The 57671-nt window shown below is 72.0% G+C and carries 45 protein-coding genes and 1 rRNA gene (1 of these 46 running past the window's edge); 13 read left to right on the top strand and 33 right to left on the bottom strand.

All coding sequences use genetic code 11. The features are described from left to right. The 4 genes from BLW47_RS12695 to BLW47_RS12680 form a co-directional block, all read right to left on the bottom strand. Window positions 1-805, bottom strand: partial view of a multicopper oxidase domain-containing protein gene (locus BLW47_RS12695; RefSeq protein WP_217634836.1) — the 5' portion only. 320 nt of this gene lie to the left of the window's left edge; only the first 805 of its 1125 coding nucleotides appear in the window; it begins with the start codon at window positions 803-805; its stop codon lies beyond the left edge, outside the window. Between the two features lie 14 nt (window positions 806-819). After that, complete coding sequence (locus BLW47_RS12690; RefSeq protein WP_091555949.1) at window positions 820-1815, bottom strand: sugar phosphate isomerase/epimerase family protein; 996 nt, start codon at window positions 1813-1815, stop codon at window positions 820-822. A 60-nt stretch (window positions 1816-1875) separates the two neighbouring features. Continuing rightward, a complete protein-coding gene (locus BLW47_RS12685; RefSeq protein WP_175543609.1) occupies window positions 1876-4974 on the bottom strand; it encodes an OmpL47-type beta-barrel domain-containing protein in 3099 nt (1032 codons plus the stop codon). 73 nt (window positions 4975-5047) lie between these two features. Further along, window positions 5048-8137: a ThuA domain-containing protein gene (locus BLW47_RS12680; protein WP_175543608.1), complete on the bottom strand. Its 3090-nt coding sequence runs from the start codon at window positions 8135-8137 to the stop codon at window positions 5048-5050. Between the two features lie 483 nt (window positions 8138-8620). Here BLW47_RS12680 and BLW47_RS12675 point away from each other — a divergent pair, with 483 nt between their 5' ends. Continuing rightward, window positions 8621-10327 carry a serine hydrolase domain-containing protein gene (locus BLW47_RS12675; RefSeq protein WP_091555947.1) on the top strand — a complete coding sequence of 569 codons (1707 nt, stop codon included), beginning with the start codon at window positions 8621-8623 and terminating at the stop codon, window positions 10325-10327. 108 nt (window positions 10328-10435) lie between these two features. Here BLW47_RS12675 and BLW47_RS12670 read toward each other — a convergent pair whose 3' ends face one another. Then, window positions 10436-11116, bottom strand: a complete 681-nt coding sequence (locus tag BLW47_RS12670; RefSeq protein WP_091555945.1) for a Tat pathway signal sequence domain protein — start codon at window positions 11114-11116, stop codon at window positions 10436-10438. Window positions 11117-11231: 115 nt separating this feature from the next. After that, window positions 11232-12182 carry a hypothetical protein gene (locus BLW47_RS12665; RefSeq protein WP_091555943.1) on the bottom strand — a complete coding sequence of 317 codons (951 nt, stop codon included), beginning with the start codon at window positions 12180-12182 and terminating at the stop codon, window positions 11232-11234. 356 nt (window positions 12183-12538) lie between these two features. Between BLW47_RS12665 and BLW47_RS12660 the strand changes: the two genes are divergently transcribed. The 4 genes from BLW47_RS12660 (at window position 12539) to BLW47_RS12645 (ending at window position 15222) form a co-directional block, all read left to right on the top strand. Beyond that, window positions 12539-13282, top strand: coding sequence for a TetR/AcrR family transcriptional regulator (locus BLW47_RS12660; RefSeq protein ID WP_091555940.1), 744 nt, complete (start codon window positions 12539-12541; stop codon window positions 13280-13282). Between the two features lie 173 nt (window positions 13283-13455). Further along, window positions 13456-14091 (top strand): DUF6230 family protein, encoded by a 636-nt coding sequence (locus BLW47_RS12655; RefSeq protein WP_091555938.1) that lies wholly within the window; start codon window positions 13456-13458, stop codon window positions 14089-14091. 2 nt (window positions 14092-14093) lie between these two features. Next, window positions 14094-14597, top strand: coding sequence for a DUF6114 domain-containing protein (locus BLW47_RS12650; RefSeq protein ID WP_217634835.1), 504 nt, complete (start codon window positions 14094-14096; stop codon window positions 14595-14597). 55 nt (window positions 14598-14652) lie between these two features. Continuing rightward, window positions 14653-15222 carry a hypothetical protein gene (locus BLW47_RS12645; protein WP_091555935.1) on the top strand — a complete coding sequence of 190 codons (570 nt, stop codon included), beginning with the start codon at window positions 14653-14655 and terminating at the stop codon, window positions 15220-15222. A 70-nt stretch (window positions 15223-15292) separates the two neighbouring features. Here BLW47_RS12645 and BLW47_RS12640 read toward each other — a convergent pair whose 3' ends face one another. Next, window positions 15293-15823: a hypothetical protein gene (locus BLW47_RS12640; protein WP_091555933.1), complete on the bottom strand. Its 531-nt coding sequence runs from the start codon at window positions 15821-15823 to the stop codon at window positions 15293-15295. A 270-nt stretch (window positions 15824-16093) separates the two neighbouring features. Between BLW47_RS12640 and BLW47_RS12635 the strand changes: the two genes are divergently transcribed. Next, window positions 16094-17413, top strand: a complete 1320-nt coding sequence (locus BLW47_RS12635) for a uracil-xanthine permease family protein (RefSeq protein ID WP_091555931.1) — start codon at window positions 16094-16096, stop codon at window positions 17411-17413. An 86-nt stretch (window positions 17414-17499) separates the two neighbouring features. Here the strand turns inward: BLW47_RS12635 and BLW47_RS12630 are convergent, their stop codons facing one another. From BLW47_RS12630 to BLW47_RS12580, 11 genes are all read right to left on the bottom strand, one after another. Next, entirely contained in the window at window positions 17500-18549 is a 1050-nt protein-coding gene (locus tag BLW47_RS12630) for a zinc-dependent alcohol dehydrogenase family protein (protein WP_091555929.1), read from the bottom strand. Between the two features lie 98 nt (window positions 18550-18647). Beyond that, the gene (locus tag BLW47_RS12625; protein WP_425435394.1) at window positions 18648-19874 is read right to left on the bottom strand and encodes a D-alanyl-D-alanine carboxypeptidase family protein; all 1227 of its coding nucleotides are present in this window, start codon (window positions 19872-19874) and stop codon (window positions 18648-18650) included. Between the two features lie 184 nt (window positions 19875-20058). Then, window positions 20059-20232 (bottom strand): NTP transferase domain-containing protein, encoded by a 174-nt coding sequence (locus BLW47_RS12620; protein WP_091555924.1) that lies wholly within the window; start codon window positions 20230-20232, stop codon window positions 20059-20061. Then, window positions 20229-21356: an XdhC family protein gene (locus BLW47_RS12615; protein ID WP_091555922.1), complete on the bottom strand. Its 1128-nt coding sequence runs from the start codon at window positions 21354-21356 to the stop codon at window positions 20229-20231. The genes BLW47_RS12620 and BLW47_RS12615 overlap by 4 nt, the downstream gene beginning before the upstream one ends. A 12-nt stretch (window positions 21357-21368) precedes the next feature. Continuing rightward, entirely contained in the window at window positions 21369-23465 is a 2097-nt protein-coding gene (locus BLW47_RS12610) for a xanthine dehydrogenase family protein molybdopterin-binding subunit (RefSeq protein ID WP_245736613.1), read from the bottom strand. Next, window positions 23462-24451 (bottom strand): FAD binding domain-containing protein, encoded by a 990-nt coding sequence (locus BLW47_RS12605; protein WP_091555920.1) that lies wholly within the window; start codon window positions 24449-24451, stop codon window positions 23462-23464. The genes BLW47_RS12610 and BLW47_RS12605 overlap by 4 nt, the downstream gene beginning before the upstream one ends. Continuing rightward, window positions 24448-24969: a 2Fe-2S iron-sulfur cluster-binding protein gene (locus tag BLW47_RS12600; protein WP_091555918.1), complete on the bottom strand. Its 522-nt coding sequence runs from the start codon at window positions 24967-24969 to the stop codon at window positions 24448-24450. The genes BLW47_RS12605 and BLW47_RS12600 overlap by 4 nt, the downstream gene beginning before the upstream one ends. A gap of 159 nt (window positions 24970-25128) precedes the next feature. Next, on the bottom strand, window positions 25129-25668 hold the full coding sequence (locus BLW47_RS12595) for a hypothetical protein (RefSeq protein WP_091555916.1): 540 nt from the start codon (window positions 25666-25668) through the stop codon (window positions 25129-25131). 13 nt (window positions 25669-25681) lie between these two features. After that, a complete protein-coding gene (locus tag BLW47_RS12590) occupies window positions 25682-28171 on the bottom strand; it encodes a DNA gyrase/topoisomerase IV subunit A (RefSeq protein WP_091555913.1) in 2490 nt (829 codons plus the stop codon). A gap of 42 nt (window positions 28172-28213) precedes the next feature. Next, a complete protein-coding gene (locus BLW47_RS12585; RefSeq protein WP_091555911.1) occupies window positions 28214-30271 on the bottom strand; it encodes a DNA gyrase/topoisomerase IV subunit B in 2058 nt (685 codons plus the stop codon). Between the two features lie 348 nt (window positions 30272-30619). Next, window positions 30620-31456: an alpha/beta hydrolase gene (locus BLW47_RS12580; RefSeq protein WP_091555909.1), complete on the bottom strand. Its 837-nt coding sequence runs from the start codon at window positions 31454-31456 to the stop codon at window positions 30620-30622. Between the two features lie 69 nt (window positions 31457-31525). On the opposite strand from BLW47_RS12580, the gene BLW47_RS12575 reads away from it, so the two are divergent. Continuing rightward, window positions 31526-31996 carry an aminoacyl-tRNA deacylase gene (locus tag BLW47_RS12575; RefSeq protein WP_091555907.1) on the top strand — a complete coding sequence of 157 codons (471 nt, stop codon included), beginning with the start codon at window positions 31526-31528 and terminating at the stop codon, window positions 31994-31996. Between the two features lie 9 nt (window positions 31997-32005). On the opposite strand, the gene BLW47_RS12570 is transcribed toward BLW47_RS12575, so the two are convergent. Beyond that, entirely contained in the window at window positions 32006-32314 is a 309-nt protein-coding gene (locus BLW47_RS12570; RefSeq protein WP_091555905.1) for a GNAT family N-acetyltransferase, read from the bottom strand. Window positions 32315-32462: 148 nt separating this feature from the next. Between BLW47_RS12570 and wrbA the strand changes: the two genes are divergently transcribed. Both wrbA and BLW47_RS12560 read left to right on the top strand, forming a co-directional pair. Further along, window positions 32463-33074 carry an NAD(P)H:quinone oxidoreductase gene (wrbA, locus tag BLW47_RS12565; RefSeq protein ID WP_091555903.1) on the top strand — a complete coding sequence of 204 codons (612 nt, stop codon included), beginning with the start codon at window positions 32463-32465 and terminating at the stop codon, window positions 33072-33074. A gap of 85 nt (window positions 33075-33159) precedes the next feature. Next, window positions 33160-35124: a putative bifunctional diguanylate cyclase/phosphodiesterase gene (locus tag BLW47_RS12560; protein WP_091555901.1), complete on the top strand. Its 1965-nt coding sequence runs from the start codon at window positions 33160-33162 to the stop codon at window positions 35122-35124. Between the two features lie 9 nt (window positions 35125-35133). Here the strand turns inward: BLW47_RS12560 and BLW47_RS12555 are convergent, their stop codons facing one another. From BLW47_RS12555 to BLW47_RS12530, 6 genes are all read right to left on the bottom strand, one after another. Next, window positions 35134-36318 (bottom strand): zinc-dependent alcohol dehydrogenase, encoded by a 1185-nt coding sequence (locus BLW47_RS12555; RefSeq protein WP_091555898.1) that lies wholly within the window; start codon window positions 36316-36318, stop codon window positions 35134-35136. A gap of 36 nt (window positions 36319-36354) precedes the next feature. Continuing rightward, window positions 36355-37164 (bottom strand): SDR family oxidoreductase, encoded by an 810-nt coding sequence (locus tag BLW47_RS12550; protein WP_091555896.1) that lies wholly within the window; start codon window positions 37162-37164, stop codon window positions 36355-36357. Between the two features lie 300 nt (window positions 37165-37464). Beyond that, a complete protein-coding gene (locus tag BLW47_RS12545; RefSeq protein WP_139307273.1) occupies window positions 37465-38163 on the bottom strand; it encodes a helix-hairpin-helix domain-containing protein in 699 nt (232 codons plus the stop codon). A 162-nt stretch (window positions 38164-38325) separates the two neighbouring features. Next, window positions 38326-39039 carry a DUF305 domain-containing protein gene (locus tag BLW47_RS12540; RefSeq protein ID WP_091555893.1) on the bottom strand — a complete coding sequence of 238 codons (714 nt, stop codon included), beginning with the start codon at window positions 39037-39039 and terminating at the stop codon, window positions 38326-38328. A 288-nt stretch (window positions 39040-39327) separates the two neighbouring features. Continuing rightward, window positions 39328-41178 carry a VanW family protein gene (locus tag BLW47_RS12535; protein WP_091555891.1) on the bottom strand — a complete coding sequence of 617 codons (1851 nt, stop codon included), beginning with the start codon at window positions 41176-41178 and terminating at the stop codon, window positions 39328-39330. Window positions 41179-41250: 72 nt separating this feature from the next. Next, window positions 41251-42774, bottom strand: a complete 1524-nt coding sequence (locus BLW47_RS12530; protein ID WP_139307272.1) for a GGDEF domain-containing protein — start codon at window positions 42772-42774, stop codon at window positions 41251-41253. Between the two features lie 254 nt (window positions 42775-43028). On the opposite strand from BLW47_RS12530, the gene BLW47_RS12525 reads away from it, so the two are divergent. Further along, window positions 43029-43976, top strand: a complete 948-nt coding sequence (locus tag BLW47_RS12525; protein ID WP_175543607.1) for a ricin-type beta-trefoil lectin domain protein — start codon at window positions 43029-43031, stop codon at window positions 43974-43976. Window positions 43977-44031: 55 nt separating this feature from the next. Here BLW47_RS12525 and BLW47_RS12520 read toward each other — a convergent pair whose 3' ends face one another. Further along, window positions 44032-44700, bottom strand: a complete 669-nt coding sequence (locus BLW47_RS12520) for a hypothetical protein (RefSeq protein ID WP_139307270.1) — start codon at window positions 44698-44700, stop codon at window positions 44032-44034. Window positions 44701-44899: 199 nt separating this feature from the next. Between BLW47_RS12520 and BLW47_RS25600 the strand changes: the two genes are divergently transcribed. Both BLW47_RS25600 and BLW47_RS12510 read left to right on the top strand, forming a co-directional pair. Beyond that, a complete protein-coding gene (locus tag BLW47_RS25600) occupies window positions 44900-45127 on the top strand; it encodes a preprotein translocase YidC (protein ID WP_245736612.1) in 228 nt (75 codons plus the stop codon). Between the two features lie 15 nt (window positions 45128-45142). Further along, window positions 45143-45613, top strand: coding sequence for an ATP-binding protein (locus BLW47_RS12510; protein ID WP_091555882.1), 471 nt, complete (start codon window positions 45143-45145; stop codon window positions 45611-45613). A 185-nt stretch (window positions 45614-45798) separates the two neighbouring features. On the opposite strand, the gene BLW47_RS12505 is transcribed toward BLW47_RS12510, so the two are convergent. From BLW47_RS12505 to BLW47_RS12490, 4 genes are all read right to left on the bottom strand, one after another. After that, window positions 45799-46029 carry a DUF2188 domain-containing protein gene (locus tag BLW47_RS12505; protein WP_091555880.1) on the bottom strand — a complete coding sequence of 77 codons (231 nt, stop codon included), beginning with the start codon at window positions 46027-46029 and terminating at the stop codon, window positions 45799-45801. A gap of 62 nt (window positions 46030-46091) precedes the next feature. Then, on the bottom strand, window positions 46092-47522 hold the full coding sequence (locus BLW47_RS12500; RefSeq protein WP_091555878.1) for an MFS transporter: 1431 nt from the start codon (window positions 47520-47522) through the stop codon (window positions 46092-46094). A gap of 48 nt (window positions 47523-47570) precedes the next feature. Next, window positions 47571-48398, bottom strand: a complete 828-nt coding sequence (locus BLW47_RS12495; protein WP_091555876.1) for a pentapeptide repeat-containing protein — start codon at window positions 48396-48398, stop codon at window positions 47571-47573. Between the two features lie 63 nt (window positions 48399-48461). Further along, window positions 48462-51755, bottom strand: a complete 3294-nt coding sequence (locus BLW47_RS12490) for a ThuA domain-containing protein (RefSeq protein WP_091555874.1) — start codon at window positions 51753-51755, stop codon at window positions 48462-48464. A gap of 745 nt (window positions 51756-52500) precedes the next feature. On the opposite strand from BLW47_RS12490, the gene BLW47_RS12485 reads away from it, so the two are divergent. Then, window positions 52501-53400 carry a glycoside hydrolase family 19 protein gene (locus tag BLW47_RS12485; protein WP_091555872.1) on the top strand — a complete coding sequence of 300 codons (900 nt, stop codon included), beginning with the start codon at window positions 52501-52503 and terminating at the stop codon, window positions 53398-53400. Between the two features lie 113 nt (window positions 53401-53513). Here the strand turns inward: BLW47_RS12485 and BLW47_RS12480 are convergent, their stop codons facing one another. The 3 genes from BLW47_RS12480 to rrf all read right to left on the bottom strand — a co-directional run. After that, the gene (locus BLW47_RS12480) at window positions 53514-56162 is read right to left on the bottom strand and encodes a penicillin acylase family protein (protein ID WP_425435393.1); all 2649 of its coding nucleotides are present in this window, start codon (window positions 56160-56162) and stop codon (window positions 53514-53516) included. Between the two features lie 105 nt (window positions 56163-56267). Beyond that, complete coding sequence (locus BLW47_RS12475) at window positions 56268-57362, bottom strand: L-dopachrome tautomerase-related protein (RefSeq protein ID WP_091555870.1); 1095 nt, start codon at window positions 57360-57362, stop codon at window positions 56268-56270. A gap of 215 nt (window positions 57363-57577) precedes the next feature. After that, a 5S ribosomal RNA gene (rrf, locus tag BLW47_RS12470) occupies window positions 57578-57671 on the bottom strand; the annotation flags it as partial.

Below are 57671 nucleotides of genomic sequence, written 5' to 3'. Positions count from 1 at the left end.
GCATGTCGTTGCCGATGCCGAAGTTGATGAACTCCACGCGCTCGCCGATCTTCGCGACGAAGCAGGTTGGGCCGGGCTGCGGGTTGACGGGATCGCAGGTGTCCGCGTCCGCCGCCCGGCGCAGGTTGATCGTCTGCCGGTCACCGAAGGCGGTCACGTACGTCCGGTCCGGCTTCGGGTCCCCCGGGCGGCGCACGACGACGCCGCCGAACAGCCCCGCACCGATCCCCTGCGTCCCGTGCTCCCCGCCGACCACGTGGTCGTGGTACCACCAGTAGCCGGCGGTGCCGCCGTGCTTCCCGTCGCGCTTCTTGGCGAACCAGGTGTAGGTGCGCGACTCCCCCGGCGCGACGTACGAGCCGCTGTGGACGGTCCCGTCCGACTGCTGGGTGTACTTCACGCCGTGCACGTGCAGCGAGACGCCCAGCGGGTGAGTGGGGTTCGTGCGCAGCGCCGTCAGGGTTTCGGCGGAGACCCGGTTGTGCAGGGTGATCGCCAGGCACTGCCCCTCGACCATCTCGATCGTGGGGCCGGGGTACGAGGCGCTGCCCGGCGTCCTGCCGTAGCCGAGCCGGATCTGCTTCGTCACCGGGTCCTTGGGCAGTTCCACGGCGTACAGGTCCATCCGCCGGTTGGGCGTGTCGCAGCCCGCCGGCCGCTCGGCGCCGAAGAGCTGCGGGCTGGCCAGCGCCAGGCCGCCGCCGCCGATCACGGTCAGCAGCGTCAGCAGCCCGACGAGCATCGCGCGGGTGGTGAACGGACGCACGCCCGGCGGCAGCGTCTCCTGCTGCGACTCACTCGTCACGGTGTTCTCCGACATCACTTCTTACCGCCCTTTCCCACCGTGACGCGCCGCAGCTCGCGCAGGCGGTCGTAGCTGCGCTCGGCCGCGCCCAGCGACCCCGGGGGGTTCGGCTGCACGCTCGGCGCGGTGTCCTGCTCCCACAGGTACTCGTGCCGGCCGCGGCCCTTGAGCTCGCTGAAGAACTCGGCGTACGGAATCACGCCCTTGCCGAACTCGACGTCCAGGTACGAGTTGCCCTGCTGCGGGTCCGGCAGCGGCACCCCGTCCTTGACGTGGAACAGCGGGTAGCGGTGCGGGTGGGCGTTGACGTAGTCGACCGGGCGGAAACCGGGGTACTTCCGCGCCCCGCCGAACGCCCACAGGATGTCCATCTCCAGGAACACAAGCTCCGGGTCGGTGTGCTTCAGGAACACGTCGTAGAGCCGGACGCTGGGCTGGTCCGTGGCGAAGCTGAACTCGATGGTGTGGTTGTGCTGGTAGATGCCGATGCCGCGGGCCTTGGTGACCGCGCCCCAGGCGTTGAACTCCTCGGCGGCGGCCCTGTAGCCGTCGACCGTGCGGACGTTGGTCGGCGCCTGGGCGGTGCCGATGTAGGGGATGCCGATCGTCTGCGCGACGTCGAGCTCCCACTGCAGGTTCGTCCGGAAGTCGTTCAGACCGCGGTGGCTGCCGGCGGCCTTGAGGCCGTTGTCGCGCAGCAGCCGCCGGATCTGCTCCGGGGTGATCGGGCCGGCGCTGCCCTGCGTGTAGCCGGCGAACTCCACCTCCCGGTAGCCGATCCGGGACAGTTCCTCGAAGACCGGCCCGAAGCCGAACTCCGCGATCTTGTCGCGCACGCTGTACAGCTGGATCCCCATGTGGCCCTTGGGGATCAGACGGCCGCCGGACCGGTGGTCGTCGCCGCCGGCCGACGCCGGCGCCCCACCGGTGAGGGTGGCGGCGCCCACGGCGACCGTGGTGCCGGCGAGCCCGCGGAGCAGCGCGCGCCGGTCGATCTTTCCCTTACTCATCGGTCTTCCCTTCGATATGCAGCAGCAGTGGCACGGGTCGGGCGACGAGCGCCCGCCGGCTCACGAGGGGAGCTCCGCGACGCGGATGTTGCGGAAGCTGATCAGGTCGCCGGCGCCGTGGTTCTGCAGCCCGATGAAACCGCTGGGGTTCTGCCGGCCGGCGGTGCCGGGGTCGTCGGCGCGTGGCGGGGAGAACACCGCGCCGGGCGCGTTGACGTACTCGTTGATCAACTCGCCGTTCCGGTAGATCTGGTAGTGCTGGTCGACCACGCGGATCTCGTAGTCGTTCCACGTCCCCTTCGGCGTGACGTGCGCGTCCGCCAGGTCCACCCGGTCGAAACCGTAGACCGAGCCGCTCTTGTACTGGTCGCCGTCGGTGCGGTCGAAGATCTGCAGCTCGTGGCCGTACTTGATGGCCACCCATTCCGGACGGGACTCGTCCGGATGGTTGTCGACCCGCGGGAACCGCACGAACACGCCGCTGTTGGCCCGACCCTCGCCCGGGGCGTCGTCGCGCCACTGCAGCTTCAGCGAGAAGTTCCGGTACTCCCTGACCGGGTACCACAGCATCCCGAGCCCGGGCTCGGCCTTGCTGCTGATCGCGCCGTCCTTGAACGTGAAGCCACCCGCGCCGGCCTGCCGCCACTGCGAGAACGACTCCCGGTTGCTGAGGATCTTCTCGTAGCCGTCCCGGCCGACCGGCTTGCCCACCCCGGACTGCTTCGCGGCCTTGACGATCGCCGCCTTCTCCGCGTAGGTGATCTTCCCGTTCCAGTAGAGCTGGCCGGTCACGGTCTCGACGTGCGTGACGAACTTGTCGTGGGTCGCCCACTCACGCTCGTCCTTGATCAGGTTGTTGATCGTGCACTCGAGGCGCACCGGGCGGTTGCGGACCCCGCTGTCGACCGTTCCGACCACCACGGTCGCCCGGCTGTCCACCACCGGGCACGTCGTGCCCGGAGCGCTGGCCACCACCTCGAAGGTGACCGACCCGACGGTCGAGGTGTTCCCGGCCCTGTCGGTCGCGCGGTACGAGACCGTGTGCGCGCCCGGCGAGTTCACCGTCACCGGACCGGAGTACGCGACGAACGGGCCGCCGTCGACCGCGTACTCGACGCGCGCGACCCCGGAACCCGCGTCGGAGGCCGACACGGTGACCGTGGCGCTGCCGACGTAGTGGCCGTCGTCGTTACGCTGCCCGGAGACCGTGGCCGTCGCCGTGGGCGGGGTGGTGTCGTTGCTCGGCGGCGCCACCACGCGCACCGACACCGACTGCGGGGCCGACGTGTTCCCCGCCTTGTCGGTCGCCCGGTAGCTGACCGTGTACTGGCCCGGCTGGTTGAGCGTGACCGGCGCCGAGTACGCCGCGTAGGCCGCGCCGTTGAGCGAGTACTCGATCCGGTCCACACCGGACTGGGTGTCGGTGGCCGACAGCGTCACCGTCGCGCTGCCCACGTACGCCCCGCTGTCATCCCGGTTGCCCGACACCGACGCGCTGGCGGTCGGTGGGGTGGTGTCCTGCGCCGGCGGCGCCACCACCGTGAACGACACCGACTGCGGCGCCGAGGTGTTCCCCGCCTTGTCCGTCGCCCGGTAGGCGACGGTGTGCTGGCCGGCCTGGTTGACGGTCAGCGGCGAGTGGTAGTGCGTGAACGCGGCCCCGTCGAGGGAGTACTCGATCCGGTCGACACCCGACTGGGTGTCGGTGGCCGACAGCGTCACCGTCGCCGCCCCCACGTACGCGCCGTTGGCGTCCCGGTCCCCGGTCACCGACGCCGACGCGGTCGGCGGGGTGCTGTCCTGCGCCGGCGGCGCCACCACCGTGAACGACACCGACTGCGCCGCCGAGGTGTTCCCCGCCTTGTCGATCGCCCGGTAGGCGACCGTATGCTGGCCGGCCTGGTTGACGGTCAGCGGCGCGTGGTAGTGCGCGAACGCGGCCCCGTCGAGGGAGTACTCGATCCGGTCCACGCCCGAGCCCTCGTCGGTGGCGGACAGCGTCACGGTGGCGCTGCCGACGTACGCGCCGTTGGCGTCCCGGTTCCCGGTCACCGACGCCGACGCGGTCGGCGGGGTGGTGTCCTGCGCCGGCGGCGCCACCACCGTGAACGACACCGACTGCGGCGCGGACGTGTTGCCGGCCTTGTCGGTGGCCCGGTAGGCGACCGTGTGCTGGCCCGGCTGGTTCACCGTCACCGGCGCCGAGTACGCCGCGAAGGCCGCGCCGTTGAGCGAGTACTCGATCCGGTCGACACCCGACTGGGTGTCGGTGGCCGACAGCGTCACCGTCGCCGCCCCCACGTACGCGCCGTTGGCGTCCCGGTCCCCGGTCACCGACGCCGACGCGGTCGGCGGGGTGCTGTCCTGCGCCGGCGGCGCCACCACCGTGAACGACACCGACTGCGCCGCCGAGGTGTTCCCCGCCTTGTCCGTCGCCCGGTAGCTGACCGTGTGCTGGCCCGGCGCGGTGACCGTCACCGGTCCGGAGTAGATGCCGAACGGCCCGCCGTCGAGCGAGTACTCCGTCTTGTCCACCCCGGAGCCGCTGTCGCTGGCCGCCAGCGTGACCGTCGCGCTGCCGACGTACGCGCCGTCGCCGTTCCGGTTACCCGAGACCGAGGCGGTCACCGTCGGCGGCGTGGTGTCCGCGCTGCCGCCGGTCACGATGAGCTCCCCCTGCATCGAGCCGTGGCCCGGGATCGCGCAGAAGAACTTGTACTTGCCGGGGGTGAGCACCACGTCGACCTGGTGCCGCCCGCCGTTGCTGTCGTACGGGTCGGCGAGGATGTCGACGTAGACGTCCCGGTTGTAGGCCGGGTCGCTGGTGGAGAACGTGAGCGTGTGCTGCATGCCGGTGGTGTTGCCGGTGGCCGCGCTGTTCTCGAAGACGATCGTCGTCGGGCCGGCGACCGCGGTCGTCGGCCGCGACGCGTACGCCGTGAAGTCGTCGCCGGCGGTCCAGGTGAGCACCTGGGCCTGGGCCTGGACCTGCGCCGCCGGGCTCGCCTCGGCGGCGGGGGGTGCGGGCGGCGCCGCCCCGGCCGGCAGGGCCGCCAGCCCGAGCGAGGCTGCCAGGGCGGCGACGGCGAGCAGCGCGGTACGCGGTGATCGCACCGCGCGCGCCCACGGCGAAGCCCCGGCGAAAAGGGGTCTGTGCATCGGACTTTCCCTCTCGTGGTCGACGCGGTGCCGCCGGGGGCCGGAGACGGCCCCCGGGCGGCCCGCTGCGTCGTCAGAGTTGCGTGATCCGGATGTTGCGGAAGCTGATCACGTCACCGGTGCCGTGGTTCTGCAGCCCGATGAAGCCGCTCGGGTGCTGGCGCCCCGAGGTGCCGGGGTCGTCGGCGCGCGGCGGCGAGAAGAGCTGGCCGGGCGCGTTGACGAACTCGTTGAGCAGCTTGCCGTTGCGGTAGATCGAGTAGTGCTGACCCACCACGCGGATCTCGTAGTCGTTCCAGGTCCCCTTGGGCGTCACGTTCGCGTCCGCGAGGCTTACCAGGTCGAAACCGTAGACCGACCCGCTCTTGTACTGGTCACCGTCGGTGCGGTCGAGGATCTGCAGCTCGTGGCCGTACTTGATGGCCACCCACTCCGGCCGCGACTCGTTCGGGTGCCCGTACAGCCACGGGAACCGCACGAACACCCCGCTGTTGGCCCGCCCCTCGCCGGGGGCGTCGTCGCGCCACTGCAGCTTCAGCGAGAAGTCCTTGTACTCCTTCGCCGGGAACCACAGCATCCCGAGCCCCGGTTCCGCCTTACTGGTCATCGAACCGTCGGCGTTCAGCGTGAAGCCGCCCGCACCCACGTGCTCCCACCGCGAGAACCAGTACTTCGATCCGTCGAAGAGCTTCTCGGCCCGCTTGTAACCGGGCACGCCCGGCACCAGCTCCTCCGGCGCCGGCGTCGCTTCCCCACCGACGTACTGGACGCGCCACAGCGCGGAGGCCGCGTCGGCGTTGAAGAATCCGTTGCCGTAGTTGAGCACGTAGAGCGCGCCGTCCGGGCCGAAGCGCCACGCCATGAGGCGGCGGATCGCGTCGTTGCTCGCCGGCACGATCTTCTTGAGGTTCTCGGCGTGCACCGGCAGCCCGCCCTGGCCGGCGGTCGCCGGGTCCATCAGCACCGCGTGCCGCGGCTGGTCGCCGTTGTAGAAGTCGCCGACGAACCACATGCCGTCCCAGTACTGCGGCCACTTGGTCTGGCTCGGGTTGTTCTTGTCGAACCGGTAGACCGGGCCGTTCATCGCGGCCTGGCCGCCGCCCTTGAGCCACGGCAGCAGGAACCGCTCGTCACCGGCCTTGTAGGTCGGGACACCGTCGTAGCGCGGGTAGTCCGGCCCACCGCCCTGCGGCGAGTACCAGATGTTGTTGCCGCGCGCCGGCGGGATGTTGCGCCGGCCGGTGTTGTTCGGCGAGTCGTTGCGCAGGTTGTCACAGTCATACCAGCCCAGCGGCTTGGTCGGGTCCGGCAGGTTGCGGTCCCGGTACGGCTGCTTGTTGCCCACGCAGTACGGCCAACCGTGGTTGCCGGCCTTCGTGATCACCGCGAACTGGTCGTACTTCGCGGGGCCCCAGGTGGTGCTCGGCGCGCCCGCGTCCGGACCGACCCAGCCGACGTAGAGGTTGTCGGTCTTCTGGTCGACCCAGAGCCGCGACGGGTTGCGCATGCCCATCACGTAGATCTCCGGACGGGTCTTGTCCGCCTGCGGGGCACCGGGGTTGAACAGGTTGCCCTCGGGGACGGCGTACGTGCCGTCGTCGTTGGGCTTGATCCGCAGGATCTTGCCGTTCAGGTCGTTGGTGTTGCCGGCGGTGCGGCGGGCGTCGGCGAACGAGACGCCCTTGAAGTTCGGCGCCGGGTTGTTGCCGGAGTAGCCGTCGCTGAAGCCGGACGAGTTGGTGTCACCGGTGGCGATGTAGAGGTTGCCCTTGGAGTCGAAGACCATGTCGCCGCCGACGTGGCAGCAGCTGTGGATCTGCACGTCCCACTTGAGCAGGACCTTCTCCGACGTCAGGTCGAGGGTGTTGGTCTCGTGGTTCAGCGTGAACCGGGAGACGCGCCGCTGGCCCATGTGGGTGTCGCGGTTGATCTGCGAGTGCGGCGTGTAGTGCAGGTAGACCCAGCCGTTCTCGGCGAACTTCGGGTCCAGCGCGATGCCGAGCAGGCCCTCCTCGGACTTGGTCAGCTCGTCGCCGCCGCCCTTGTTGCCGAACACGTCCAGCGTCGCGACCAGGCTCACCTTCTGGGTGCGCGGGTGCCACAGGTGGATCGTGCCCTGGCCCTTGCCGATGTCGGGGTTGTTCCAGTCGGTGATCGGGGCGGGGCCGCCGGTCATCGGGCCGCCGCGGCCGATGTAGAACACGCGCCCGTCGCCGGCGATCGCCAGGCCGTGCGGCTCGCCGATCTGGTCGAGTTGGCCGGACTGGTTCGGCTGGGTGAGCCGGGTCGCCTTGTAGTTCGCGGCGATGGTGGCCTTGCAGTCGGCCCGCACCAGGCGGGTGGTCCAGAGCAGCGCGCCGAAGAGGTGGTTGCGGAAGTCGGCGTCCCGGAAGCTCTGCGCGGTGTGGCCCATGCCGGTGTAGAAGGAGCGGCCGCCGTCGTAGTCGCGGCACCACGAGATCGGGTGGTCCGCGCCGTTGGCCCCGGTACCCGGCTGGTAGCTGGTCTCCCGCACCGACGCGACAGTGTGGACGGAGCCGGACGGGTTGGTGGCCCAGTTCAGCCACTTGTCGCTGCGCTTCCACTCCACCGGCAGCACCTTGGTCGCCGGGTGCACCCGGTCACCGACCTCGACGACGGCCTCCTGCACCTCGTCGGGGCTGGTGCCCGGGCGGGCGCCGACCAGCTGGGTGAACCACTCCGAGTCCGGCTCGACGCGGGCCGCGTCGCTGATTCCGACGAAGCCGCCGCCGGCGCGGATGAACTCCTGGAACGCGGCCTCCTGCGCGCCGTCGAGCACGTCGCCGGTGGTGCCGAGGAAGACGACCGCGTTGTAGTCGCGCAGGTTCTCGGCGGTGAACGCCGTCGCGTCGGGGGTCGCGACCACGTCGAACTTCTGCCAGTCGGCCCCTTGCGCGCCCACCGCCTTGATGGCGTTGACGCCGGCCGCGACCGCGTCACCACCGGTCGCGCCGTGGAAGACCAGCACCCGGACGGCCTCGCGCGCCCGGGTTGTCTGCGCGGCGGGCCCGGTGGCGGGGTTGGCCTGGCTGGCCGGCGCACCGAGCAGCGTGAGGCCGAGCGCCCCGACCGCTGCCGACGCGACGTACCGTCCGGGTTGCCTCCGGGCTGACGAACGGTTTCGTCTCAGAGGGAATCGCATGGCCAGCATGCATCTCCAATCGGATTACCCGGCGCGCGTTCCGCGGGCCGGGTCGGCGGGGTCGCAGGGACGCCGTTGCGAGATCGCCGAAAGTCGGGGCTCTACGTCAACTTTTGGTCGCCGAACCGAAAGTTGGTAAGAACCTAGCCAATCTTTTTTGGGCTGTAAACGCACTACTGTCTGTAACCGACAAAGATGTCCACCTTAAGGGGTATGCAGCCTTGACCATTCGGCCCGCGACGACCGCCGTATCGGCAGGTCGCCGACGCACTGCCGGGGCCCGGGCGACGGCGCTTCCATTCACCTCCATCAACGCGACAGTGGCGCCCGTCGACACCGTGGGTAGCTGAATGTGGCACCCCCACCACCCGTGGGGTGGTTGACGACGGGTGCAGCCCGCCGTATCGCGCCACCCTGCGGCGCGAGTTCGCCGTGTTCGGTCGGCGGCTCCCTGCTGTACTGGCCTCGACGCGAGGAGCCGTGATGCCCGTGCCGTCCCGTCCGTCCGGGCCACCCCGGATCTCCCCGGCCGATATCTCCCCGGCCGATATCTCCCCGGCCGATTTGCGCTTCCGGCAGGACCGGCTGCGCCGGGGCGACGCGCGTGAGGTCGGACTGCTGCCGGAGCAGGTGGACCGGATCGCCGTCGTCGCGGCCGCCCACCTGGAGCCCACCGCTGACCATCCGGACCACCCCTCGTACGCCGGCGCGGTGGTGCTGGCCGCGAAGGACGGCGTCATCGTGCAGCACGCCGCGGTCGGCAGCGCGGTGCGGTACGCGAGCCCCGACGTCGAGCTCCCCGTCGACCGACGGGTCCCCACCCGACCGGACACCGTCTACGACCTCGCGTCGGTCTCGAAGCTGTTCACCGCCGTCGCGCTGCTGCAGCAGGCCGAGCGCGGCCGCGTCGAGCTGGACGCGCCGGTCGCGGCGCACCTGCCTGGGTTCGCCGCCGGCGGCAAGGCCGAGGTGACCGTACGGATGCTGCTCACCCATACCGCGGGGCTGCCCGCCTCCGTCCCGCTGTGGCGCGACCATCCCACTCCGGCGCGCCGGCTCGCGGCCGCGCTCGCCGTTGTCCCGTCCGACCCGCCCGGCTCGCGCTACCGCTACTCGGATCTCGGGTTCATCGCGCTCGGCGCGCTCGTCGAGCGGGTCAGCGGCCAGCCGCTGGACGCGGTGGTCCGCGAGGGGATCACCGCGCCACTGGGGCTGCACGAGACCGGCTACAACCCGGCGTCGGGGATGGCGCCGCGGATCGCGGCGACCGAGTACCAGCCGGGCACGGGCCGCGGCATGGTCCGGGGCGGGGTGCACGACGAGAACGCGTGGTCGCTCGGCGGTGTCGCCGGACATGCCGGACTCTTCGGCACGGCGGTGGAGCTGGCGGTGCTCTGCCAGGCGCTGCTGAACGGCGGGGTCCACCGCGACCGGCGGATCCTGCGTGAAACGACGGTGCGGGCGATGCTGGCCAACCACAACGTGCACCTGGGATCCGCGGATCCGGCCAGCGACCGGGGGCTCGGCGTCGACCTGAACGCGCACGAGTACATGATGGGACTCGCATCGCCGGTCGCGTGTGGACACACCGGGTTCACCGGGACCTCGGTCGTGATCGACCCGTTGGCGCGCGCCTTCGTCATCCTGCTCAGCAACCGCGTCCACCCCGATCGCGCATGGGGCGGCGTCAACCCCGCCCGGCGCGCGGTGGCCGGGGCGTTCGCGGAGGCGATGCCGGTCCGACCACTCTCCGGCGCCGCATGGCGGGCCGAGTCGCGCGCCGGCGCGACGGTCACCCTGACCGCGCCGCTGCGCCGGCCGGCGCGCGCCGGTCGACTCCGCTTCGCCCTCTGGTACGACACCGAGCCCCGCGCCGGGGTCGTGAGCCTGCAGACCTCGCCCGACGGGCTGGCCTGGTCGCCGACGCCGATGAGCCTGCACGGCGGACCGGCCCGGTGGCACGCCGACGGCACGGTGACCGGGTACGGCGGGCGGCGCTGGTGGCAGGTGTCGGCAGACCTGGTCGACGGCACGACGCAGGTGCGGTGGGCCAGCGTGACGAACGGCCCCGGACAGGGGCGCGGCGTCTACGTCGACCGGATCACCGCCGCCGACGGCGGCGGGGTGCTGTTCGACGGCGGCGACGGTGACCGACCGATCGCCCACGGCTGGGCGCCGGCCAGCGCCTGACCATCGACGGCCGGACCCGAGGGGGCCGGGCGCAGGGGGGGCCGGGCGCAGGGGGGCCGGGCGCTGCCGACGGGGGACGGTCGACAGCGCCCGGAGCGTGCGCCGCGATCAGTTGACGTAGACGACGGGACTGCCCGCCTGGCTGGTGTCGGTGACCGGCGCGTAGGTCGCGCTGAAGAACCCGTTGGCGAAGCAGGTGCCGGGACCGGAGACCTTGTTGAACTGCTGGCTGGCGAACGTGATCGAGTTGTCCTCGTTGCCGGTCGAACCCGTCATCGTGTTGCCGTTGGCCTGGTAGACGCAGGTGATGGCGCCGAGGATGCTGTTCAGCACGATCGTCGTGCGGATCGGGGCCTCGTCGGCGCCGCTGATCGTGACCGTGCCGGTCGCGCTGTCGACGCTCGCGGCGTACGGCAGGTTGTTGACGGTGACGCTGCGGACGCCGGTGACGCCGATGACGTTGGCGCTGCAACTGCCGAAGGTGTGGCCGGTCAGCGTCTCGGTCGCGACCCCGGGCGCGGCCGGGTTGGTGTCCACCGTGGCGGTGAAGGTCGACGCGGCGCACCGGACGCCGGTGCTGCCGGTCGCGGTGGAGAAGAGATTGGCGGTGGTGCCGGACTTGAGGCTGGCGCTGAGCACGTCGCCGACGGCGACGGCCTCGCCGCCGGGACTGCCGTAGGTGAGCACCTCCCCCGCGGCGACGGGCGCGGCGGCCCCCGGTGCGGTCGGTACGGCGGCGCTCAGCAGGGCGGCCGTCGCGGCGACGGTCAGCAGGCGGTACGTGCGCATGGATCGTTCCTCTCTTCGAGCGGGGCCGACCTCGGGTCGGCGGTGTGGGGGCGGCGGTGTCGGAACGCGGTGTCGGAACGGCGGTGCCGGGACGGCGGTGTCCGGGTCGCGGCCGTCAGCGGGATGCCGCGGCGATCGCCGCGGCGAGGTCGGCCAGGCTGGGGTCGATCGCCAGCGAGGTGTCGGTGTCGCGGAAGACGACGGCGTTGTGTCCGGGGCCCGACGGCAACCCGAAAACGCGGTTGATCACGGGATCCAGCGCGCCGAGGAGCCCGCATCCGTTGGCGGCGGGCACGCCGAGCGCGTTGTCGACCAGCGTCGCGCCGGTGAAGGAGGCGACGATCGCCTGGAAGCCGTTCGGGTCGGGCTCGACCGCGATCGTGCCGGGGTCGCCGGTCACGGGGTCGGCCGGCGGCGGGGGGCTGGTGGTGCCGGTGGTGGGGCGCAGCACGATCGGGTTGCGACTGGACCCGATGTAGCAGGAGGGGCCGAAGAGCGCGTTGCGCAGGTGCAGACGGATCGGCATGGCGAAGGCCGGGTACGACGCGCCGGTCGCCAGCGGCACGAAGTCGGTGATCGGTCCGGCCAACTCCACCTGCGCGAACACGCTGGTGACGCCCGGGATGAGGTTGGGCAGGCCGGGGAGGGTGACCTGCAGCGGAGCGGCGGTCAGCAGCCGGCCGTTCGCCGGCGGCACGACGGTGTAGACGTTGGCGGTGCTGCCGTCGGGCAGGTTCACCACCGGCGCGTCGCTCGGCCAGTACACGCCGAAGGTGAGCGTGATCGGCGAGGTGAGCGGCACGGTCGTGGCGCCGATCGTCATGCTGCCGCCGTTGGTCACCGAGATGACGCACCCGACCTGGAGGTGACTCGGGTCCTTCATGGCCGCGCTGCGCAGCGGGCACGCGCCCATCCCCCGGTAGATGCCGCCGGGCTCGGCGGCACGGGCGGGGACCGCGGCGGCCGCCACCACGGTGACGGCGGCGGCGAGCAGCACGCCGGCGCGGCGGAGCGCGCCGACGGGACGCGGGGGTGCGCGGTGCGGACGGATGGGGGGCGGGGTCATGGCACCTCCCTGCAACGGGAATCGTCGTGCGAATACGTGCCGAAAGGGGTGACGAAAGGTCCGCGCGCATTATCTGGCGCGGGCACGAGAATGGCCGCGTTCCGGGCCTGCGGACTGATATTGACGACGCTGTGCCGGATGGGACGGATCACGAATGGAGGTCGCGGCGCAGCCGCGGCACCTGCCCTTCCGACCGCTTGGCCGCGGACGGGCGGTGGGCCATACTGAGCACGATCCAGCCCTCCTTCGCGACTGGGGAAAATGGAACGGGCGCGGCGACGAAATAAAACTGAAACCTGTCGATGTTATAAACCCGCCGGGGTCGAGACGTCAAGCAATCAAGGAGATCGATGTCGATGGCCGCCCCCCACGCCTCCGACCTGACGCCGTCGCCGCTGCCCGGCGCACGGATCGGCCGCGATCCGGAGCGGGCGATCCGGCGGGGGCCGCGCCGGGTGCCGGCGGAGGTGGTCGCGGCCACCCAGCGCGACCGACTCTTCGACGGCCTGGTCCACACCGTCGCCGCCAAGGGGTACGCCAATGCGCGGGTGAGCGACATCTGCCAGGCCGCGGGCGTGACCCGCCCGGCGTTCTACGCACTCTTCGCCGGCAAGGACGACGCGTTCCTGGCGGCCTATCGGCACGGCACCGACGTGCTGCTGCGCATGATGGAGGAGGCGTACGCGGCCGCGACCTCCTGGCCCGCCGGATGCCGCGCGGCGCTGCGAGTGCTGCTGGAGGTGCTGGCCAGCGTCCCGGCGTTCGCGACCATGGCGATCGTCGAGATCGATTCACTCGGCCCCGCGGCCCGGCTCGAGCGCGATCGGCTGTTGCGCCGCTTCCACCAGTTCTTCCGGGCGGCGCCGCGGCATTCCGAGCCGGCGGGCTCCGACGACCTGGTGGTCTCGGTGGTGGGCGGGATCTACGCCACGATCCACCGCTACGTGGCCGCGGGGCGCGTCGGCGAGCTCCCCACGCTGCTGCCGGCGTTGACGTACTTCATGATCGTGCCGTTTCTCGGCCGGGAGGCGGCGGCGGACCAGGCGGCCGCGGCCGACGGTGACGGCGTGGCGGCACACGCGCCCTGCGTCTCGGGATAGCGGCATTTCGGGTGGAAATCCCGCGAGGTTTTTGAATCTTTCCCCTAGTGGCTGCATTCGGCGAAACAATCCCTTGACCCGATCGGTACCCAGCGGTAACTTCGCGTGCGTCACGGATTTTCCATTGATCACGCTCGACGCGTTTTCTCCGCAGCGATCAAGGGAGCAAGCCGATGCCTTCCGACACCGCGCACGAGTCAGCCAGCCCCCCGCCGGACGAGGGACGGGTGCGATGGCGCCGCTTCTCCGCGATGATCCTCGGCGCCGGTGCGATCAGCGCCGGGCTGGTGGCGCTCACCGCCCAGGGCGTGCTCGCCGCGCAGTTCTCCATCTCGGGAATGCCCTTCACTGTCACGGCCGACCGGCTCACCGGCACCGGGTTCGAGCAGTTCGCCACGATCGACCACATGGTGCCGAACAGCCCGAACGAGGGCGACACCGGCGGACAGGTGGTGGTGATCGTCTCGGCGATCAACCGTGCCGAGCTCACCAACCTGTGCCAGAGCATCGATCTGGGCGGCATGCACCTGAAGATCACAGCCGGCAACGCCGGGCGGCCGGTCGCCGCACGGCAACTGGTGGTCGACTCCGACCAGATCGCCGGTGACGCCGCGTTCGACAACATCGACATCGGACAGGACGCCAGCACGGTCGACAAGGTGCCCGGCGTCCGCGGCAACCCCGGCGTCTTCGCGCAGCAGGCGGACACCGTCACCATCAACGACCTCCGCCAGAACAACTACGCCACCACCGCCGCCCAGTTCAGCCTTCCGCACCTGCGGATGAGCTTCAGCGCCACCGGCTGCTGACCATGGCCGTGGACAGGGAGGGGACGGCCGCCCCGGTCCCGGCCCCGCGCACCCCTGCCGACACCGACTACACCGCCGCGCCCCGGGCCGCGGCGGAACCGCCGCGGCCCGGCCGTCGGCGTGCCGCCCGCCTGGCGTGGCGCCGCTGGCGCCGCACCCGCCCGTTCTGGGGCGGGCTGTTCGTGATCCTCGGCGCGGCCGAGATCCTGGCCTCGGTCCGCGCTCCCCTGCCGGTCGTGCTGCACGTCGGGCCGCAGGGGCTGGCCGGCTACCTGGTGCCGCTGGTGCTGCTGCTCTGCGGGCTGTTGCTGCTGTTCAATCCGCAGCAGCGCACGTTCTACTCGCTCGTGGCGGTCGTGTTGGCGCTCACCACCTGGTTGACCTCCAACCTGGGAGGCTTCTTCATCGGCCTGCTGCTGGCCGTGCTCGGGGCCTCCCTCGCGTTCGCGTGGACGGACGGGCCGCAGCGGTCGCGAACCGGATTGCGCCGCCGGGTCGACGCATGACCGGCGCCCGAACGGGTAGTCGCCGGTCGTCGCCGTACTCGGGAGGGGATTGACAATGGCGGAGCGGCACACGGCGCTGCGGTCGATGCACGATGTCGGGTTGGCCGCGTGGTTCGGCGGGTCACTGATGGGCGCGGTGGGCCTCAACGCCGCCGCGAGCCAGGCGCGGAACCCCACCGAACGCAGCAGCGTGGCGTCGGCGGGCTGGGCCCGCTGGACACCGGTCAACGCGGCGGCGATCGGGGCACACCTCGTCGGCGCCACCGGAGAGCTCGTCACGGAGCGCGGCCGCGTGGCGGCGCAGTCCGGCGTCGGCACGATGAGCGCCGCCAAGACGGCGCTCACGCTCGCCGCGCTGGGCGTCACGGGATACAGCCGGAAACTGGGCCGGACGATCGAACAGGCCGGCGGCGCACCGGTGGACGGCACCACCGAGCCGAGCGGTCAGACCCCGCCGCACGTCGCGGCCGCGCAGCGCCAGCTGCGGCTGCTGCAGTGGGCGGTGCCCGCGCTGACCGGGGCGCTCGTCATCATCACCGCACTCGCCGGCGAGCAGCAGAAGCCGCGACAGGTCGCGCGCGGCGTCGTGGGGCGGATCACCGGGTTGCTGCGGCCGGGGCGCTGACCGCCCCCGGCCACGCCGCGGCGTGGCGGCGCCGGAAACCTTCCCGGCCGCGCCGCCACGCCGGTCGACGTCACGCCGCGTCGGAGACCGGAAAGCCGTACCGCGCGGCGTGCTCGGGATCGGCCGGGTCGATCTGCCGAACCCCCTCCTCCGCGAGCCGTCGATTGATCTCGTCGAGGTGCTCGCGCACCAGCTGCGCCTCTTCCTCGGTGACCTTGCCCCGGTGCGGCTTGCCGGCGTGCTCCAGCGTGGCGTAGTCGAGCTTTTCCGCCGCCGGCTTCCGGGCCGGCTTGGGCGGCTTCACCCGCTCGGCGGTCCTCAGCAGCTGCGCCATCGGCACGTCCGTGGCCAGCTCGTCGAACTCGCTCGCGGTCAGTACCACCCGGCGCGGTTCGCCACCGCCGTGGCCGTCGTAGATCTCCACGACCGCCACGTCCAGCGAGGCGTCGTCGATGCCCTCGATCTCGGCCGGAGTGGCCTCCAGCTGCACGGGTCCGGCGACGAGGTCGGGGTGCTCCAGCACGACGACGCGGACGATCTCGTCGCCCGGCTGCAGGAACTTCCCGCTGAAGTCGGAGACGTGAACGGTCTTCTTACCCATGCGCGAAACTTCTCCTGTTCTGGCGGCATCGCCGCGATGGCCGGCAGCAGAAGTTACCCGACACGTGTGCGAAGAAGCGGTAACGGCACGTGTGTCGCCCACCGCGCGAACCCGCCACACCGCACGGCCGTCGATACGGCGGTCACGCGCGACACGCCCGGCCGGACCTGCACCGCCACCGGCCAGGGACGCGGTGATCGCGTCTGTTAGAAACAACAAGGGTCGCTGACGCCCCCGCTCCGGCTCCACGCGAAGGGTGTGTTCCCACATATGACCCCGTCCTCCACCGAAACCCCGGCCCGCACGTTCGCGTGGTCCGTGCACGGCGACGGCAAGAGCATCCGACCCGGTGAGGTCGTCCACCCGCACGAGCGGCTCTCCTGGCCCCGGACCCTCGGGGTGGGGGTGCAGCACGTCGTCGCGATGTTCGGCGCCACCTTCACGGTGCCGCTCATCACCGGCTTCCCGCCGGCCACCACGCTGTTCTTCTCCGGCCTGGGCACGCTGCTGTTCCTGCTGATCACCGGCAACCGGGTGCCGTCGTACCTCGGGTCGTCGTTCGCGTTCATCGCACCGGTGCTGGCCGCCAAGGCCGGCGGGGACATCGGCCCGGCGCTCGGCGGCATCGTCGTGGCCGGCGCGCTGCTGGCGCTGGTCGGCCTCGCCGTGCAGTGGGTCGGGGCGCGCTGGATCGACGTGCTGATGCCGCCGGTGGTGACCGGTGCGATCGTCGCGCTGATCGGCCTCAACCTGGCCCCGGTCGCCTGGGACGGCGGCGGCAGCGGGGGCGTGAAGTCCCAACCGCTCATCGCCATGGTGACGCTCGCCGCGATTCTGCTCGCCACCGTCGCGTTCCGCGGCTTCCTGGCCCGACTGTCGATCCTGCTCGGCGTCGGGGTCGGCTGGCTCCTCGCCGCTCTGCTCGGCAAGCTGGACCCGGCGGCCACGAAGGGCCTCGCCGAGGCCGCCTGGATCGGGCTGCCCGACTTCCACGCCCCGCGGTTCAGCTGGCACGCCACGTTCCTGGTCGTGCCGGTCATCCTGGTGCTCATCGCGGAGAACGCCGGGCACGTCAAGGCGGTCGCGGCGATGACCGAGCGCAACCTCGACAAGCAGATGGGGCGGGCGTTCCTCGGCGACGGGCTCGCCACCATGCTCGCCGGCTCCGGCGGCGGCTCGGGCACGACCACGTACGCCGAGAACATCGGCGTGATGGCGGCGACCCGGGTCTACTCGACCGCGGCGTACTGGGTCGCGGGCGTCGCGGCGATCCTGCTCGGCCTGAGCCCGAAGTTCGGCGCCCTCATCCTCACCGTGCCGGCCGGGGTGCTCGGCGGCGCGACGACGGCGCTGTACGGGCTGATCGCGGTGCTCGGGGCCCGCATCTGGATCGAGAACCGCGTCGACTTCCAGAATCCGATCAACCTGATGACGGCCGCGGTCGCCGTGATCATCGGCGCCGCCAACTACACCCTGAGCTGGGGCGACCTGTCCTTCAACGGCATCGCCCTGGGCACCGCCGCCGCCATCGCCGTCTACCACCTGATGCGTCTGGTCGCCCGGCTCCGCGCCACCACCCCCACCACCTGAACCCCGCCCCGCCTCGTTGATCATGAGGTTTGCCGCGCCGCACGTCGACATGCCGCGCGGCAAACCTCATGATCAACCGGGGGGCGTCAGGGGCGGAGCAGGACCTTGATCGCCCGGCGCTCGTCCATCGCGGCGTACGCCTCGGCGACCTCGTCCAGCGGCAGCTCCAGGTCGAAGACGCGGCCCGGGTCGATGGCGCCGCTCAGCACGTCGCCGAGCAGTTCGGGCAGGTACGTGCGCACCGGCGCGACGCCGCCGGCCACGTTGATGTTCCCGCCGAACATCTTGTCGATCGGCAGCTCCGGCCCGCCCGCCGGCACCCCGACATACCCCACGTAGCCGCCGGGCCGGGTCGAGTCGAGCGCCTGTGCCATCGACTCCTTCGTGCCGACGCACTCCAGCACGGCGTCCGCGCCGATGCCGCCGAGCAGTTCCTTGACCGCGCTCACGCCCTCGGCGCCGCGCTCGGCGACGATGTCGGTGGCGCCGAACGCCCGCGCCAGCTCCTGCCGGGCGGCGTGCCGCGACATCGCCACGATGCGTTCGGCGCCGAGCCGGCGGGCCGCCAGCACCGCACAGAGGCCGACCGCGCCGTCGCCCACGACCACGACCGTGCTGCCGGCCCGCACTCCCGCCGAGACGGCGGCGTGGTGGCCGGTGCCCATCACGTCGGAGAGCGTCAGCAGGCTGGGCACGAGCGCCGGGTCGGGCTGCTCCGGGGTGGCGACCAGCGTGCCGTCGGCGAGCGGCACCCGCACCCGCTCCCCCTGCCCGCCGTCGACCATCACTCCGTGCCGGTCCGGCTGCCCCCACCACGCGCCGTTCTCACACGACGTGGTGATGCCGTGCCGGCAGTGCCGGCAGGTGTTGTCGCTGATCGCGAACGGCGCGATCACGAAGTCGCCGGGCGCGACGGTCCGCACCTCGGCGCCGACCTCCTCGACGATCCCCACGAACTCGTGCCCGATCCGGCGCGGCTCGGTCGCCGGGCGCACCCCCCGGTACGGCCACAGGTCCGAGCCGCACACGCAGGAGGCCACCACCCGGACGACCGCGTCGCCGGGGAGGTGGACGGTGGGGTCGGGTACCTCCGCCAACCGGATGTCGCGGGTGCCGTGGATCAGTGTGGCGCGCATGTGTCGTCGTGCTCCTGTCCGTTCGGGGCGGGGCGTCGTCGACCCGTACGCCATCCATCCGCCGTGACGATCATCGCATCGGCCGCCGATCCGTTCCCTCAGTCCCGGTGTCCGGCGCGCCACCACGTGGTGGCGAGCAGCCCCAGCAGCAGCACGGCGACGACGGAGATCGCGATGCCGGTGCGTACGACCTTCTGCTCGTCCGCGTTGCCGACCGTGCGCGCCTGCGGCGCCCGCGCCGACGGCTCGGGGGTCGCCACGTGCTCCGCCGGCACCGCCTCGTCCGGGGTGATGAGCCGGCCGACGGCGGCGTCCCGGCGCAGCGCGAATCCCCAGTCGAGCAGCGCCGCCCCCTGCTGCCAGCCGCGCACCGGCTGCGACTCGGCGCCCAGCAACGTCACCAGCAGACGCCGGCCGCCGCGCTCGGCGGCGCCGACGAAGGTGTGCCGGGCCAGGTCGGTGTAGCCGGTCTTGCCGCCGAGCGCCCCGGGGTACTGGAACAGCAGCTGGTTGTCGTTCTGCATGCCGAAGCCCTTGACCTTCAGCTCCGGCTGCGCCGGGACCTGGGCCTGCCGCGTCGACACGTAACGCCGGAAGTCACCGCGGGCGAAGCAGGCGCGGGCGATCAGCGCCAGGTCGTACGCGCTGGTGTACTGGCGGGGTCCGTCCAATCCGGACGGTGTCGCGGCGTGGGTGTCGAACGCGCCGAGGCGGCGGGCCTCCGCGTTCATCGCTTCGACTCCGCGGGCGGCGCTGCCGGCGCCGAGCCGGGCCAGCACGTTCGCGGCGTCGTTGCCGGAGTTGAGCATCAGCCCCAGCCACAGCGTCTCGATGCGGTAACGCCCGCCGCGCACCACCCCCATCGCGGAGCTGCCGGGCTCGAAGTCCATGTCCGCGGCGGTCACCTGGATCACCTGGGCCGGGTTGAGCTTCGGCAGCATCGTCGCGGCGAGCAGCAGCTTCTGCACGCTGGCGGGGGTGGCGTACCGGTGCGGGCCGCAGGCGCCGAGCACCGCGCCGGTGTCGAGGTCGGCGACGAGCCAGGAGGTCGCGGTGACCGCCGGCGGCGTGGGTGCGGCCGGCGGGACCGTCAGCCCGGCGGTCTTCAGTCCGGGACCGCCGATCGCCGGCCGGGCCGGATCGGGTGTGGGCGGCGCGGGAAGCGACGGGCGCGGCACCCGCACGATCGGGCAGGGCGCGTACGCCGGTGCCGCCGACGGTGGCGCCGACTCGGCGCGCACCGGGACCGGCGCGACGAACAGCGCGCAGAGCACGGCGGCGGAGAACGCTCGCCGACGGTGGCGGGGTCGACGTGGACGAGGCACCGCTGGGCGGTCGCCTTCACTGCGCCTGCTAGGCATCACGGGCACCTACACGATCGTCACTGCTGCTGCCCTCGGCCCGTCCGACCCGCGGTGGGGGGGCGCCGCGTGGGGCCTTTCGTGCGTGACATTACCGCCGCGCCGCGCCGCCCGTCGTTCGGTTGCCACCGCGCCATGATGTTCTGCGTCAGGCCTCGTCGGCGGCCGCGCCGAGCACCACGACGACCGGGTCACAGCCGCCGTCGCGCACCGTCCGCACCGCCCGCTCGACCAGCAGCCGGCCATCGACGGCGACGAGGGCCTTCGGCGCGCCGTACCGCCGGCCGCCGCCCGCCGCGAGCACGAGTCCCGCCGCCGTCACGTCGCCGGCACGTGATGGATGGGGCCCGCCGTCGCGGTCAACCGACCGCCCGTCCCGCCGCAGCGGGACGCGATGATCTCCGCGGCGATGCTGATCGCGGTCTCCTCCACGGTCCGCGCGCCGAGATCCAGCCCGATCGGCGCGGCCAGCCGCCGCAGCTCGCCCTCGCCGACCCCGGCCGCGCTCAGCCGGCGGCGCCGCTCCGCGTCGCCGCGCCGCGACCCCATCGCCCCGACGTACGCCACCGGTAGCCGCAGCGCGACCTCGAGCAGCGGCACGTCGAACTTCGGGTCGTGGGTGAGCACACAGAGCACGCTGCGCCCGTCCACCCGGCCCGCCGCCGCCTCGCCCCGCAGATAGCGGTGCGGCCAGTCCACCACCACCTCGTGGGCGTCCGGAAAGCGACCGCGGGTCGCGAAGACCGGCCGGGCGTCGCAGACCGTCACCCGGTACCCGAGGAAGGCGCCGACCCGCGCCAGCGCCGACGCGAAGTCGACGGCGCCGAAAACGATCATCCGGGGCGGCGCCGCGTACGCCGACACGAACAGCGTCATGTCGTCGCCGCGCCGCCCGTCCCGGCTGTACCGGACGATCGCGGTGCGGCCGGCGGCGAGCAGGCCGCGGATCTCCCGGGTCGCGGCCGCGTCCAGCCGCGCCGGCCCCAACGAGCCCGCCGTCCGGCCCGGCCACACCACCCGACGCCGCCCCAACCCGTTCCGGTGCGGGGGCTCGACGGCCACGCAGCTGGCGACCGCGACCGGATCGCCCTGCCGGATCGACGCGGCGACCTCGGGAAGCTCCGGAAAGACCGCCGGGTCGACCCGCTCCACGTAGACGTCGAGGTGGCCGCCGCAGGTCAGCCCGACGGCGTACGCGTCGTCGTCGGGAACGCCGTAGCGGCGCAGCACCGGCCGTCCCGTGCGCCGCACCTCGTGCGCCAGCTCGTACACCGCGGCCTCGACACACCCGCCGGACACGCTCCCCGCCGCGGCGCCGTCCGGGGCGACCAGCATGGTGGCGCCGGCCGGCCGGGGCGCCGACCCCGAGGTGGCGACGACGGTGGCGAGCGCGACCGCCCGGTCGGCGCGCCACCACCGCTCCAGCTCGTCGAGCACGTCCCGCATGCCGACGCGGCGCTACGCGGCCGGCAGGAGCTTGTCGAGGGTGATCGGCAGGTCGCGGACCCGCACGCCGGTGGCGTGATGGACCGCGTTCGCGATCGCCGCCGCCGCGCCCACGATGCCGATCTCACCGACTCCCTTGGTCCCCATCGGGTTCACGTACGGGTCGTCCTCGTCGATCCAGTGCACCTCGACCGCGCCGACGTCGGCGTTGCTGGCGATGTGGTAGGTGGCCAGGTCCTGGGTCACCACCTGCGCGAAGCGCGGGTCGAACACGCTCTGCTCGTGCAGCGCCATCGACAGCCCCATCGTCATCCCGCCGAGCAGTTGCGAACGCGCGGTCTTCGGGTTGACCACCCGGCCGACCGCGAACACCCCGAGCTGCCGCCGCACCCGCACCTCGCCGATCTCGGCGTGCACCCGTACCTCGGCGAACTGCGCGCCGAACGCGTGCATGGCGTACCGGCTGATGTGCGGGTTCTCCGGCATCGCGGCGGTCACCTCCAGCCCATCGGCCGGCACCGCCCCGCCGTGCCGCGCCAGCTCGTCGCGCAGCCGATCCGCGGCCTCGCAGATCGCCGAGCCCCAGCTGGTGATCCCCGACGAGCCGCCCTCGTTCGACGCCTTCGGGTACGCGGTGTCGCCGATGCGCAGGTCGATCTGCTCGACGCGGACGCCGAGCGCGTCCGCCGCGACCTGGCTCAGCGCGGTCCAGGTGCCGGTGCCGATGTCCGCGGCGGCGATCAGCACGGTGTACCGCTCGTCAGGGCCGACCCGAATCGTCGCCATCGAGCCGGGCAGCCGCAGCACCGGGTAGGTCGCCGCGGCGACGCCGGTCCCCACCAGCCAGCCCGCCGTACGCCGGATCCCCGGCGTGGGATCCCGTCCGTCCCAGCCGAACCGGCGTGCGCCCTCGCGGAGGCAGGCGACGAGGTTGCGGCTGGAGAATGGCAGGCCGAAATGGGGATGCCGCTGCGCGTCGTTGCGGATCCGGAACTCGATCGGGTCCAGCCCGCAGGCGATGGCCATCTCGTCCATCGCCGACTCCAACGCGAACATCCCGGACGCCTCCCCCGGCGCCCGCATGATCGTCGGTGTCGGCACGTCCAGCGCGGCCAGCCGCTGACGGGTACGGCGGTTCGGCGCGGCGTACATCGTCGGGGTGGCCCGGGTGCTGTGCTCGGCGAACTCCTGCAGCTTCGATGTCGGCTCGATGGATTCGTGGGCGAGCGCGACCAACCGCCCGCCGGCGTCGGCGCCGAGCCGCACCCGCTGAACCGTCGGCGGTCGGTACCCGACCTGGGAGAACATCTGCTGCCGGGTGAGCGCGAACTTCACCGGCCGGTCCGGCACGAGCCGCGCGGCCAGCGCGGCGAGAACGACGTCGGCGTGCGGCCGCGCCTTGGACCCGAACGCGCCCCCCACGTACGGCGAGATCACCCGCACCCGGTCCGGACCGAGTTCGAACAGCGCCGCCACCGCCGCCTGGATCCCGTTCACCCCCTGCGTGGAGAGGTAGAAGGTGAACCGGTCGCCGGTCCAGGTGGCGATCGTGGTGTGCGGCTCGATCGGGTTGTGGTTGTTCCATGCGGTCGTGTAGGTCTGGTCGACGCGCACCGGTGCCGACGCCAGCGCCGCGTCGACGTCCCCCTCGGCGGTGTCCATGGGGAAGATCGGCTGCACCTCGCGCGGCACGCGCAGGTCGCCCCGGCCCTCCCGCAGCTCCACGTCGTGCGGCCGCTCCTCGTAGTCGACGCGGACCAGGCTCACGGCGTGCCGCGCGATCTCCGACGTCTCCGCGACCACCCCGCCGATGAACTGACCGCGGAAGGCGACCTCGTCGGACTGCAGGATGCGCAGCTCCCCGTCCTCGATCGCCGCGGTCCGGGTCGCGTTCCGGTACGTCAGGACGGCCACCACGCCCGGCTCGGCGCTCGCCGCGCCGCAGTCGATGTCGGCGATCCGGCCGGTCGCGACCGCCGCGGTGAGCGGATACAGGTACAGCGGACGGTCGACCGGTTGCTCGTACGCGTACCGGGCCTCGCCGCGAACCTTCGCCGCACCGTCGAACCGGTCCACCGCGACACCCATGGCGCGCGGCGTGATCGTCACCGCCGACCCTCGTTCACGTCGAGCAGCGTGCGCACCAGCGTGTTGCGGGCCAGCCGCACCTTGAACGCGTTGCCCGGCAACGGCCGGGCCGCGGCGAGTTCGGCCTCGGCCGCCTGCCGGAACCGCTCCTCGGTCGCGGGGCCGCCGCGCAACGCCTGCTCGGCGACGAGCGCCCGCCACGGTCGGTGCGCGACGCCGCCGAGCCCGATCCGCACATCCCGCACCACCCCGTCGGCGGTATCGAGGACCACCACCGCCGAGACCAGCGCGAACGCGTACGACGCGCGGTCGCGCACCTTGCGGTAGCGCGACCTGGTGGCCCACGGCAGCGGCGGCAGCTCGACCGCCGTGATCAGCTCACCGTGCTGCAGGATCGTGTCCCGGTGCGGCTCGCGGTCGGGCAACCGGTGCAGCTCGGTGATCGGGATCCGCCGCTCGCCGTCGGCCCCCTCGGTGAGCACGACCGCGTCGAGCGCGACCAGCGCGACCGCGAGATCGGACGGGTGGGTCGCCACGCACGCCTCGGACGCGCCCAGAATGGCGAGGTCCCAGTGGTGACCATCGATCGCGGAGCAGCCGGCCCCCGGATCCCGCTTGTTGCACGGGGTGCTGACGTTCTGGAAGTACACGCACCGGGTCCGTTGCAGCAGGTTCCCGCCGGTGGTGGCGAGGTTGCGCAGCTGCCCGGAGGCGCCGGAGAGCAGGGCCTCGGACACCGCCGGGTAGCGGGCCCGGATCAGCGGGTCGGCGGCCAGGTCACTGTTGGGAACGGCCGCCCCGACGCGTACGCGGCCGTCGGGCAGCTCCTCGATCCGGTCGGAGGTCAAGCGGCGCACGTCGACCAGCAACTCCGGCCGGGCGACGTCGAGCCGCATCAGGTCCACCAGGTTGGTGCCGCCGCCGAGGAACGCCCCGTTGGGGGTCCCGGCGAGCAGCGCGACCGCTCCGGACACGTCGTTGGCGCGTTCGTAGCGGAAGGGTCTCATCGCCGCGCCATTTCCGCGACCGCCGGCACGATGTTGGCGTACGCGGCGCAGCGGCACAGGTTGCCGCTCATCCGCTCCCGGATCTCGTCGTCGTCCAGCACCACCGCGCCACCGCCGCGCCCGGCCCCATCCGCCGTCACCGCGCTCGGCCAGCCGGCCGCCGCCTCGGCGAGCATCGCGACCGCGGAGACGATCTGTCCCGGCGTGCAGTAGCCGCACTGGAAGGCGTCGTGGCGGATGAAGCACGCCTGCATCGGGTGCAGCTGCCCGGCCGGCGCGAGCCCGGCGGCGGTCACGACGGTGGCGCCGTCGTGCGCCACCGCGAGCGCCAGACAGCTGTTGACCCGCCGGCCGTCGAGCAGCACGGTGCATGCGCCGCACTGCCCGTGGTCGCAGCCCTTCTTCGGGCTGGTGTTGCCCAGCCGCTCGCGCAGCGCGTCGAGCACGCTGGTGCGGGTGTCCACAGTGAGCCGATGATCGGTCCCGTCCACCCGGAGGCTGACCTCGACGTCCACCATCCCCGACTCCCCGCACCGCGCAGCCCGACGGACACCGTCGAACCTAGCCGCCGTCGAACGGCTTCCGCGCCGGAATGGGCAAGTCGGGATGGTGGCGGACCGGGGCGGAGCGCTCCTCGTCGGCGTGCGGGCCGCCGAAGGAGTTGGGCGCTACGCCGGTCAGTTCGTACCGAGGGCGGTCTTGACGTCGGGGCTTAGCTCCACGGAGTTCTCCGTGCCGGTGACCGCGCGGCCGTTCAGCACGGGATAGTAGCCCTGCGTCGTGTTGACCAGGCCGGCCGCGCCGTCATCGAACCGTACGAGCAGGAGCACGTACTCCTTGCCGGCTGATAGGCCGGTGGGACTTTCCGGGCCGGAGCCGGGCGTCGGGTAGGAGAAGGTCATCCGACCGCCCGCCGCGGCGTCGCCCTTCGCCACCTTGGTGATGGAGATTGTCGCCACCGTCTCGGGAAACCCGTTCGAAGTCCGCTCGAGGGTGCTCACGATGCTGGCCCGAACGATGACATCAGCTTTGCCCTCCAGCGCCTCGGTGCTCTCGTAGTAGGGCTGGTCGGCGGAGGACGGCGGGCCGGAGGACCCCAACGTACGAACGCCCACAACCGCGCCGACGACCCCGATCAGGGCCACCGCCGCAATAACCGCCAGGACGCCGACCGGTCGGCGAATCCAAGGCTTGGCCGTCTTCTCCAGCGTCGACACCTCCCCGCATCGGTCAGTCGCGTTCGATGAGGTGCCCCACCACGCCCGGCGCCATCATCACCGCGAAGCCGGACCCGTCGCGTCGCTTGTCGACCGGCGGCAGCTCCAGCGGCTCGCCCGTCCCGGTCGCTCCCGCGGGACGAGACCCGACCCACGCCAGCGTCAGATCCTGCTCGCCCTTCAGGAACCGCTGCGCGCGTACGCCGCCGGTGGCCCGGCCCTTCGCCGGGTACAGGGCGAACGGGGTGACCTTGACGGTGCTGCCGGTGGAGGTGACGACCATCGGCTCGCCGTGCTCGTTGTCGTCGGTGCGCACCGCGCCGAAGTGCAGCACCCGCGCGTCGGCGGCCAGGTTGACGCCGGCCATGCCGCCGCCCTTGAGACCCTGCGGCCGCACCAGCTTGGCGGCGAACCGCAGCAGCGCCGCGTCGGAGGTGACGAAGACGAGAGTCTCCGCGCCGTCGGTCAGCCAGGTCGCCCCGACGACCTCGTCGCCGTCCTTGAGCCCGATCACCTCGAACTCGTCGGAGCGCACGGGCCAGTCCGGCGCGGTCACCTTCACCACGCCCTGCCGGGTGCCCAGCGCCAGCCCGGGCGACCCGGCGGCCTGCGCGCCGAGCGGCGCCAGGCCGACGACCGTCTCGCCCGGCCGCAGCGGCACCAGCTCGCTGGCGGACATGCCACCGCGCAGCGAGACCGTGCCGGCCTGCTCCGGCAGCACCGGCAGCGGCAGCACGTCGGTTTTGAACGCCCGCCCCTGGCTGGTCACCAGCAGCACCTGGCCGCGCGCCGTCGAGTGCACGACCGCGCGGACGGCGTCGTGCTTGACCCGGCCGTTGCGGCGCCGTCCCTCGGAGGCCTCCTCGGACTCCGCGGCGGTACGGGCGACCAGCCCGGTCGCGGACAGGATCACCTGGCAGGGGTCGTCGGCCACCTCCAGCGGGCCGGCCGGCGCGGACGCCGCCAGCACCTCCTTGAGATCACCGTCGATCAGCGTCGTACGCCGCTCGGTGGCGAACTCCTTGGCCACCTTGACCAGCTCGTCCGAGACGACCTTCCGCAGCACGCCCTCGTCGTCGAGGATCCGCGACAGCTCCGCGATCTCGGCACGCAGCCGCTCCTGCTCGGTCTCCAGCTCCAGCCGGTCGAACTTGGTCAGCCGGCGCAGCGGGGTGTCGAGGATGTAGCTCGCCTGGATCTCGGAGAGCGTGAACTGCCGCATCAGCCCGTCCTTGGCCGCCTGCGCGTTCTCGCTGCCGCGGATCAACCGGACCACCTTGTCGATGTCCAGCAGCGCGATCAGCAGACCGTCGACCAGGTGCAGCCGCTCCTCGCGCTTTCGGCGGCGGAACGACGTTCGACGGGTCACCACCTCGTAGCGGTGCGACAGGAAGACCTCGAGCAGCGCCTTGAGGCCGAGCGTCTGCGGCTGCCCGTCGACCAGCACCAGGTTGTTCACGCCGAACGACTGCTCCAGCGGCGTGAGCCGGTAGAGGTCGGCCAGCAGCGCCTGCGGATTCACGCCGACCTTGCACTCGATGACGAGCCGGGTGCCGTTCTCCCGGTCGGTCAGGTCCTTGACGTCGGCGATGCCCTGCAGCCGCTTCGTCTTGTTGACCTCGTTGGTGATCGCGGCGATGACCTTCTCCGCGCCGACGCCGTACGGCAGCTCGGTCACCGTGATCGCCTGGCGACCGCGGCTGCCCTCCAGCGGGCCGATCTCCACGCGGCCGCGCATCCGGACCACGCCGCGCCCCGTCTCGTACGCCTTGCGCACCTCGTCGAGGCCGAGCAGCAGGCCACCGGTCGGCAGGTCCGGGCCGGGCACGAACTCCATCAGCTTGTCCAGCGTGGCGTTCGGGTGGTTGATCAACCAGCGCGCCGCCGCGACGACCTCGCCGAGGTTGTGCGGGATCATGTTGGTCGCCATGCCGACGGCGATGCCGGAGGTGCCGTTGACCAGCAGGTTCGGGAACGCCGCCGGCAGCACGATGGGCTCTTCCAGCGACCCGTCGTAGTTGGGCTTGAAGTCGATGGTGTCCTCGCCGAGCTCGCCGACGAGCAGCATCGCCTCCCGCGACAGCCGCGCCTCGGTGTAGCGCGCCGCGGCCGGGCCGTCGTCCGGGGAGCCGAAGTTGCCGTGCCCGTCGATCAGCGGCACGTTCAGCGAGAAGTCCTGCGCCAGCCGCACCATCGCGTCGTAGATCGCGGTGTCGCCGTGCGGGTGGTACTTACCCATCACGTCACCGACGACGCGCGCCGACTTCACGTGCCCGCGGTCCGGCCGGTGGCCGTTCTCGCTCATCGAGAACAGGATCCGGCGGTGGACCGGCTTGAGGCCGTCGCGCGCGTCCGGCAGCGCCCGCGAGTGGATCACCGAGTACGCGTACTCCAGGTACGAGTCGGAGATCTCGGTGGTCAGCGGGTTGTCGATGACCTGCGCCCCCGCCTGGTCGAAGGCCGACAGATCGACCTTCGCCTGCGTGCCCTTACGGCGTGCCATTGCTTACTGCTCTCCTCGACGGTACGTCACGGGTGGGGGCGGTCAGGCGTCGATCGTTTCGGCGTCGACGCGGCTCGCCGACTCGATCAGCCAGTTCTTCCGCGGCTCGACCTTCTCGCCCATCAGCAGCTCGAGAATCTGCTCGGCCGCCTCGACGTCGTCCAGCGTGATCCGGCGGACGGCGCGGGTGGCCGGGTTCATCGTCGTGTCCCACAGCTCGTCGGCGTCCATCTCGCCGAGGCCCTTGAAGCGCGGGATCGGGGTGACGATCTGCTTGCCGGCCTTTTCCAGCTTGGCGACGGTGCTGGCCATCTCGGCCTGCGTGTACGTGTAGACGGTCTCGGCGTTACGCCCCTTGGTGGTGATCTTGTGCAGGGGCGGCATCGCCGCGTAGAGCCGACCCGCCTCGATGACCGGGCGCATGTACTTGGCGAACAGCGTGATCAGCAGGGTCCGGATGTGCGAGCCGTCGACGTCGGCGTCGGCCATGATCAGGACGCGGCCGTACCGCATCGACTCCAGGTCGAAGGTGCGACCCGAACCGGCCCCGAGCACCTGCACGATCGCGGAGCACTCGGCGTTGTCGAGCACCTGCTGCAGGTTGGCCTTCTGCACGTTGAGGATCTTGCCCCGGATCGGCAGCAGCGCCTGGTACTCCGAGGACCGCGCCAGCCGCGCCGTGCCGAGCGCGCTGTCGCCCTCGACGATGAACAGCTCGCTGCGCTCCACGCCGGTCGCCCGGCAGTCGACCAGCTTCGCCGGCATCGAGGCGCCCTCCAGCGCCGTCTTGCGCCGGGCGGCGTCCTTCTGCTGCTTCTGGGTCAGCCGCACCCGCGCCGCGTCGACGATCTTCTGCAGCACCGTCCGCGCCTCGGCCTTGGTCTTGCGCCCCTCGACCCACGCCTTGAGGTGCTGCTCCACCAGACCCTGGATCACCTTGGTGATGCCGGCGGTGGAGAGCTCGTCCTTGGTCTGCGAGGTGAACTGCGGCTCCGGGATCCGGACGTGGATCACCGCGGTCATGCCCTCGAGCACGTCGTCGAGGGTCGGCGGCTCCTCCTTCGGCCTGAGAAGGCCGCGGGTGTTCCTGATCGCGTCGGTCAGTGCGCGCACCGCCGCGCGTTCGAAGCCCTTGCGGTGGGTGCCGCCGTGCACGTTGCGGATCGTGTTCGTGAAGCATTCGACGGTGCGCTCGTAGCCGGTCCCCCACCGGAACGCGACCTCGACCTCGGCGCGCCGCTGCACATTGGCCTGCATGACGCCGTTGGCGTCGGCGGCGTTCTCCTTGTAGGTGCCCTCGCCGGTCACGACCAGCGTGCCGGAGACTGTCTTGTCGCCGGCCGGGGCAAGGAAGTCGACCATGTCGGTCAGGCCGTTGGGGAAGTGGAACGTCTCCTCGACGACCTCGTCGCCCGTGGCGTCGCGCAGCACGTACGTCACGCCGGGGACGAGGAACGCGGTGTTGCGCAGCTTGGTGCGCACCGCGTCGGCGTCCAGCGCCGCCCCGGTCTCGAAGTAGCGGGCGTCGTACCAGTAGCGGATCGAGGTGCCGGTGGACTCGTTGCGTTTCATCTTGCCGGTCACCCGCAGCCCGGACTCCGGCGTGAACGCGGCCGTCGGACCCGCTCCGGCGAACACGCCGGGAACACCGCGCTGGAACGACATCTGGTGGACCTTGCCGCCCCGCTTCACGGTCACGTCGAAGCGGTGGGACAGGGCGTTGACGGCCGAGGCGCCCACGCCGTGCAGGCCGCCGGAGGTCTTGTAGCCGGAGCCACCGAACTTGCCGCCGGCGTGCAACCGGGTCAGGACCAGCTCGACGCCGGAGATCCCGGACTTGGCGTGGATGTCGGTGGGAATACCGCGGCCGTCGTCGTCGACCTGCACCGAACCGTCGGCGTGCAGCGTCACCTCGACCCGGGTGGCGTGGCCGGCGACGCCCTCGTCCGTGGAGTTGTCCAGGATCTCGTTGACGAGGTGACCCACACCACGGCTGTCGGTCGAGCCGATGTACATGCCCGGACGCTTGCGGACAGCGTCGAGCCCCTCGAGGTGCGTGAGGTCGTCGGCCCCGTACAGGGTCTCGGGTTGCGCAGTCACCTGGTCGTACTCCCAGATCGTGTCGAGGTGGGCGTGCCGCTCACGATCCGCGGCACACCGCGAATCCGCAGGACAACGCCGCGAGCCTAGTCCCACCGTGGGACATCGGGCCGCAACCGGGGCGGAAGGCGCGGTGGCGTGTGCAACAGGCCACCGCGCGCCAGGGGCGGCGCTCGCCAGACCACAACACCCGCGGCGCTCCGGATACTCCCGCATTGTCGTCGGGGTCTAACGGGGGCCGTGGAGGGAGGCTGGCACGGAAAAGTTCTGAGCCGACCGATATACCTGGCAGTCATAAATATGCCTCTCAGGTATATCCGTCGAACCGCGGCATGCCGGTCCGCGCCCCTACCCGAACGCCAGCCGGCGCAGCGCGTCGAGCACCGACGGCCACGCCGGCGAGAGTGGGTCGATGACCCCGAAGTGCTCGATGCCGTCGAGAAGCCGGACCGACACGTCGTCGCCGGCCCGGCGCGCGGCCTCCGCGTACCGCTCGCTGATCTCCCACGGCACCTGGAGGTCGTCGCGGCCGTGGACCAGCGTCACGGGTACGCCGACGGGCAGCAGCGCCGCCGGGTCGGCGGCGGCGTACCGGTCGGGCACCGCCGCCGGATCACCACCGAGCAGCTCGTCGGTGGCGGCGTCGCCCAGCCGCTGGGCGGAGGCGGCGGCCAGGTCCAGGACGCCGGCCAGCGACACGACCCCGCGGACGGCGGGCGACGGGGCCGGGGTGCGCCAGGGCGCGGTCGCCGGGAGCCGGTGCCGGGCCGCCGCCCAGACCGCCAGGTGTCCGCCGGCGGAGTGGCCGAGCAGCACGACCCGGTCGGCCCGGACCCGATCGCCGAGCGCCTCCGCGACCAGCCCCGGCACCCGGTCGACGGCGAGCGCGACGTCATCGAAGATGTCCGGCCAGCCGCCGCCGTCCCGGCCGACGCGGCGGTACTCGATGGCGGCGACCGCGAAGCCGCGGCCGGCCAGGTCGTCGCAGAGCGGGCCGGTGTGCTGCCGGTCGTACGCCGCCCGCCAGAACCCGCCGTGCACGACCAGCACCAGCGGCGCCGGCCCGGTGACGGTGCGCGGGCGGCGCACGTCCGCCACGTGGTCGGCGAGTGGTCCGTAGCGCACGGTGAGGTCGGGCGGGGGTGCCGGCCGGGTGAGCACGGCGCGGGGGTCGGTGGCGGTCACGGTTGTGATTCTGCCCGCCGACCCGGACACGCCGGACTACCGGCTGTCGCATACCGATATCGTGCGGGGATGCCGAGCCGCGCGTACGACGCTCTCGCCGCTGCCGCGATCCCCCACCGGGTGATCCGGCACGGGCCGGTGGACAGCGTGGCCGAAGCCGCGGCGGCCCGCGGGGTGCCGGTGGCGGACGTGGTGAAGACGATCGTCGTACGCCGCGGCGCCGAGGACTACGTCTTCGTGCTGGTGCCCGGCGACCGGGCGATCTCCTGGCCGAAGCTGCGCTCGCTGCTCGGGGTCAGCCGGCTGTCCCTGCCGGACGCGGAGGCCGCCCGCGCGGCGACCGGGTACGAGCGGGGCACGATCACGCCGTTCGGCTCGACCACGCCGTGGCCGGTCGTCGCCGACGAGCGGATCCGCGGCCGGCTGATCACGCTCGGTTCCGGGGAACACGGGGTGGCGGTCGCGCTGGACGCCGACGAGGTGGTGCGCAGCCTGGACGCGTCGTTCGCCGACGTCACCGATCCGGCGCCGCGCCGCTGAGCCCGGGCCTCACTTCAGCTTCTTCGTCGCCCCGGCCACGATGCTGTTGTACTCCGGATGCTTGCCGAGCCAGTCGGCGAGCGGCGGGTAGATCGGCACCACGACCCGGGCCCGTTGCCTGGCGTCGTTCATGACCGCGCGGGTGAGCGTCTCCTCCACGCCCCGGTCCGCGTACTCGGGGGTGATCTCGACGTGCGTGACGGCGATGACCTTGCCGGTGAGCTGGTAGGTCATGAGCCCGGCCAGCGCCCCGTCGGCGTCGCTGTCGCGGGCCTCGAACCGCTCCCGGTCCGGCACGTCCGTCACGTCGATGACCATCCGCACATGGTACGAGCCGGTCGGCGGCGACAGCCCGACGGCATGTCGGAATCGCGTATTTGGCACCGAAACCATGGGTAGCGTGGCGGGTAGGTCGCCCGAGCGGCGACGCGCACGACAGATCGCCCGCGAAGGAGCAGAGCCTCCCATGGCCGATGTCAAACTCTCCGTCATCTACTACTCGGCGACCGGCACGGTGCACGCGATGGCGCAGCGGCTGGCGGCGGCGGGCACCGACAAGGCCGGCGCCGAGGTGCGGTTGCGTCAGGTCCCGGAGCTCGCGCCCGACGAGGCGATCGCCTCCAACGCGGCGTGGAGCCAGCACTACGACAGCACGAAGAACGAGCCCAAGGCGACCGCCGACGACGTGGTCTGGGCCGACGCCGTCCTGTTCGGCTCACCCACCCGGTACGGCAACATCGCCAGCCAACTCAAGCAGTTCATCGACACGCTCGGCCCACAGTGGGCCCAGGGGCTGCTCGCCAACAAGGTCTACGCCGGCTTCACCGCCTCCCAGACCGCCCACGGCGGGCAGGAGTCCACGCTGCTGGCGCTCTACAACACCATCCACCACTTCGGCGGGATCATCGTGGCCCCCGGCTACACCGACCCGCTGAAGTTCGCCGACGGCAACCCGTACGGCGTCTCCCACGTCACCGGCGGCAACAACACCGACCCGCTCACCGACGTGCAGTTCGCCGCGCTGGACCACATGGCGGTGCGGGCCTGCAGCATCGCCAAGCGGGTGAAGGCCGGCTGACGCGTGTGATCAACACCCCCTAAGGTCCCGCGTCGCCGCGCCGATAGGCAGGCGAGTTGTCCGACCAGCGGAAAGGGACTGCCGGGTGAGCATCGCGGGCGGACATGCGTCGCACCGGCGGTCTCCGGAGCCCCACCACCAGGACCACGCGCCCCCGGTCCTCGGCGTCACCGCCGACCAGTCGCCGCCGTCGCGTTGGTCCCCGCTGGGCATACCGCTGTGGGTGTCGCCGGCGCAGGCCGCACGCCTGATCGCGAGCGGCGACCTGCGCCCCGTGCAGATCGTGGTGGCGGCCGCGGAGCCCGCCACCGCCGAGGCGGCGCTGGAGCAGCTGCACGCGGCCGGTTTCACGGGACAGATCGGCGTGCTGTCGACGGCGACGGATCTGACGCAGACGGCACGGACGCTGCAGCAACTGCAGACCGCGATCGACAACATCCCCGCCCCGATCTTCAGCAAGGACGCCGACGGGGTGTACGGCGCCTGCAACCGGGCGTTCGAGGAGTACGTCGGGGTGCCCCGCGACCAGATCATCGGACGGACCGTCCACGAGATCTGGCGGCCCGAGCTGGCCGAGGTCTACGCGGCCGCCGACCGCGCCCTGATCGAGGCGGGCGGCAGCCAGATCTACGAGGCGCAGGTCCGGTACGCCGACGGATCGGTGCGGGACGTGACGTTCTACAAGGGCGTCTTCACCGACGAGCGGGGCCGGGTGCAGGGGCTGTCCGGCGCTCTGCTGGACATCACCGAACGGCGGGCGCTGGAGACGGAGCTGCAGCGGCTCGCCGACCGGGACCCGCTGACCGGCGCCGCCAACCGGGCGCTCTTCTCGCGCCAGCTCGAGGCGGCCGCCGCCCGCGACGACGCCGGGCCCGCCCCGGCGGTGCTCCTGATCGACCTCGACGACTTCAAGATGGTCAACGACACCCTCGGCCACGACGTCGGCGACAAGCTCCTGGTGGCCACCACCGAGCTGCTGCACCGCACCGTGCGCGCCGGCGACGTGGTGGCCCGGCTCGGCGGCGACGAGTTCGCCGTGCTGCTGGAGGGGCTGCCCGCCGGCGAGGTCGACGTGCTGGTGCGGCGGATCCTCGCCACCCTGGGCGAGCCGGTCGTGGCGGCCGGTCATGCGCTGACGGTGGCCGCGAGCGTCGGCGTCGCCTACGCCCGCCCCGGCGATCGCGGCACCGATCTGCTGCGCAACGCCGACATCGCGCTGTACGTTGCGAAGGACGCCGGCAAGGGGCAGGCCGCGGTGTACCGCCCGGGCATGAAGGCGCGGGTGGCGGAGCAGGCGGCGCTCCTCGACGGGCTCCGCCAGGCCGTCACCGGTCACCAGCTCCACGTCGAGTACCAGCCGATCGTGCGGCTCGCCGACGGCCGCGTCACCGGGGTGGAGGCGCTGGCGCGCTGGCGGCACCCCGTCCGCGGGCCGGTGTCGCCCGAGGTGTTCATCCCGGTCGCCGAGCGGACCGGCCTGATCGTGCCGCTCGGCCGTTCGGTGCTGGCCCAGGCGTGCCGCCAGGCCAGCCGGTGGCAGCGCGGAGGTTCCCCGTTCGCCACCCACGTCAACGTCTCGGCGCACCAGCTGCGCGACCCGGACTTCGTCGTCGACCTGCAGAAGGTGCTCGCCGAGACCGGACTCGCGCCCGCCGGTCTGGTCATCGAGATCACCGAGACCGCCATGGCCGACGACCCGCAGCTCATGGACACGCTGCGCGCCATCCGCGCGCTGGGGGTCCACGTCGGGCTGGACGACTTCGGCACCGGGCAGTCGTCGCTGGGGATCCTGGCGAGCTGCCCCGTGGACCTCATCAAGGTCGACAAGTCGTTCGTCGACCGCGTCACCCTCGACGACCGCCGGGCCGCCGTGGCGTCCGCCATCCTGCGGATGGCGGACGCCCTCGACCTGCACGCGATCGTCGAGGGGGTGGAGAGCGCCGCGCAGGCGCAGCGGCTGCACGACATGGGCTACCGGCAGGCACAGGGCTTCCACTTCGCGCGACCGCTGCCCCCGCGCGCCGTCGACCGGCTCCTCAGGCCCCGGTGACGGCGTCGGTCACGGCTTGAGCAGCACCTTCACAGTGCCGTCCTTCTTGTCCTGGAAGTCCTGGTACGCCGCCGGCGCCTCCGTCAGCGGCACCCGGTGCGTCGCGAACGTCTCCACGCCGAGCGGATCGTCGTCGCCGGTCAGCAGCGGCATGATGTCGTCCACCCACCTGCGCACGTTGGCCTGGCCCATCCGCAGCTGGATCTGCTTGTCGAACAGCACCATCATCGGCAGCGGGTCGGTCATCCCGCCGTACACCCCGGAGAGCGAGATGGTGCCGCCCCGCCGCACCACGTCGATCGCCAGGTGCAGCGCCGCGAGCCGGTCCACCCCGGCGGTCTCCATCATCTTCGCCGCGACCGCGTCGGGCAGCAGCCCGGCCATCGTCTGGGCGAGCTTGCCGGCCGGCGACCCGTGCGCCTCCATCCCGACCGCGTCGATCACCGCGTCCGGGCCACGACCGCCGGTCAGCGCCCGGATCACGTCGGCGATGTCGTCGTACTCGCTGAGGTCCAGTGTCTGGACCCCGTTCTCCCGGGCGCGCGCGAGCCGCTCCGGCACCAGGTCGACGCCGATCACCTGCCCGGCGCCGCGATGCAGCGCCACCCGGGTCGCCATGTCGCCGATCGGCCCGAGGCCGAGCACCACGACCGAACCGCCCGGCGGCACCGCCGCGTACTCCACCGCCTGCCACGCCGTCGGCAGCACGTCCGACAGGTAGACGAACCGGTCGTCGGACGGCCCCTCCGGCACCACGATCGGCCCGAACTGCGCCTGCGGCACCCGCAGGTACTCCGCCTGACCGCCGGGCACCTGGCCGTACATCCGGGTGTAGCCGAACAGGGCCGCGCCCTTGCCCTCCTCGCGGACCTGCGTGGTCTCGCACTGGCTCATCAGCCCGCGCGAGCACATGTAGCAGTGTCCACAGGAGATGTTGAACGGGACGACCACCCGGTCGCCGCGCCGCAGGTGGGTGACCCCGGAGCCGACCTCCTCGACGATGCCCATCGGCTCGTGGCCGAGGATGTCGCCCTTGCTCATGAACGGCCCGAGCACCTCGTACAGATGAAGGTCCGAGCCGCAGATCCCGCTCGATGTGACCCGGATGATGATGTCGGTCGGGTCCTGGATGACGGGGTCGGGGACCGTATCCACCCGGACGTCCCGCTGACCGTGCCACACCACCGCTTTCATGCCCACGCTCCCTCCGCTGGCGGGTACGACCCGCCTTTAGCCCTTACGCCACTCGTCCGACTTCAGGTGCGAGCCCGCCTGGGGCCCCATCAGCAGCATTCCGCCGTCGATCGCCCACGACGCCCCGGTCACGTACGCCGCCCGCGGCTCCGCCAGCAGCGCGACGACCGCGGCCACCTCGTTGGCGTCCCCCGGCCGCCCCACGGGCACCCCGGGCCGCTCGACGGTGTGCGGGTCGACGTCCTCGTTGCCGGTCATCGGGGTCGCGATCTCACCGGGCGCGACCGCGTTGACCGTGATGCCGTGCTGCGCCAACTCCTGCGCCATCACCTTGGTCAGCAGGCCCAGGCCGCCCTTGGCGGCGCAGTACGCGCCGGAACCGACCCGCGGGGCGTGCTCGTGCACGCTGGTGATGTTGATGATCCGGCCGCCCCGACCGCTCGCGATCATCCGGCGGGCCGCCCGCTGGGCGCACAGGAACGGCCCGTCCAGGTCGACCGAGAGCACCGCCCGCCACTGCTCGTACGTCGTGTCGACCACCGGGGCGCTGGCGCCGGTGCCGGCGTTGTTGACCAGCACTCCCAGCCCGCCGAGCGCCTCGGCGAGGTCGTCGACGACCCCGGCCGCCGCGGGCAGCTCCGTCAGGTCGTGCTGGCGCACCTCGCACCGGCGTCCGGCGGCGCGCACCTTCGCCGCGGTCGATTCCGCCCCGGCGGTGTCGGCGTGGTACGCGATACCGATGTCAAAGCCGGCGTTCGCGAGCGCGACCGCGGTCGCCTCGCCGATACCGGAGTCGGCTCCGGTGATGACCGCTATCCGGTCATAGTCGTCAAATCGCTTCGGCATGGGCCCTGCAATACCCCCCTCGACGCACCGGCAACCGGCGCAGTTCCGGACCCCCGGAACCCAGGCGATGTACGCGAGGAAGCAGTCCCGTGGTGGCCGCGGCGGGACCAGCGAGGGCTAGCTCGGCGCCCACAGGGACCGCGCGCCCATCCCGGCGCTGACGGCGCTCGCGCCGGGCAGGCGGAACGCAGCAACGCCAACCGGGTCGGCCGCGTCCCGCGACTCAACGAACACGGCCGGTCCCGTCGCGATGGCGGGACCGGCCGTGCATGTCGGCCGCGTGAGCCGGTGAGCAAACAGTCAGGCGGAGACGGTGCCGCCCGTCGCGACCGCCGGCGCCGACCGGGCGTCCAACAGCTCCCGCGCCTGCGACGGCCACGTCGCGACGCTCGGCGAGACCCGCAGGCCCGCAGCGCGCAGGGCGGCGCGCAGCGCCGCCTCGTCGGCCTCCGCCAACTGGCGGTACGTGCGAATGCCGGCCGTGTGCAACGCCAGCACCGCCTTGGGGCCGACGCCCGCGATGCGCCGCAGGTCGTCGGAGTCGTCAGAGTCGGAGTCCGAGTCGGAGTCGGAGTCGGAGTCGGAGTCGTCGGACGATGCCAGCGCGACGGCGGGTTCGGCGGCGTCACCCGCGGGCGTGTCCGGGTGCGTGTCGGGGGCGGGCGCGGCCGTGGCCTTCTCCTCCGGCGAAACCGCAGCGGGATCGGCGGAGGTAGCCGTGTCGTCGCCCGCGACGGCAGCGGCCGCGGGGGCGTCGTCGCGAGGCTCCGCAGCGGAAGCGATGACCGCGGCCGTGGACGCGGCAGGCTCGGCGGTCGGCTGCGCGGCCGGCTCCGTGGCCCCGGCGGCCTCGCTCGCCGGCTCGGTGTCGACCGGCGCGGGCCGGCTCGACGGCTCGGGGGTTCCGGTCTGCGCGCCCCGCCTACCCCACACCGACCAGGCGATCAGCAGTCCGACCAGCAGACCCAGAACGAAGACCAACGCATCAACCAACGTCACGGCGTACACCTCCTGCACCACACGCACCGAACCCGAGGAATCCCGCGGAAGCTTCGCATACGTTGGCACGTTCCAGCGAGGCGGCACTACACGCGTGTCATTTCCGCGGCGCCGACCGAGCGCGTTGGTGTTGTCGTTCGCGGTGACGTTCGTGGCGGCGGATCAGTCGTCCGTCCGCAGCGCCTCCATCTGGGCGATCTCGTCCTGCTGGCTCGTCTCGATGCGCCGCGCCAGTTCCTTCGCGGCCTGGTGCTGCCCCTGCTGCTGCTCGGCGGTCGCCATCCGCACCGCCCCCTCGTGATGACGGATCATCATCTCCAGGAAGAGCTTGTCGAACTCCGCGCCGCTGGCATCCTCGAGCCGGCGCAGCTCCTGTTCGCTCATCATCCCGCTCGGCGCCGCGTTCCCGCCGTGACCGTCCGGGGAGGCCGACGGCGACGGGGAGCCCATCTCCTCCGACGGTGTCGGATCCGCCGTCTCCTCCGTCGGTGTCACGGCCGGCTCCCCCGACGGCGTCGCCGACGACGGGTCCGCGGACGGCAGCGTCGCGCCCCATTGCGTGAGCCAGGTGGTCAGCTGCTCGATCTCCGGCTGCTGCGCCTGCTTGATCTTCTCCGAGAGTTCCTTCACGTCGGGGTCGCTCGCCCGCGTCCCGGCCAACTCCGCCATCTCCACCGCCTGCCGGTGGTGCGCGATCATGTTCGACGCGAAGGTGACGTCCGCGGTGTTGTGCTGGGTCGTCGGCGCGGCGGACGTCGGCCCGGCGCTGGTGGTCGGGGCGGCACGCTGGTCGTCGTTGCCGGTGCAGCCGGCGGAGAGGGCGGCTACCGCCGCGATGGTCGCAGCGGCGCAGCGCAGCGGACGATGGTTACGCATGGTGGAATCGACTCCTCGAGTCCATCGGGGAACGGTGGATGGCGCGGCCGGGCATGCCGGTGCGTGGCCGCGGGGGCATCTGCGGCGGGGAGTCGGGTTGAGTACGATGATCGGCCGCTGGTCCAGGGACGCTGGCGCGCGCGGCGACGCGGGAGCCGATCGCGACGACCCGCTTCGTCTCGGGGCCGTCACCGCCCAAATCGTACCGACGCACCCCGTCCGACACGCCGCCGTCGCGCAACCGCAGGGACGGTGCGGCTGCGGCGGCCCACCACCGTCGGCCGGCGGCTACGCCGGCTTCTCGGCGCAGCGGTACCGCGGCTCGGGCAGGTACCGCCAGGTGAACTTCTCCCGCTCGACCTCCTTGCCGCCCTTGCGGAAGATGCGCCAGGCGTCCTGGGTGAAGCCGTTGATGCCGTCGGTGGCGATGCAGGTGGGGCCGGGTTCGAGGTAGACGGTCTCCGGCGTGGTGATGTCCCGCCGCGGGCTCCACTCGGTCGTCACGCTGTCGTACACCTTGGTGCTCCAGATCGACACGGTGATCGAGCTCGACGTGAACGACGTGTCGATGACCACGCCGTACGGGGTGTCGTTGCGGAACTTGAAGTCCAGCGTCGGGTAGAAGATCGTCGACTCGATGACCGAGGGGTACCGGCTGAACCAGTACGAGTGCGGTGTGTGCTGGACGTCCTCCAGACCCGCGTAGTAGGTGGCGTTGAACAGCGTGGTGGTGAACTGCGAGATGCCGCCGCCGACACCGGGCACCAGCTTGCCGTCGAGGATCACCGGCGCGTCCTTGTAGCCCTCGGCGTAGCCGCGCGGCCCGGTGTAGCCGTTGAGCGAGAACACCTTGCCCGGCTTGACCAGTGCCCCGTCCACCTTCTTGGCCGCGGTGACGATGTTGTGGCTGCGCGGATCGGACAGGCCGCCGTCGAAGTGGGTGGTGAACGTGGAGACGCGTTCCTTGATGCCCAGCTTGACGATCTCCTCGGTGGTCGTGCCGGGCTGCAGGGGCTTGAGCGCCGCCGTGACGTGGCGTCCGTCGGGCTTCGGCAGCACCGCCAGCAGCTCACCGGCGAGCGCCGACAGATCCACCTGCTGTCCGGGCGCGCTGGGCGAGACCCGTGGCTTGCCGCCGGAGATGGAGACCGTGGCGTCCTTCGGCTTGACCTCGATCTTCGCGAGCTGCCCGGCGATGGCGGCCCGTAGCGCCTTCTGATCGATCCTCGGGTTAATCTTGCCGTTCTTGTCCGCCGTGAGCCTCAGGCTCTTCGCCGTCGCGGCCGGCGGGATGGTCAGCTCACCACGATCCGTGGTCACGGTCACCGGGGCGGCGACGGCCGGGCCGGCCAGCTCGGCGACGAGGCGGTCGACCTCTGCGGCGTCGCTGGCCGGGTGCAGCTCGACCAGCGGAATCGCCACGGCCTGCCCGCCCAGCCAGCCCTCCCGCACCGCTTGCGCCGACCGCTCGGCGTCCAACCCCTTGCCGGGACGGGGATAGACGGGTTTGGGCGTGATGCCCTCGAAGACCACCGCCGGCATCGTCATCTGCTCCCCGAACGTGCCGGCCGCCCGGCGCAGCTCGGCGTCGAGCCGGGCCGCGTCCACCGTCACCACGGGCTGCACCTCGTGACCGCCGAACAGCCGGGTCAGCCGGTCCGACTTCTTCCCGGTCGCGGCCGCGACCGTCGCCTCGACGTCGACGGCGAGACCGACGCTGGCCGGCGTGATCCGGGCGGTCTTGCCGGCGACCGTGACGGGAACCGGGGCGGCGAGCCGGTCGGCGCGCCGGGCGAGCTCGGCGCGGAGCGCCGCGGTGGCCTCCGCCCGGGTCGCACCGCCCAGCTCCACGCCGAGCACCGTCGTGCCGCGCGGCACGTCGCCCGCGTACGCGTACCCCGCCACGCCGCCGGCCGCGACGACCGCGGCGGCGGCGACCGCCGATGCGATGAGCGCCCGCCGGCCCCGCCGCGGCGCGTCCCCACCGGACGCCGCCGCCGGAGCACCCGGCTCCCCGCGGTCACCGGGCTGACCGCCGCCGGGAGTGGACTCCGCGGTCGACTGCCGCTCCGCCCGCACGACGGGAAACTGCACGGTCGGCGCCGAGGAGTCGAACGCGTCCGGGGTGTGCGCGGTCATTGCTGCTCCTGTCCGGCCGGGGCGGCGGCCGCCGCAAGGGTATCCGGATCATGCCGACGACCAGTTCGGTCGTCAGCGGCGCCGGTCGGTGGTGTCGTCCGCGAAGGCGGCCCTGGTACGGGCGCCGGGCACCACGCGGCGCTCCTGCTTCGCCACGTACATCGCGGCGTCGGCGCGCCGGACCAGGTCGTCGGCCTCACCGCGGTTATCGCAGACCACGCCGAGGTTCGCCCCCATCACCACCGGCTCGCCGGCGACCCGGAACGGCTCCCGGAACGCCTTCTCGACCCGCCGGGACAGCTTCCCCGCATCGTCGGTGTCGCCGTCGAGCCAGAGCATGACGAACTGGTCGCCACCGAACCGGCTCACCGTGTCGGTCTCGCGGACACACCCGCGCAGCCGCTCGGCAACCCCCCGGACCAGCTCGTCCGCGCCGGCGTGCCCGAACCGGTCGCTGATCTCCTTGAACTCGTCCACCTCGCAGAAGACCACCACCAGCCGCCGGCCGGTGCGCAGCGCGTCGGTCAGCCGGTTGACGAACTCGGGCCGGTTGGGCAGGCCGGTGACCGTATCGTGACTGGCCTGGTACCGCAGCACCCGCATCCGCTCCGACCACACCCGCCAGATCCGCGCCATCACCAGCGGCGTGACCGCGGCGGTGCCGACCGCGAGCAGGGTGGCGTCGACGGGCTGACCGAGCAGCTCACGTGCGCCGCCGACGGCCGGCAGCGCAGCCAGCGAGAGGCCGAGGAAGACCAACCGGCCGACGCTCAGCTCGTCCTTCGGCGCCCGCCCGGGCCCCAGGAGACGGACCACCGAGCGGGCCAGCGCGCACAGCCCGACGGCGGTGTAGCCGGCGAGGTAGACCATGTCGGTGAACGCCGGCCGTTCGGCCGTGCCCGGCTCGACCACGAGGGCGACGGTGATCACGCCGGTGAGCGAGAACGCCATGGCGGCGACCAGGAACCACAGCGCCGGGATGAACTCCCGGGCGGTGAGCAGCAACCGGACCAGGCAGCCGAGGATGCCGGTCAGCATGAACACCATCACGCAGGTGGCGATCTGCGTCAGCGCCGGGGCGTCGACGGAGTCCATCTGCGGCAGGAGTACGAAGTCCCAGATGACGCCGCCGACCACCATCGACATGATGGTGCTGTCGATCAGTCCACCGACATCATTGCGGCCACGCCGCACGACGATGGCGATCGCGCCACAGAACATGAAGATCTGGGCCAGCGCGGCGAAGACGCTGGCGATCGTGCCGTCGCCGGTGGGCAGGTCCATCGCGAAGACGTACCAGTACCACGCCACGTTGCCGGCGTTGAAGCTGACCAGCGCGGCGAGCAGGAACCAGAAGGGCCTGCGGTTGCCGGCCGGGGTGCGGCTGAGCCCGACCATGATGGCCGGGACGGGCGCGAACGACACCACCAGGTAGTCGATCATTTTCCCGGTCTCGGAGAGCGACGGGTAGACCGCGATGCCGGCCAGCGAGACCAGCAGGTATCCGAGGCTCAGTGCGAGCCCGCCCGGCGGGGAGTGCAACCCCCGGTATGGACCGGTGCGCGCCTGCCAGTCAACCGCCTCGAACCCGCTCACGGCACCCCACGGTAGGGCGCGGGCGCGTCGTGACCAACGGCTGAGCGGCCACACTGTCGGCGCGTATTCGCCGGGCGGACGGAGCGTGATCGGGACGTCGTGACAAAGATGTCCATGCCGGACACCCGCCCGCCACGCGTCGCGTACGGCATGACGGCCGGCACCTGTCGGCGTACGGTACGCATGACGGTCGGCGCGAGCCACGTGCCGCCAGGCATCGGCCGGGGACCCGGCCCGCATACGGTGAGGACGAGGTGACCGGCTCCACCGATGACGACCGCCCCGCGGGCGCCGGGCACGCCGGCGATCCGGGCGCGAGCCCGGCCGGCCGGTGTCCACGCTGCGGTCGCGCGTTCGCCGACGCGAGCTGTCTGCACTGCGCCGCCTCCGGGGAACTCGGCAATGCCGCGCTGGTCCGGCGGTTCGTCACCGCCACCGACCCGCACGGCGACCACCCATTACCGCCGGCGAGCGCCGACCCCGCCAGCCGGGCCCGTGGCGACGACCGCTTCCCGCCCCGCCGCCCGTCACCCGCGCCCGGCGCGCACCGGGCGGACGGCCACGCTCCGGACGCCGTCGACGCCCCCGGATCGGCACCGGCGGGTAGCCGCGGCGGCGGGGGCGTTCTGGCGAGGGTCGCGCTCGGCGGCGGTTCGATCGCGCTCGCGGCGACGGTCGGGATCGTCGGGGCGGTGTTGACGGGGCCGTCGCGCGACGCCCCCGGCCCGGCGGTCGACACCCCCGGTCCGACATCCGCCGCTGGCTCCGCACCGGCGTCGAGCTCCGCACCCGCGTCGGCGTCCACGGAGCCGTCGACGTCCGGGGACGCTGGACGGATCGCCCAGGATTCGTCCTGTCTGGACGGCTATGCGAGCGACACCGAGCCGGCGGCACCGGTGCAGTTGTGGCAGTGCGACGACAGCGCGGCGCAGCGGTGGACGTTCGACGCCGACGGCACGGTCCGGGCGCTCGGCAAGTGCATGCGGCCGCTCGGCGGCGCCACGGCGTACGGCTCGATGGTCCAGCTGTGGCACTGCGACCGCACGCCGGCGCAGCAGTGGCTGCGCGACCCCGACGGCCGTCTCGTCCACGCGGCCAGCGGCGCCTGCCTGGAGGATCGCGACGCCGGTGGCACGTACGGCTCCCGCCCGGTGCTCGCGGTCTGCGCCGACCGCCCCGGCCAGCGGTGGAGCCTGCCGTAGGCCACCGCCGCGGGGGGTGCGCCGACCGCGCCCCCACCCCGGCTCGGCGGTCAGGTCACCACTCGCGCGTCGTCTGCGACCACCCCTGCGGGTCGGGTGCCGCCTGGTTCGAACGCGTCGTGCTCCAGTGCCGGGTGCCCGCCATGGCGGGCTCCGGCTCTGCCGGCAAGTCGTCCCGCTCCCCCGCGCCATCGCGCTTGCCGAGCCCGAGGCCGTCGGCGCCGAGCGGCCGGTCCTGCCCCTTCATCGGCGGGATGATCTCGTCGGGGACGACCACGGGGAACTCGTCAGCCGTGGGCCGCGGCCACCGCCGCCACCGCTGCACGCTGGCGACCGAGACCAGCAGCAGGGCGCCGAGCAGCAGCGTCGTCCCGGACCGGACGGGGGCGGCCAGCTCGATCCGGTGGCCGGCGACGGACAGCGTGTGGTCCACCACGTCGAGCGCCCGGGACGGGCTGACCAGCAGGCCCAGGTAGCTGGCCGCGTACGCGGCTCCGGCGACCGTCGCGCCCAGCGGCGAGTACCGCAGCGTGCCGATCAGGCCGAGCAGGATTCCCGCGGCAGCGAGCACCAGCACCGGGCGGAGGAAGTCGCCACCGGTGAGTTCCGCGCCGTCCTGCGCGGCGGCGAAGGCCCGCAGGGAGCGATCCTGCCCCGCGGCGAGCAATATCCAGACCAGCGGTGCCGTGACGACCGCGGCGATCAAGGTTCCGAGATGTCGCATCGCCGCAAGGTACCGGCGCCGAGCGGGAACGAGCACGTCCGCAAAGCAAAACTTAATCTTGGAGACGCCGGCTGACCTGGGCCGTGAGCTGCGGCGTCGCGATGCTGCGGCGGGTTTGGTCCGGGCCACAGCGGGTAGCCGCGACACCCGACGTGGGCGGTGGTCGACCGTGGCCGGCGGATGGGAACGGAGGATCAGCGTGGGACGCGACATGGGGCCGGGCGAGCGGGATCCCGATCGGGGCGCGTCGGAGGCGGTCGGCGGGGTGCCGCTGGACCACCAGGAGACGCGGGCCAGAACGGGTCCACGCGCGGAGGGCGACCCGGATCTGATCACCGAGGATGACGGCTCGGGCGTGGCCGGGGGCAGCTCGGGCGCCAGCGGGGGCGGTTCGAACACTCCGGGTCATCCCGACGCGCCGCGCTGAGCCACGCGCCCGGCGGTGGTCGATGGTCTGGAGCTCGCGGTGCTGATCGGGCTGCAGGCCTCCGGCAAGTCGACGTTCACCCGGCGCCTGCTGGCGCCCGATCACGTGGTGGTCAGCAAGGACGCGTTCCCGCACGCCCGCGACCGGCAGCGACGGCAGATGCGGCTCGTCGCCGAGGCGCTCGCGGCGGGCCGCTGCGTCGCGGTCGACAACACGAATCCCTCGCCCCGGGAGTGGCAGCCGCTGATCGAGGCGGCGCGGGCACACGGCGCCGCGACGGTCGGCTACTGGTTCCCACCGGACGTGCGGGGAGCGCTGGCCCGCAACGCCGTGCGCGAGGGGCGGGCCCGGGTGCCCGACGTGGGGCTGTTCGCCACGCTCAAGCGGCTGCAGCCGCCGCGCCCGGCCGACGGGTTCGACCGGCTGTACGAGGTCCGGTTCGACGGCCGGGGCGGGTTCCGGATCGCGCCGATGCCGGAGGGGTGAGGCGCTTCGTCGCGGGAACGTCGGCCGGGACACGGATGCTGGAGCCATGGGTGCTGGAGACACCGATGCTGGAGACACGGATGCCGATCGAGGAATATGCCGGAGAGGCATATTTATGACTCTCCGGCATATCGCTCAGCCGCTCACTGTTGCCGGCCTCCGGCAACGGCGATCCCGCGGCGGCGTCAGCCCGGGATGTCGCGGGGGTCGCGCTCGCGGGGGTACGTGTTCTTCTCCCCGATCCGACCGTCCTCCTTCTTGATGACGTGCTCGGCGCCACGGTCCACCGCCATGTCGCGCCCGCGGGCCTGCGCCTCGGACTTCGTGTCGTGCGTGCTGCTGGCGCGCTGGTTGCCCTCGGGACGGTTCTTCCACTGCCCGTCCTCGTGGTACGTCTCGACGTCGCCGGTCGGCATCGTCAGCTCCTCCCTGTGCGGTCCATCGGTTTCCGATGTACCTGCCCCGGCTGGGCGACGACTCAAACATGAGCGCCCGGCACCGGATCCCCGGTGTAGCGGCGGCTGAGCCGGCGGTACGGGGCGCTGCGCAACGCCAGGGTCGTGGCGATCAGGCCGATGATGCCGGTGAGCACGAAGATCAGGGCGAGACCGCGATCTGCCCCCGTGCCGAACCACCCTCCGATCAACCCGGCGCCCCTACCGTCGGTCATGAACGGGATGAACACGAACTGCGCGATCGGCGAGATCAGGAACGCGGTCAGGGGTGACGCGGCCTGCTCGACGCTCTGCGCGAAGCCGAACACCCGCCCCTGCCGCTCGTACGGCACCACCTTCTGCAGGATCGTCTGCTCGGCGGCCTCCGCGTACGGCACGAGCACCATGTACACGTACATGCCGACGGCGAGCAGGACGACCGAGGCGCGCAGCGGGAACAGCATGGTGACGGTCCACAGCACGAGGTTGACGAAGAGCAACAGCCACACCGGGTTCTTGCCGAGACCGGTGCGGGCGATGAGCAGCCCGCCGACGATGAAGCCGGTGCTCAGCACTCCCCACAGCAGACCCCAGGCCTGGACCGACATCAGCGACAGCCCGTACGCGTCCATCAGCGCCATGAAGACGCCGCCGAGGAAGTTGTTGAAGGCGGAGAAGAAGATCAGCGCCATCAGCCCGGGCACCTCGCCGACGACGCGGATCGTGCCCCGCAGGTCCACCGTGCGCGTGGCGGGAACCGCCGGTTCACCGGCGGCCGCGGGTCCGCCCGCCGCCGCCGGCAGCGCCTCCTCCGGCGGCAGGGAGCTCTCCGCGGGCGTGGCGCCGACCCGGACGAGCGGCGTCCCGGTGCGCTCCGGCACCGGGACGAGGGCCAGGTGCAGCAGGGCGAGCCCGAGCACCGCCAATGCCAGCAGCAGCACCCAGAACATGCCGCCGGCCGCCACCAGCAGTCCGCTGATCACCGATGTGACCAGGAAGGACACCCCGGATGTCGTGCCGACCAGACCGTTGGCCCGATCCCGCGAGTCTTCGGCCATCAGCACGGTCACCAACGTCGACAGGGCGATGGTGCGGATGTTTCCCGCGATGACGCCCACCGTCAGCAACACGATGAGGGTCCACAGCCGGACGCTCGTCGCGTCGGTGAACGATCCCTGCGGGGCGGTCTGATAGACCGCGAAGGCCGCCGTGTACAACGCGGCCGACACCGCCGCCGACACCTGCATGATCGTCTTCTTGCGGTAATGGTCGACCAGGCTGCCGAACCAGATCCCGGTCAGCGCCGTTGTCACCAGGAAGATCCCGGAGACCACGCCGGTGGCGAAGACCGAGCGCGTCTGCAGGTAGACATAAAAGGTGATCGCGAACCAGACGGTGTAGTTGATCACCGAAACCAGCAGCGTGTTGAACAGCAGCGCGTAGAAGGTCTTCCGATCCCCGTGGATGACACTCATGACGCCAGACGGTACGGGTTCACGTTCGCTTGATGTCCATGATTTGCGCTAGCGGTGCCAGTGAGCGGGGCGGTCGAGCGCGCGGGGCAGCCTCGTCGCGCCGTCGCCCCGGGCCGCCGTGACCTGCGCCTGGGTCAGGAAGATGCTGTCGGTGAGGTCGGCGCCCCGCAGGTCCGCCCCGCGCAGATCCGCGCCGATCAGATCGGCCCCGCGCAGGTCGGCGTTGCGCAGGTCCGCCCCGATGAGGTACGCGCCGCGCAGGTTCGCGCCCCGCAGCGTCGCGCCGGCGAACCGGGCCCCGATCAGGTCGGCGCCGCGATGGTTCTTCTTGCGTCCCGGGATCGTGGCCCGCACCAGCTCGCTGGCGCGCAGCAGCAGCGCGTTGACGTCGGAGCGCAGCGCCGGCACGTCCAGCGCCACGAGCGCCTCGGCGCTGTCGCGGGTGTGCGCCCCGAGGTCGTCGAGCGCGCGCCGCAGCTCGCCGTGGACGGGGCGGGCCGCCGGCAGCGCCAGCGCCTCGGTCACGTACCGGAGCAGCTCGTGGAGCTGCCGCATGACCGGGAACACCGCGAACATCTGCCCCGCAGTCTCCGGCGCCGCCCGCCAGTCCCGTCCGCCGAACGTCACCTGGGAGACCTTCTGTCCCGCGCCGAAGCAGTCGAAGACGGTGCAGCCGGCGAAGCCGCGCTCGCGCAGCCCCGCGTGGATGCCGCAGCGGAAGTCGGACTGCAGGTTCCCGCACGGCTGGCCGGCGGGCTTGTCGACGGCGAAATCGGCCGACGCGGCGAAGGGCAGCGCCACGCAGCAGAGCCCGAAGCAGCGCGCGCAGTCGGGTCGCAGCTCGGCGGGGGCCTGCGGCGGACGGTTCTGGGACAACGTACGTGATCTCCTCGGCAGTCGGCCCGCACCGCCATGACGGCGGTGCGGGCCGCGACCATCCTAGTAGCGGATCTTCCGCAGGTTCGAGTAGCTGTCGCAGGCCGACGAGACGCCGTCGGGCTTCGGGCTGTCGTTCTCAGTGAAGTAGTAGTCCACGCCGGCCATCTCGCTGTGCGCGAAGATGCGGGAGAAGTTGATTGTCCCCTCGCCGACGTCCGCGAACGAACCGTCCGCGGCCATGTCCTTCACGTGGAACAGCGAGAACCGTCCCGGATACCGCTTGATCAGGTCCACCGGGTCGACCCCGGCGCTCGCCGCCCAGTACAGGTCGAGCTCCATCGCCACCAGGCGGGGATCGGTTTCCCGCAGCAGCACGTCGTAGCCGCGCACGCCGTTCTGCTCCGTGAACTCGAAGCCGTGGTTGTGGTAGGCCACCGTGATCCCGGCCTGCTTGAGCTTCGCGCCGACGCTGTTGAGGGTGCGGGCCAGCTTGGCGTAGTCGGCGGGCCGCCACGACCCCGATCCGGAGATGCGCACGTAGCGGGCGCCGAAGGCCTTCGCGTCGGCGATCACCCCGTCGAGGTTGTTCTCCAGATTGCTCTGGCTGACCCCGGTCGACGGCACCGACATCCCGGCGCCGGCCACCCGCGGCGCCAGGTCCGTGGCGCTCTTGCCGTAGTAGTTGTTGACGCTGCCGGACGGCTCGGCGTTGCGGAAGCCGCAGTCGGAGAGCGCCGCCAGGGTGGCCTCGGGCGCCGCCGGCATGGTGGCCCGCACCGTGTAGAGCACCAGACCGATGTGGTTGTTGGGCACCGTCCGGTTCCGGGTGACCGGCGCGGTGTTGCCGATCTCGGACCGGTTGGCCGCGCTCATGATCTGTGAGCGCTCCTCCGGCGTGATCGTCCCCGCGTCCCGGAGCTCGCGCGTGACCTCGCCGACCGCCTCGACGAACAGGTCGTGGTTGCGGAACGGCGCCTCGTGCCAGATCACATCCATGATCGTGCAGCCGTCGCCGAGGTCGTCGTTCGGCACGTCGGTGTGCGCCCGGCCCGCGCCGAACGAGACCGTCGAGGCGGGGCTGTAGCCCCACATGCACCGGTCCCGCGGGGTGGTGGCCGCGGGGCCGCCGACGTAGTCGATGCGGTAGATGCCGGACCCCCGGTTGTGGGAGCCGCGTCCGACGCCGGAGCCGCTGCCGAAGTCGATGACGTAGAGGGAGCCGTCGGCGCCGAACTCGGCGTCGAAGGGGGCGGTGAAGCCCATGGTGGGCACGAACGAGTTGATCGACAGCAGGTCACCGGCGCGGGCGGGCGGGAACGCCGCGCTCGGCGCGTCCCGCTCCAGCACGCTGACGGTCTTGTACCAGTTGCCGCCGTACTCGGAGATGAACCACTTGCCGTCGTAGTACTCGGGGAACTTGGTGGCCGAATCGAGCGTCGCGTCGTACTCGTAGACCGCGCCGGCCATCGGCGCCCCGCCCGCCGGGATCTCCGGGAACTCGTCGCGTCCCCAGCCCTGCCGCGCGTTGCCGTACCAGATGAGCGGCGTCTGAGCGGCCGGCAGGTTCCGCAGGCCGGTGTTGTGCGGCGAGTCGTTGACCGGGGCGGCGCAGTTGAAGGCCTCGCCCGACTGGCCGGTGGCGAAGTCGTAGTCGACGTACGGGATGTTCGGCCCGATGCAGTACGGCCAGCCGTAGTTGCCGGCCCGGGTGATGCGGTTCTGTTCGACCATCCCGGCGGGACCGCGCTGCGGGTTCGTCACGGTCGCGTCCGGGCCGTAGTCGGCGACGAGCAGCGCGTCGGCGGCCTCGTCGTACGCGATCCGGAACGGGTTCCGGAACCCCATCGCGTAGATCTCCGGCCGGGTCTTGCCGCCGCCGTCCTCGGCGCCGGTGAACAGGTTGCCGTCCGGGACCGTGTACGTCCCGTCGTCCTCCGGGTGGATCCGGATGATCTTGCCGCGCAGGTCGTTGGTGTTCGCCGAGGTCGCCTGGGCGTCGGCGGCGCGCTGGCCGGGCCGCTCGTCGATGGGCGAGTAGCCCTGCTGCACGAACGGATCGGTGTTGTCGCCGGTGGCCGCGTACAGGTTGCCGTCGTCGTCCATCGTCAGCGAGCCGGCCATGTGCACGTTCGCGCGCAGCTCGTTGCGCCAGACCGGGAACCGCAGCAACCGCTTCTCGCTGGCCATGTCGAGGGTGTCCCCGACGAGGGTGAACCGGGAGAGGTTGAAGTGCGCCTGTTCGGGCGCGGGCACCATCGGATCCGTGTACAGCAGGTAGACCCAGCCGTTGTCGGCGAAGTCGTTGTCGATGGTGAGACCGACCAGGCCGTCGGAGTGCTGCTTGGTGTCCAGCTGCAGCCGCAGGTCACCGGCGAGCGTGGTGGTCGGCGGGTTCTGCGTGGCGTGGATCAGCTTGATCTGACCGGTGCGCTGGACGTAGAGCACCCGGCCGTCGGGCAGCGGCGCCAGCTCGAACGGGTCGGCGAGGTTCGTGTCGCCCTCGAGCGTGGTCTTGCGGAAGTTGCCCCACTCGGTCGCGCCGCAGTCACCGCCCGCGGCCCCGGCGGCCCACTCGATGCCACCGAGCAGGTGCTGTCGGAACAGCGGTTCGGCGAAGGCGGAGCCGTCGTGCCCGCTCGCGGTGTACCAGGAGCGGCCGCCGTCGTAGACCTGACACCAGGAGTGCGCGTGCTCCGGTCCCCCGGTCAGCCCCTCCGGGTTGTCCGTCGTCCGCAGCTCGGTGAGCACGTGCACGTTGCCGTTCGGCGCGGCCTGCCAGTTGTACCACTCCTCGGTGCGCTCCCACAGCTGCGGCAGGCCCCGGGTGGACGGGTGCACCCGGTCGAGCACCTCGATGCGCCCCGCCCGCGGCGTCGGGTGGTTGTCGAACGTCGCGCCCACCAGGCCCGCGTACCAGCCCCAGTCGCGCTCGCTGGCGGTGGCCGAGTGCAGCCCGGCGAAGCCGCCCCCGCCCTGGATGAACCGCTGGAACGCGGCGCGCTGCTCCGCGTTGAGCAGGTTCCCCTTTTCCGGCGTGGAGTTGGTGTTGTTGAAGATGACGGCGTCGTACGGCCGCAGCCGCTTGTCCGTGAAGACGTGGGCGTCCGTCGTCGCGGTGACGGCGAAGTTGTGCTGTCGACCGAGTTGCTTGATGGCGGCGACCCCGGCGGGGATCGAATCGTGGGCGACGTTCGTGACTTTCGAGAACACCAGCACGGTGAAGCGCGGTTGTGCGGCCTGCGCCTGTGCCGGCGACGACGCGACCGACAGCAGCGGCACCGCGAGGAGGGCGGCGGCGACCCGCGCCACGGGCGCCCATCGGTTTGTGATCCGGGGGACAGCTCTGCGATCCATCTTCTCTCCCAGTGGGGGTTGGGACCACGAACGGATGCATTACCTCGACGGGAGCAAGGTAAGCGCTTTCCAGGAAAACCATTTTTCAAGCTAGTCGACGCATCGAAACGGGGTCAAGCGTCAATTTCCCGGCAATGCACATTGGCGTACGGCCAGCACCAGGCCACCGCAGAGCGCGATGGAGACTGCGGCACAGAAATGTTTTCCCCTCCGGGATCGGGAGAGGTTTTGTCGCGCGTATTGAATTGAGTCGCCTACGACGGTCGCGTCAATTTCCCCCTCTCGCTCCTCCGCCGCGCGGCGGCGCGGAACGGCAGCGCCGACGGCGCGGCGGATCAACGGTGGTCGGCGATCGTCACGCGAGCGATGGCGCGGCGATGGGGTGGGTCAGGGCACGCATGGGTCTCCAATCGCGGGTCATCCGGCCGGCGGCCGGAAACTCCTCGCAGGGACGCCGATGCGAGAGACGGGGCTTTTGACGGCAAAGCGCCAGAAGCGTCTCCAACGTACCGATGACGTAGCCCCGTGTAAACGCCCCGTCACCGGTCGGGCGACGCGCACCCGGCCGCGGCGAGCCCGGCCGCATCCGTAAGGAAACTTAATAGAAAGATAAGCGTCCACGCCTTGATGGCGGTCGGCACGTCCGGTTTAGTGCTCTACGTCCGGCCTTGTGCGCCCGCACCGGCCGGCACAGCTGCCCCTGTTCTCGACCGTCGGCGGCGCCGCCGGCGAAAGGAGTGCTCAAGTGTCGAAAGCACGCACGCTGGTCGCCCTCGCCGCCATCGCGGCCGCCGGCGCGCTCGCGGCCATCCTCCCGATGCGCGCGGCCTCCGCCGCGGATTGCGCCCCCGCCTGGAACGCCAGCGCCGTCTACACCGGCGGCAACACGGTCTCCCACAACGGCCGCAACTGGTCGGCCAAGTGGTGGACCCAGGGCGAGGCGCCGCCCGGATCCTCCGGCGTCTGGGCCGACCAGGGCGCCTGCGGCCCGTCCACGCCCGGCCCGGTCAACCCGGGCGCCTCCGCGGGCTTCGTGGTCAGCGAGGCGCAGTTCAACCAGATGTTCCCGAGCCGGAACTCGTTCTACACCTACGGTGGCCTGACGGCGGCGCTGTCGGCGTACCCCGGCTTCGCCAACACCGGCAGCGACACCACGAAACGGCAGGAGGCGGCGGCGTTCCTGGCCAACGTCAACCACGAGACCGGCGGGCTGGTGCACGTGGTGGAGCAGAACACCGCCAACTACCCGCACTACTGCGACGCCAGCCAGCCGTACGGCTGCCCCGCCGGCCAGGCGGCGTACTACGGCCGCGGCCCGATCCAGCTCAGCTGGAACTTCAACTACAAGGCGGCCGGCGACGCCCTGGGCCTTCCGCTGCTCACCAACCCGTGGCTGGTGCAGAACGATTCCGCCGTCGCCTGGAAGACCGCGCTCTGGTTCTGGAACACCCAGAGCGGCGCGGGCACGATGACCCCGCACAACGCGATGGTCAACGGCCGTGGCTTCGGCGAGACGATCCGCAGCATCAACGGCAGCCTCGAATGCGGTGGCCGCAACCCCGCCCAGGTGCAGAGCCGCATCAACGCCTACCAGCGCTTCGTCGGCATTCTCGGCACCACCCCCGGCGGCAACCTGAGCTGCTGAACGGGCAGAACGAATGATCGCGGGGTGCGGCCGGCCGCACCCCGCGATCATGGAAGATGGCGTCGGTTCCGGTCCCGCGCGGCGAGCGCGGGACCGGAACCCTCACCGATGGCTCACGGCCTCAGCGTCAGCGTCGCTACAGCCGCCTTGTCCACGGAGGACCGCCCGAAGCGGAACGGCAGCGTCCGGCCGGTGCGCCACAGCTCCGCCTGGTCGGCGTAGTTGGCGTGGAAGGCGTGCCCCGAGTTGCCGGTGAGCTGGATCCACCGCGAGTCGTCCAGGTCGGCCAGGTCCAGGATCATGCGCATCGACGGGACCGCGTCGACCTCGTACCCCGCATCGGCGCTCCAACCGGTGGCGTTGACGATCGCGCTGCCGCCGGAGACCCCCACGGTGTCGCTGTTGAACAGCCACTCGATCGGCCCGATCCCGGACTCGCCGAAGGTCGCATTCCGCGGGGTGAGCGTGTGCATCGCGCCCCAGCGCCAGTCGGCCGGCTTGTCGCCCTGCGCCTTCGCCAGCTCCCGCGCCGCGTCGTCCTGGGCACGCGCCAGGATGTCGTCGCGCCGCTCGACCTCCGGGGTGGACCGCAGATCCCAGTACGGGTCCGCCGGGGTCTCCAGCAACGCCCGGACGACCTCGTACCACCGGTCGCCACCGTCCGGGCGGTTCTCTTCGCCCAGCTCATCGAAGGTGAGCCGGAGCAGGTTCGCCCAGATGGCGTTGTAGTAGGCGGCCGCCGCCGAGCTGCGCTCCTCCCCGGCGCGGTCGCCGGCCGGCTGCTGGAAGTCCCAGCCCGTCAGCAGCGCGTCGGCCCCGGACTCCAGTCCGGACAGCTCGCCCCGCGGCGCGGACCGCAACGCCGGCACCAACGTCGGCGCGAACCCGTTACGGTTGTCGAACTGCATCCGCTCGACGTCGTCCATTGTGAGCTTGCCGGCGCCGATCCGCTCGTCGAGCAGGTCGTAGATGCGCTGGCTGCGGTAGCCGTAGCCCCAGTCGCGGGTCAGGCGCCGCTGGTACTGGTCGCCGATCACCGCCTGGTTGGCGGTGACCACGTAGCCGCGCTCCGGGTTGCGGACGCTGGGCAACTCGTCGAACGGGATGAAGCCGGTCCAGTCGTAGCCGGGGTCCCAGCCGGGAGCGAACCACGTGCCGTCGCCCTTAGCCCGCACGGGGATCCGCCCCGGCGACTGGTAGCCGATGTTGCCGTCCACGTCGGCGTACACGATGTTCTGCGCGGGCACCTCGAACAGGGCCGCGGCCGCCCGGAACTCGTCCCAGCCGCCCGCCCGGTTCAGCGCGAACAGGGCGTCCGCGGTGCGCCCCGGGTCCAACGCCGTCCAGCGCAGCGCCACCCCGTACGACGCCCCACCCACCTGCGGCGACGCCGCGATCTCCCGCAGCTCTTCGCTGGCGTCCGACAGCAGCGGCCCGTGCCGTGTGCTGCGTACGGTGATCGTCACGTCCTCGCCGCCGGCCACCTTGAGGACCTCCCGGCGGGTGGTCATGGGCTCCCAGCGGTCCCCGACCTTGACGCGGTCGCCGTCGACCTGCTCCAGGTACATGTCGATCACGTCCGGGTCCAGGTTCGTGAACCCCCAGCCGATCTTCGCGTTGTGCCCGATGATCACGCCGGGCACGCCGGAGAAGGTGAAGCCGGCGACCTCGAGACCGCAGGCGCAGTGCAGTCCCATCTGGTACCAGATGCCGGGCTGGCTGGGGCTCAGGTGCGGGTCGTTGGCCAGGATCGGCTTGCCCGTGTCGGTCAGCCGGCCGCTGATCACCCAGGAGTTGGAGCCGATACCGTCGCCGCCGGCGGTGCCCATCAGGCCCGGCAGCGCCGCCAGGCCGTCGGCCAGCCCGCGCAGGCCGGCGCTGAACTCGGGGGTACGCGCCGCCGGTGGCAGCGTGTACCCGACCGGGGTCGTCGGGGTCCCGGTCACGCCGCCGGGAGCCGGGCTCGCGGCGCCCTGGGCGAAGGCGCCGTCGACGACCGCGCCGCCGGTGACGATCGGCAGGTTCCGCCGGACCGGGTACGACGGATAGAGCTGCTCGATCTGCGGGCGGGTCAGTCCGCCCGCGAGCAGGGCGGCCCGGGTGATCTCCGCTTCCATGTTGCCGCGCAGATCCCACGCCATCGCCTTGAGCCACGCCAGGCTGTCCACGGGCGTCCAGCGCTCCACCAGGTAGTCGGAGTTCCGCAGGCCCAGCACGGTGTACTCCAGGCTGAGCGCGCCGCTGGGAGCGAAACCGTCTCCCTCGGTGTCGGTCGTCGCCGCCAGCCACGCGTTGACGCCATCGGCGTACGCGGACAGCGCCGCCCGGGTCTGCGGGGCCAGCAGCGACCACTCCTGTTCGGCGACCCGACGCCAACCCATCGTGCGCAGGTACCGGTCGGTCTCGACCTGGTCCGCGCCGAACATCTCCGACACCCGTCCCGCGGTGACGTGCCGCCGGAAGTCCATCTCCCAGAAGCGGTCCTGCGCGTGCACGTACCCCTGCGCCCGGAAGAGGTCGTCGCTGGTCTCGGCGTAGACGTTCGGGATGCCGTGCTCGTCGCGCAGCACGGTGACCGGGGCGGTCAGCCCCGGCAGGCTGAGGGTCTCACCGTGCTCGGGGAAGGCGCGCCGGACGGACCAGACGCCGAGCCCGGCGCCGGTCAGGGCCAGCACCAGCAGCACGCCGAGCGTCCAGAGGCCGGCGGTGCGCAGCCGTCGCGGCCACCGCCGCGGCTGGGGGGATTCGGGGGGCGGATTCACGCCCGGAGTGTAGGGCAGCGCTGTGCCGCCCGTTACCCCTCGGTAGCCATCGTTTCTCCTGCCTACCGGCGAGATCGCCCGACACCGCTCCGCCGTGCTCCCGCGCTACGTGCGCAGCAGAACCGGCCCGGCATCGATCGGCACCCGGAACAGACCGTACGGCCGTTCCCGCAGATCCTGGCCGTTCTGATACAGCGCCTGCCGGTGCAGTTGGTTCGCCGTCACGTACAGGTAGCCGTCGACCCCGACCGACATGGTGTCCGGCCAGAGCAGCCGGGGATCGTGCGCCAGCGTCTCGTAGCCGCCGTCCGCGGTCCGCCGCAGCACCGCGTTGTGCTCGTAGTCGGTCAGGTAGAGCCGGCCCGTGTCGTCGCTCTCCAGCCCGTCCGACCCGGTCCCCTTGTCGCCCTCGAAGACCACCGTCCCCGCCACCGCGGCGTCGTCGAGCGAACGGTTCCACAGCGCCTCGACCTCGACGCTGTAGAGCGAGCGCGACATCAGCGGGCAGTAGTACAGGCGGCGCCCGTCGGCCGAGATCGCGATCCCGTCCGAGCCCATGGTCACCGGCTCCGGCTGGCCGCCCGGCGGCCGCTTCATGAAGTAGCGCCCCTCGACGACCGGGCGGTAGCTCTGCAGCGACTCGGCCTTCGTGGAGGGATGGTCGTGCAGTCGGCGCCAGGACTCGCCGGTCGCCAGGTCCACCACGATGATGCCGTTGGGTCCCTGCGCGGAGGAGTCGGTGACGAACGCCGCGCCGGCGTCGCCGCGGCGCAGATCGAAGCGGACGTCGTTGATGTACGTCGTGGGCAGCGCGACGTCCGGCGGGAAGACGATCGTCTGCTGCACGGTGTCGGTGGCGAGGTCGATGCAGACGAGCTTCGGCCCGCCCGTCTGGGTCGGTTTGAACATCGGGGAACCGGTGTCCACCACCCACAACCGGTCGAGCGGGTCCACCACGACGCTCTGCACCGACACGAACGCGTTCCGGTCGTCGTCCGCGGTGGGCGAGTTGCGGAGCTGGTCGGGGTACGGCACCGTCCGTCCGTCGCTGAGCTCCGCCACCGTGGCGGACACCTGGTCGCCCCACTTCGGGTAGTTCACAAAGATGCGCCCGGTGTGCGAGACGGTGACCCCGGTGGGCATGGGGCCGTCGAACGTCGCCACGGTCTCCAGTTGGCCGATCGGCTCGTCCATCTTCATAGGCCCCGGCTACCCCCGATCCGCGCGGTCATGCCACCCGCCCTGGAGCGTGACGGGTCCGGAACCTTCCGTCGGGGCGCTTCGTAGCCCCGTGGTTCCTTGATCGATACGCGGGCACAAAAAAAGGGGGCCCCGATAGCCGGGACCCCCCATTGTTCGCTGTGTATGCAGTTGAGGCCCACCCCGGTGCGGGGTGGGCCTCAACTGGAAAGAATGTCCGGCGGTGTCCTACTCTCCCACACCCTCCCGGGTGCAGTACCATCGGCGCTGGAGGGCTTAGCTTCCGGGTTCGGAATGTTACCGGGCGTT

Source organism: Micromonospora pattaloongensis, from assembly GCF_900107255.1.
Taxonomy (GTDB): domain Bacteria; phylum Actinomycetota; class Actinomycetes; order Mycobacteriales; family Micromonosporaceae; genus Micromonospora_I; species Micromonospora_I pattaloongensis.
Note: the sequence above shows the minus strand (reverse complement) of the source record. Positions and strands in the feature narration are given on the sequence as shown.

Coding starts and splice junctions, on each gene's coding strand:
- BLW47_RS12690 (WP_091555949.1), bottom strand. CDS start 1,815: ATGAGTAAGGGAAAGATCGACCGGCGCGCGCTGCTCCGCGGGCTCGCC.
- BLW47_RS12685 (WP_175543609.1), bottom strand. CDS start 4,974: ATGCACAGACCCCTTTTCGCCGGGGCTTCGCCGTGGGCGCGCGCGGTG.
- BLW47_RS12680 (WP_175543608.1), bottom strand. CDS start 8,137: ATGCGATTCCCTCTGAGACGAAACCGTTCGTCAGCCCGGAGGCAACCC.
- BLW47_RS12675 (WP_091555947.1), top strand. CDS start 8,621: ATGCCCGTGCCGTCCCGTCCGTCCGGGCCACCCCGGATCTCCCCGGCC.
- BLW47_RS12670 (WP_091555945.1), bottom strand. CDS start 11,116: ATGCGCACGTACCGCCTGCTGACCGTCGCCGCGACGGCCGCCCTGCTG.
- BLW47_RS12665 (WP_091555943.1), bottom strand. CDS start 12,182: ATGACCCCGCCCCCCATCCGTCCGCACCGCGCACCCCCGCGTCCCGTC.
- BLW47_RS12660 (WP_091555940.1), top strand. CDS start 12,539: ATGGCCGCCCCCCACGCCTCCGACCTGACGCCGTCGCCGCTGCCCGGC.
- BLW47_RS12655 (WP_091555938.1), top strand. CDS start 13,456: ATGCCTTCCGACACCGCGCACGAGTCAGCCAGCCCCCCGCCGGACGAG.
- BLW47_RS12650 (WP_217634835.1), top strand. CDS start 14,094: ATGGCCGTGGACAGGGAGGGGACGGCCGCCCCGGTCCCGGCCCCGCGC.
- BLW47_RS12645 (WP_091555935.1), top strand. CDS start 14,653: ATGGCGGAGCGGCACACGGCGCTGCGGTCGATGCACGATGTCGGGTTG.
- BLW47_RS12640 (WP_091555933.1), bottom strand. CDS start 15,823: ATGGGTAAGAAGACCGTTCACGTCTCCGACTTCAGCGGGAAGTTCCTG.
- BLW47_RS12635 (WP_091555931.1), top strand. CDS start 16,094: ATGACCCCGTCCTCCACCGAAACCCCGGCCCGCACGTTCGCGTGGTCC.
- BLW47_RS12630 (WP_091555929.1), bottom strand. CDS start 18,549: ATGCGCGCCACACTGATCCACGGCACCCGCGACATCCGGTTGGCGGAG.
- BLW47_RS12615 (WP_091555922.1), bottom strand. CDS start 21,356: ATGCGGGACGTGCTCGACGAGCTGGAGCGGTGGTGGCGCGCCGACCGG.
- BLW47_RS12605 (WP_091555920.1), bottom strand. CDS start 24,451: ATGAGACCCTTCCGCTACGAACGCGCCAACGACGTGTCCGGAGCGGTC.
- BLW47_RS12600 (WP_091555918.1), bottom strand. CDS start 24,969: ATGGTGGACGTCGAGGTCAGCCTCCGGGTGGACGGGACCGATCATCGG.
- BLW47_RS12590 (WP_091555913.1), bottom strand. CDS start 28,171: ATGGCACGCCGTAAGGGCACGCAGGCGAAGGTCGATCTGTCGGCCTTC.
- BLW47_RS12575 (WP_091555907.1), top strand. CDS start 31,526: ATGCCGAGCCGCGCGTACGACGCTCTCGCCGCTGCCGCGATCCCCCAC.
- BLW47_RS12570 (WP_091555905.1), bottom strand. CDS start 32,314: ATGGTCATCGACGTGACGGACGTGCCGGACCGGGAGCGGTTCGAGGCC.
- wrbA (WP_091555903.1), top strand. CDS start 32,463: ATGGCCGATGTCAAACTCTCCGTCATCTACTACTCGGCGACCGGCACG.
- BLW47_RS12555 (WP_091555898.1), bottom strand. CDS start 36,318: ATGAAAGCGGTGGTGTGGCACGGTCAGCGGGACGTCCGGGTGGATACG.
- BLW47_RS12550 (WP_091555896.1), bottom strand. CDS start 37,164: ATGCCGAAGCGATTTGACGACTATGACCGGATAGCGGTCATCACCGGA.
- BLW47_RS12540 (WP_091555893.1), bottom strand. CDS start 39,039: ATGCGTAACCATCGTCCGCTGCGCTGCGCCGCTGCGACCATCGCGGCG.
- BLW47_RS12535 (WP_091555891.1), bottom strand. CDS start 41,178: ATGACCGCGCACACCCCGGACGCGTTCGACTCCTCGGCGCCGACCGTG.
- BLW47_RS12520 (WP_139307270.1), bottom strand. CDS start 44,700: ATGCGACATCTCGGAACCTTGATCGCCGCGGTCGTCACGGCACCGCTG.
- BLW47_RS12505 (WP_091555880.1), bottom strand. CDS start 46,029: ATGCCGACCGGCGACGTCGAGACGTACCACGAGGACGGGCAGTGGAAG.
- BLW47_RS12500 (WP_091555878.1), bottom strand. CDS start 47,522: ATGAGTGTCATCCACGGGGATCGGAAGACCTTCTACGCGCTGCTGTTC.
- BLW47_RS12490 (WP_091555874.1), bottom strand. CDS start 51,755: ATGGATCGCAGAGCTGTCCCCCGGATCACAAACCGATGGGCGCCCGTG.
- BLW47_RS12475 (WP_091555870.1), bottom strand. CDS start 57,362: ATGAAGATGGACGAGCCGATCGGCCAACTGGAGACCGTGGCGACGTTC.